The sequence below is a fragment of the Nocardioides sp. CCNWLW216 genome (assembly GCF_037120545.1).
In the GTDB taxonomy this organism is placed as follows: Bacteria; Actinomycetota; Actinomycetes; order Propionibacteriales; family Nocardioidaceae; genus Nocardioides; species Nocardioides lianchengensis.
In genome coordinates, this window is the sequence record NZ_JBBBBJ010000013.1 from 107,850 (window position 1) to 157,162 (window position 49,313).

The window sequence follows — 49,313 nt, forward strand, 5'->3', positions numbered from 1 at the left end:
AGCCGTCCCCCGCTGGTCGAGGCGCGAAGGCCGCCAGGCCTGAGCCGTCCCCCGCTGGTTGAGGTGCGAAGGCCGCCAGGCCTGAGCCTCGAAACCCGGTGACTCGACCGTCGGCGTCGAGAGGTCATCCACAGCCCCAGTCGACGTCGTTGCCGCGGACCGAGCACCCGGGAACGCTTCAGGCATGCCCTACGCCTATCTCCTGCGCTGCTCGGACGACTCCTACTACGCCGGCAGCACGTGGGACCTGGAGGTGCGGCTCTGGCAGCACAACGAGAGTCCCGACCTGGGCGCGGCGTACACCCGCAGGCGACGGCCGGTGGAGCTCGTCTGGAGCGCGTGGTTCGACTCGGTCGAGGAGGCGTACCTGTTCGAGAAGCGCATCCAGGGGTGGAGCCGGCGCAAGCGCGAGGCGCTCATCAGAGGTGAGTACGACGCGCTGCCGAACCTCTCACGCCGTGCGGCCGTGCAGCGGCGGGCTGCGACTTCCGAGGGGACCGGGTCGGCACCGACTCCCGGCTCACCGGGTTTCGAGGCTCGGGCCTAGCGGCCCTCGCACCTCAACCACCGGGAGAGGGGCCCGGGGCTGGCGGCCCTCGCACCTCAACCACCGGGAGGAGGGCCCGGGGCTGGCGGCCCTCACACCTCAACCAGGGGAGAAGAGCCGACCGCTCGTCGTACGAGAACGACCGCTCGCCGACGCGGCACGCCCGCTGGGCGAACGTCGGGCGCGCACCCCTCTCCGTCGTACGACGACCGCTCCTACGGTGACGGCGATCACACCCCCTCGTCCGAGAGGACCCACCGTGGCGTCACGACCCGATCCGAAACAGGCCTCCCCGCACGACCCCGTCTACCAGGAGCTGCACGCCCGGCCCGAGTTCACCGAGCTGCGCCGGCTCTACCGCGGCTTCGTGTTCCCGGCGACGGTCGCGTTCCTCAGCTGGTACCTGCTCTACGTCGTGCTCTCCAACTGGGCGCACGACTTCATGAGCACCAAGGTCGTCGGCAACATCAACATCGCGCTGGTGTTCGGGCTGCTGCAGTTCGTGACCACCTTCCTGCTGGCCTGGCTCTACAGCCGGTTCTCGACCGCGAAGCTCGACCCGCTGGCCCGCCAGCTCGACGACGAGTACCGCGAGCACCAGGCGAAGGGGGCCTGACATGGACGACCAAATGCTCACCACGACCCTGTTCCTCGCCGTCGTCGCCCTGACGGTCGGCATCACGTTCTGGGCCAGCCGGCAGAGCTCGGGCACGGCCGACTTCTACGCCGGCGGCCGCTCGTTCTCCGGCGTCCAGAACGGCCTCGCGATCGGCGGCGACTACATGTCGGCCGCCTCGTTCCTCGGCATCTCGGGCGCCATCGCGCTCAGCGGGTACGACGGCTTCCTCTACTCCATCGGCTTCCTGGTGGCCTGGCTGGTCGCCCTGCTCCTGGTCGCCGAGATGCTGCGCAACTCCGGGCGCTACACGATGGCCGACCAGCTGGCCTACCGGATGCGGCAGCGGCCGGTGCGGATGGCGGCGGCCAGCTCGACGGTGATCGTGTCGATCTTCTACCTGCTCGCCCAGATGGTCGGCGCGGGCGCGCTGGTCACCCTGCTGCTCGGCGTCGACGACCAGGCGGTCAAGAACCTGACCATCGTGGCCGTCGGCGCGCTGATGGTCTTCTACGTCACCGTCGGCGGCATGAAGGGCACCACCTGGGTGCAGATCGTGAAGGCCGTGCTGCTGATGAGCGGCTCCGCGCTGATCGTGGTGCTGGTCCTCATCAAGTTCAACTTCAACATCTCCGACCTGCTCGGCTCCGCCGCGAACAACTCGGGTGCGGGCTCGGCGTTCCTCGAACCCGGCCTGAAGTACGGCGCCACGATGACCAGCAAGATCGACTTCCTCAGCCTCGGCATCGCCCTGGTCCTCGGTACGGCGGGCCTGCCGCACATCCTGATCCGCTTCTACACGGTCCCGACCTCCCGCGACGCGCGGAAGTCGGTGCTGTGGGCGATCGGCCTGATCGGCGTCTTCTACCTCTTCACCCTGGTCCTCGGCTTCGGCGCGGCGGCCCTGCTCGACACCAGCACGCTCGACGCGGCCGGCAACCTGGCCTCGCCGAAGCTGGCGGAGGAGGTCGGCGGCGGTGCCGGCTCGACCGGCGGCGCGATCCTGCTCGCCCTGATCGCGGCGGTGGCCTTCGCGACCATCCTCGCGGTGGTGGCCGGACTGGTGCTGACGTCCTCGGCGTCGGTGGCCCACGACATCTACAACAACGTGGTGAAGAAGGGCCAGGCCACCGAGCAGCAGGAGATCCGGATGACCCGGATCGCGGCCGCCGCCATCGGCGCGATCGCCATCCTGCTCGCCATCCCGGCCCAGAACCTGAACATCGCGTTCCTGGTCGCCCTGGCCTTCGCGGTCGCCGCGTCGGCCAACCTGCCGGCGATCGTCTACAACATGTTCTGGCGCCGCTTCAACACTCGTGGCGCGGTGTGGAGCATCTACGGCGGCCTGATCTCCTCGGTCGGCCTGGTGATCTTCTCGCCGATCGTCTCCGGCAAGGGCGAGGACCCCACCGGCAAGAACCTGTCCCTGCTGCCCACCAGCATCGACATCTCCTGGTTCCCGCTGGAGAACCCCGGCATCGTCTCCATCCCGCTCGGCTTCTTCTTCGGCTGGCTGGGCTCGGTGACCTCCCGCGAGCCCGAGGCCGAGGAGCGCTACAACGAGCTCGAGGTCCGCGCCCTCACCGGTGCGGGCGCCGAGCAGGCGATCAAGCATTAGCAACTCGTTGGTCGAGTGGCCAGGCCAACGCGGCGGGTCTCGATACGCCACCTCGTTCCTCGGCGGCTACTCGACCAACGAGACCTCAGATCGTTGGTCGAGTCCAACGAGACCTCAGATCGTTGTTCGAGTCCAACGAGACCTCAGATCGTTGGTCGAGTCCAACGAGACCTCAGATCGTTGGTCAAGTCCAACGAGACCTCAGATCGTTGGTCGAGTAGCGAGCGCCAGCGAGCGTATCGAGACCCCACGCGACGCTCTCGATGCACCTGACGACAGTCGCCGACGCAACCGCAACGCGACCCGGCCTAGTGTGGGCCGCGTCACCGATTCCCAACCCAGGAGACCGAGCACCGTGAGCGACGAGACCCTCTCGAACCTGCTGAAGGAAGACCGCCGGTTCGAGCCGCCGGCCGAGCTGGCGGCGAACGCCAACCTGAAGGAGGAGGCCTACGAGCGGGCGGCCGCGGACCGCGAGGGCTTCTGGGCCGAGCAGGCCGACCGGCTGAGCTGGGACCAGAGGTGGGACACCGTCCTGGACTGGACCAACCCGCCCTTCGCGAAGTGGTTCGTCGGCGGCCGGCTGAACGCGGCGTACAACTGCGTGGACCGCCACGTCGAGGCCGGCCACGGCGACAAGGTGGCCTTCCACTGGGTCGGCGAGCCGGCCGACGACAAGCGGACCATCACCTACAGCCAGCTGAAGGACGAGGTCAGCCAGGCCGCCAACGCGCTGACCGACCTCGGCGTCGGTGCCGGCGACCGGGTCGCGATCTACATGCCGATGATCCCCGAGGCGGTCGTCGCGATGCTGGCCTGCGCCCGCATCGGCGCCCCGCACACCGTGGTCTTCGGCGGCTTCTCCTCCGACGCCCTCGCCTCCCGGCTGACCGACTGCCAGGCCAAGGTCGTCGTCACAGCCGACGGCGGCTACCGCCGCGGCGCACCCTCGGCTCTGAAGCCCGCGGTCGACGAGGCCCGCACCAAGACCGACGTCGTCGAGAAGGTGCTCGTCGTACGCCGGACCGGGCAGGACGTCGCCTGGGACGACGACGTCGACGTGTGGTGGCACGAGTCGGTCGAGCAGGCCTCCACCGAGCACGCGCTGGAGTTCTTCGACGCCGAGCACCCGCTCTACGTCATGTACACCTCCGGCACGACCGGCAAGCCGAAGGGGATCCTGCACACCACGGGCGGCTACCTCACCGGCGCGGCGTACACGCATTGGGCGGTCTTCGACCTCAAGCCCGAGACCGACGTCTACTGGTGCACCGCCGACATCGGCTGGGTGACCGGCCACTCCTACATCGTCTACGGGCCGCTCGCGAACGGCGCCACGCAGGTGCTCTACGAAGGCACCCCCGACTCCCCCGAGCGCGGGCGCTGGTGGCAGATCATCGAGGAGTACGGCGTCACGATCTTCTACACGGCGCCGACCGCGATCCGGTCGTTCATGAAGCAGGGCCGCGAGATCCCCGACGGGCGCGACCTGTCCAGCCTGCGGCTGCTCGGGTCGGTCGGCGAGCCGATCAACCCGGAGGCCTACGTCTGGTACCGCCACGTCATCGGCGGCGACCGCACCCCCGTCGTCGACACCTGGTGGCAGACCGAGACCGGCTCGATCATGATCAGCCCGCTGCCCGGCGTCACCCACGGCAAGCCCGGCTCGGCGATGATCCCGATCCCCGGCGTCGCGGCCGACGTGGTCACCGAGGAGGGCGAGTCGGTGCCGAACGGCTCCGGCGGCTACCTCGTCCTCACCGAGCCGTGGCCCGCGATGCTCCGCACCATCTGGGGCGACGACCAGCGGTTCAAGGACACCTACTGGTCGCGCTACGCCAAGCAGGGGTGGTACTTCGCCGGCGACGGCGCGAAGAAGGACTCCGACGGCGACCTGTGGGTCCTCGGCCGCGTGGACGACGTCATGAACGTCTCCGGGCACCGGCTCTCCACCACCGAGATCGAGTCCGCCCTGGTCTCGCACCCGAAGGTCGCCGAGGCGGCGGTCGTGGGCGCCAAGGACGAGGACACCGGCCAGGCCGTCTGCGCGTTCGTGATCCTGCGCGACGAGGCGGGCGACGGCGGGGCCGACATCGTCGAGGAGCTGCGCAACCACGTCCGCAAGGAGATCGGCGCGATCGCCAAGCCGCGCCAGATCATGATCGTCGCCGAGCTCCCCAAGACCCGCTCCGGCAAGATCATGCGCCGCCTGCTCCGCGACGTCGCCGAGAACCGCGAGGTCGGCGACGTCACCACCCTCGCCGACAGCTCCGTGATGGACCTGATCTCCGCCAAGCAGAGCGAGGGCAAGGGCGAGGACTGACTCCTCCCCTCGCCGATCGTCGAGTCGGCGTGAGCTTGCTGCCGAGTCGGCGCGGGTTCGCGCCGACTCGGCGGGCCGGGCGCTCGCGGATAGGGTGGGGCGTGGTGCGCCGGGAAGTCTGGTCGGCAGTCCTGTCGCCGACCCCTCGAAGGGCCCCATGTCCCAGCACCGCTCCCCCCGCCTGTTCTCCCGCGGCACGTTCCTCGAGAGCTCCCGGATCGCCGAGGTCCTGCGCGCCGAGACCACCGGCGGCTTCCTGCTCATCGTCGGCGCCCTCATCGCGATCGTCTGGGCGAACACGCCCTGGGCGCCGTCGTACGCCGACCTCCGCGACCTCCGGGTCGGCCCGGAGTCGCTGCACCTCGACCTGTCGCTGGGCACCTGGGCGGCGGACGGGCTGCTGGCGATCTTCTTCTTCGTCGCCGGACTCGAGCTGAAGCGGGAGTTCGTCGCCGGCGACCTGCGCGATCCGCGGCGGGCCGCGCTGCCGGTCGCGGCGGCGGTCGGCGGCATGGCTGCGCCCGCGATCGTCTACGTGCTGTGGAACCTCGGCGCCGACGGCGACCTGACCGGGTGGGCGATCCCGACGGCCACCGACATCGCGTTCGCGGTGGCCATCCTCGCGGTCATCAGCACGCACCTGCCGTCCGGCCTGCGGACCTTCCTGCTGACGCTGGCGGTCGTCGACGACCTGCTGGCCATCACCATCATCGCGATCTTCTACACCGACGAGCTGCGGCCGTCGTACCTCCTGCTGGCGCTGGTGCCGATCGCCCTGTTCGCGGCGCTGGTCCAGCGGCGGATCCGCTCCGGGTGGCTGCTCGTGCCGCTCGCGCTGGTCGCGTGGGTGCTGGTCCACGAGTCGGGGGTGCACGCGACGGTGGCGGGCGTCCTGCTCGGGTTCACGGTGCCGGTGCTGCGCAGCGAGGCCGCTGGCGGACCGGACGCCGGTCCCGGGCTGGCCGAGCACCTCGAGCACCTGGTGCGACCGATCTCGGCGGGAGTCGCCGTACCCGTGTTCGCGTTCTTCGCGGCCGGGGTGGACGTCGGGGGTCTCGCGGGGCTGACCGACGCGCTGACCGACCCGATCGCGCTCGGCATCGTCACCGGGCTGGTGGTCGGCAAGACGGTCGGCATCGCCGGATCGACCTGGCTGCTGGCGACCTTCACCCGCGCGGACCTCGACGACGAGCTGTCGTGGGTCGACGTGGTCGGGATGGCGATGCTCGCGGGCATCGGGTTCACCGTGTCGCTGCTGATCGGCGAGCTGGCCTTCGGGACCGGCTCGCCGCAGGACGACCATGTCAAGGTCGGGGTCCTGGTCGGCTCGCTGGTGGCGACCCTGCTGGCCGCGGCGGTGCTGCGCACCCGCAACCGCGTCTATCGGCGCCTCTGCGAGGAGGAGGGGATCGATGCGGACGGCGATGGGGTACCCGACGTCTACCAACGCGACCACCGACCCGGTCCCACGGGCTTGTAGGGTCTGCACACCGCATCCCGCTCGCCCTCAGGAGAGGTCCGCATGGCCACCGAACCCGTCCCGGCACCCCGCAAGGACGACCCGACGATCGGCAAGCTCGTCGCCGACGCCAGCCGCGACATCTCGACCCTGATCTCCAAGGAGATCGAGCTCGCCAAGTCCGAGCTGAAGGTGAGCGTGAAGGCCGGCGGGATCGGCATCGCGATGTTCGCCGCGGCCGGCTTCGTCGCCGTGCTGGCGATCATCATGCTCTCGGTGGCGATCGCCTACTTCATCCACTGGAACGGCAGCGGCCTGAGCCTGCACTGGGCGTTCCTGATCGTCTTCGGCCTCTACCTCGGCATCGCCGGGCTGCTGGTCTTCGTCGGCATCAAGAAGGTCAAGCAGGTCGGCCCGCCCGAGAAGGCCATCGAGCAGGGCCGCGAGATCCCGAAGGCGTTCAAGGGCCAGTCGTGACGTCGCCGGTGACCGGGTCGTAGACGTAGACCTGCTCACCCGCCCGCTGGTCGCGGGCGTGCAGCACGTGGCAGACCGGTGACGGGCCGTCCAGGTCGACCACCGAGGCGCCGGCGCCGAGCACCGCCCGCACGAGCGGTGGTGGGGCGGTCAGGTCGATCCGGGTGACGTCGGGGCCCGTGGCGCTGACGTGGGTATCGGACAGGTGCAGGATCCGGTGGCCCATCCGCACCGCCTACCCGGCGCACTCCCCGGTGGAGACCTCGCTGCTGCGCGTGATGCCCTCGGCGGCCGTGCCGGCGACCTGGGCGGCGGTCAGGGCGTAGCCGGTGTCCTCGTCGGTGACCGACGCGGCGAAGACGACGCCGACCACGTCGCCGTCACGCGCGACGATCGGGCCGCCGGAGTTGCCGGGGCGGACCAGGCCGCGCAGCGAGAAGACCTCGCGGATGACCGAGCCCTTGCCGTAGATGTCGGGCGAGCGGAGCCGCTGCTCGGCGCGGATCCGGCCGGCCTGGGCGTCGTACGGGCCGTCCTGGGGGTAGCCCAGGATGACGACCGGGTCCTGCGCCTCGGCGGTCTCGTCGAGGTCGAGCGGGGTGCGGCCCTCGGCGTCGAGCTGGAGCACGGCGAGGTCGAGCTGGGGGTCGTAGAGGACGACGGTCGCGGGCACCGAGTCCTCGCCGAGCAGCACCTCGGGCTCGTCGACGCCGGCGACCACGTGGGCGTTGGTGAGCAGACGGTCCTCGGCGTACAGGAATCCGGTGCCCTCGACGCCGCGCCCGCAGCGGTTGCTGGCGCGGACCTTGAGCACGCTCTCCTGGGCGACCCGCACGCGACGCCGTTCGAGGAGCTTGTTGTCGCCCGGGGCGACCTCGACGATCCGCTCGGGGGCGAACGGCTCGAGGTAGCGCGGGAAGAAGCTGGTGCCGACGACGTCGTTGAAGGCGTTGAGGACGTTGGGCGCCGAGCGGGGCAGCACGCCGTTGACCTTGGCCAGCACCGTCGACTCGCGGACCAGCGGGGTGACCTCGCCGATCCGGCTGCCGGAGACCGCGACGCCGAGCGCCCAGGCGACCAGCAGGACGGCGGCCGCGCTCAGCAGGGCGCCGCCGATCGCGTCGAGGGCGCGGATCGGCTGCCAGGTGATCTTGTTGCGGATCTTGGCGCCGGCGAACTGGAAGAGCGCCTGGCCCAGGGAGGCGGCCAGGATGACGATGAACAGCGCCCCGAGCGAGACCCACATCGACGGGGAGGCGTCACCCAGCGCGACCGGGGCCAGCCAGACGCCGAACAGACCGCCCAGCAGCAGGCCGGCGGTCGCGAACGCGCCCGTGATGAAGCCCTGCCAGTAGCCCGACAGCGCGTAGGCGACGACGAGCGCGACGAGCAGCCAGTCCAGCAGGTTCACCCCGGCTCCTCGTCCTCGTTCTCGTCGTGCGGGTCGTCGTGCTCGATGTCCAGCATCCCGGCCCGGGCGTTGCGCTGCGTGCGCGAGTCGCCGGCCAGCATGTACGACGGGAGGTCGCGGACGCGCGCATCGTCCCACGGCCGGGACCACCCGAGGTAGTCGAACAGGCGCGCGATGATCCCGCCCGTGAAACCCCACAGGATGACGTCCTTGTCTGGACCGATCAGGAAGCCCGGACTGGTGTAGCCGTTGGGGTGACGGACGGTGATCCGGTGCTCGGGATCGACCAGCTCGCTGATCGGCGCGTGGTGGATCGCGTGCACCTCGGCCCGGCTGACCACCGACGCACCGCCCGGCTCGCGCCACCAGCCGAGCACCGGGGTGACCGCGAAGTTGCTCGGCGGCAGCCACAACTCGGGCAGGAACCCGAAGACCTCCACCGAGGACGGCGCCACGCCGACCTCCTCCTCGGCCTCGCGCAGCGCCGCGTCGACGACGCCCTCGCCCGGGTCGAGCGAGCCGCCGGGGAAGGACACCTGGCCGGGGTGGGACCGCATGTCGTGGGCGCGCTCGGTGAGCAGTAGCTCGCCGCCGGACGGGCCCTCGCTGAACAGCATCAGCACCGCGCCCAGCCGGGCGCCTGCGCCCTCGGGCGGGACGAACCGGGTCAGGTCGGAGGCCTGGATGCGCTCGGCCGCCGCGCGGACCGGGACCAGCCAGTCGGGCAGGACCACCGGCTCGGTCACAGGGTGACCCCCAGGTGCTCCTGGACCAGCGCCGTCAGCTCGGCGACGGAGTCGATCCCGCCGGCCGACATCGCGACCGTGCCGTCCTCGCGGAGGAACGCGAAGGTCGGGTAGCCGCGGGGGCGCAGGTCGGTGCCCTGGACGTCGTTGCCGGGGTCGGCCAGCTGGGGGTACGTCGCGCCGGTGGTCCGGGCCAGCTCCAGGGCCTGCGCGGGGAACAGGTCGTTGGTGATGCCCACGACCGGGACGCGGTCGCCGTGCTGCTCGTGGAACGCCTGGATCGCCGGCATCTCGTGGCGGCAGGGGCCGCAGGCGGCGTACCAGAAGTTGAGGACCAGGGGCCCACGCAGCGTGGCGAGGTCGACGTCGGGGCCGCCGCCGAGGCAGGCGAGGGTGAGGTCGGGGAGGCCTCCGACGTCTCCGTCGCCAGGCACGCAGTCCTCGACCCCGATCTCGGCCTTCAGCTCACGCAGCTCGGGGGTGTCGACGTCGACGCGCGAGGGCCGGGCGCCGCCGATGGTCGTGTCCTCGGCATCGGGCGCGCAGCCGCTCGCGAGGAGCAGCAGCACGGCCGCCGCTCCGAGGGCCTTCCTCATGCGCGACCCTCGGTCTTCACCAGCTTGGCGGCGGCCTCGGGGTCGGTCGGCCCGGCCCCGAACGCCGGGCACCACTGGGAGACCGGGCACGCGCCGCAGGCCGGCTTCTGGCTGTGGCAGCGACGACGGCCGTGCCAGATCAGGTGGTGGCTGAGCATCGTCCAGTCCCGCTTCGGGAAGAGCGCGCCGACCGCGTGCTCGACCTTGACCGGGTCGGTCTCCTCGGTCCAGCCGAGCCGGCGGGCCAGCCGCCCGAAGTGGGTGTCGACGGTGATGCCGGGGACGTCGAAGGCGTTGCCGAGGACGACGTTGGCGGTCTTGCGGCCGACGCCGGGCAGCTTGACCAGGTCGACCAGCCGGCCGGGCACCTCGCCGCCGTGGTCCTCGACCAGCGCGGCGCTGAGCCGCAGCAGCGACTCGGTCTTGGCCCGGAAGAACCCGAGCGGCCCGACGATGCCCTCCAGGGTGGCGCGGTCGGCCGCGGCCATCGCCCGCGCGTCCGGGTAGGCCGCGAACAGGGTCGGGCGCACGGCGTTGACCCGCTTGTCGGTCGTCTGCGCGGACAGCACCGTCACGACGAGCAGCTGGAACGCGTCGTCGAAGTCGAGCTCGCAGCGCGCGTCGGGGTAGGTCTCGGCCAGCACCCGGTCGACCTTGCGGGCTCGGCGGACCAGGCTGGTGTCGGGCTTGATCGCGGTCACCGGGGTCACAGGCACGACTTCAGGGTACGGCGGGGCACCGACAGTGCGGCCGGCGTACCCGCGACTCGCGGGGGTCCGGTGTCGCCTGTGAGATACCCCACTGGCTAGGATCACGACGGAATGCCTTTGCGCAGGTGAGGGCGGACATCCGGTCAACCAGGAGGACCCGTGGACAACGACGTACTGCGTCAGGCGCCGCTGTTCAGCGCCCTCGACGACGAGGCCGCGACGGCGCTGCGCGCGTCGATGGCCGAGAACCGGCTGCGCCGCGGCGACGTGCTCTTCCACGAGGGCGACTCGGGCGACAAGCTCTACATCGTCCTCGACGGCAAGGTGAAGCTCGGCCGTACGTCGTCCGACGGCCGCGAGAACCTGCTCGCCATCCTCGGCCCCGGCCAGATGTTCGGCGAGCTGTCGCTCTTCGACCCGGGCCCGCGCTCGGCCACGGTCACCGCCGTCACCGACGCCGCGTTCGCGTCGCTCTCCCACGAGGACCTGCTGCGCTGGCTCGAGGGCCGCCCGGTCGTCGCCCGCGGTCTGCTCGCCCAGCTCGCCGGCCGGCTCCGCAAGGCCAACGACGTCGTCGCCGACCTGGTCTTCTCCGACGTGCCCGGCCGCGTCGCCAAGGCGCTGCTCGACCTCGCCGACCGCTTCGGCCGCACCGCCGACGACGGCGTGCACGTCCACCACGACCTCACCCAGGAGGAGCTGGCCCAGCTGGTCGGCGCCTCCCGCGAGACCGTCAACAAGGCGCTCGCCGACTTCGCCTCGCGCGGCTGGCTTCGGCTGGAGCCGCGCTCGGTCGTGATCATGGACGTCGAGCGGCTGGCCCGGCGGGCCCGCTGACACTTCCCCGGTTCACCGGATAACTAGGACGTTGCCGGGCGTTGCTTCACCCAGGAACGTCCGGGTTCGGCTGAAAAGGTCGGAGAAAGTCGGCCCGACCGACCCCCCGGACACCCCCTGCCCGGCGTAGGAGGGGGTGAGAGGGGGTCGGGTGACTCACGAGGACGACTTCGACGCGTTCGTGGTGGCGCGCACGAGCGCGCTGGCGCGGACGGCGTACCTGCTCACGGGGGACGCGCACCTCGCCGAGGACCTGGTCCAGACGGCGCTGTTCAGGGCGGCCAAGGCCTGGTCGCGGATCGAGGGCGACCCCGAGCCCTACGTCCGCCGGATCCTCTACACGCAGAACGTCTCGTGGTGGCGGCGCCGGCGGCTGTCCGAGGTCCGCCTCGGCTCGTACGACGCCCCCGCCGTCCCGTCCGACCCGGACCTGCGGCTCAGCCTGGAGAGCGCCCTCGCCCTGCTGACCGTGCGGCAGCGGACCGTGCTGGTGCTGCGCTACTTCGAGGACCTGACCGAGGTCCAGACCGCGCACGCCCTCGGGATCTCCCCGGGCACGGTCAAGTCCACGACCCGGAACGCGCTGGCCCGGCTGCGCACCCTCGCGCCGGAGCTCGGCGACCTGGTGGGAGGAGCGTCATGAGCATCCACGACGAGCTGGAGCGGATCGCGGCCCGGGCTCCGGAGGTCGTCGTACCCGATGACACGTGGGCGCGGGCGCGACGTGCCCGTCGGCGCGACCGGCTCGGGGTCGTGGCCGCGGTCGTCGCCGTGCTGGCGATCGCCGGGACCCTGGTCTGGCTGCCGACGCGGGACGAGGTCGAGCCGGTCGACGGGCGGTCGCTCGGGGTGCCGAACCGGTTGTGGGCGGTGCCGGAGCGGATGTCGGACCGGGAGAACGACGACTCGTGGATGCGGGACGAGGTCTCGTCGCAGCTCGATGTCGGGACAGCCGCCGCCGCCTGGACGACGCCCGGAGGACTGCCGGTGGTCGTGGGGGCCGCGGACGGCGCGTACCACCTGCTCGATCTCCCGGACTTCGGCGGCAACAACTTCCTCCTGAACTACGGCCTCGGCGGCTCGCCGGTCGCGCTGTCACCGGACGGGCTGCGCCTGGCCTACGCCTACGCCCACTTCGGCCCCGACGCGGCAACGGAGCCCATCCCGAGCGGCGTGCGGGTGCTCGACCTCGAAGAGGGTTCGGTGACCGACCACCCGATCCTCGGAGCGGAGGGCACGGCCGTCGGGTCCCTGACCTGGTCCTCCGACGGTCACTGGCTCGGCTGGACCGGTGAGCGCTACGCCTCCTGGACCGAAGGCTCCACCGGGAGTGCGACGCCGGTCGCCGGGCGGATCGATCTCACGAACGGTTCGGTCGACCAGATGCGGATCGGCGAGCCCAGTGCCATGACGGTGGCGATCGCCGCCGACGGGGTGCTGAGCATCGTCGGCAACGACCGGGTGATCCGCTGGGACGGAGAGCATCGGGAAGCGCGTCGCCTCCGCGGATTCTGGTCGGGCCGCGGCGTCGTCACCGCCGACGGTTCGATTGCCGCCGGGATCGACTCCGAACTCGCCGTACAGCTGCTCGATCGCCGCCTGAAGGTCTCCACCATCGACGCGAGCGGCGAACTGAACCCCGTCGCCGGCGGCACCGCCACCGTCCTCGGCATCACCGCCGATCGGCTCGTGGTCCGCACCAGCACTCTCGACTCGTCGGACGGCGCCCTGCTGCTGCTCGAGCGCGACGGCACCAGCGCCACCGTCGCCGCCGTCGACGCCGGCGTCCCCGACACTCTGACCCTGGCCACCGACCTGATGACCACCGAAAGGCCCACCGTCGACCGCCCCGAACCCGACTGGCCGACCGACTGGGGCCGGGTCGTGACGATCGGCGGATGGATCCTGGTCGTAGCCGCCGCGCTGGCCCTCCTGGCCTGGACCTTCCTGCTGCGGACCCGGCGCTCGCCGTACTCCTCCCCTGGCGTGCGGCGTCCTGTCCCCTGAACAGCGCAATTGCGCCGGTTGTGGGACCTGACGCGCCGTACTGGCCCGTAACTGGCGCAATTGCGCCACTCCCGGGTGGCGGGGTAGCCGCCCGGCCGCTCAGACGAAGTGCTCGCGCCAGGTCTCGTCGAGCTCGGGGACGTCGGTCATGCCGCGCTTGGCCAGCAGCCCGCGGATTCGCTGCAGGGTGCGCTCCGGCTCGCGGTAGACGCCCTTCGAGGTCACCAGCAGAATCCGCCAGTCCTCGTCGTCGAGCTCCTCGCGGCGCTCGATGTCGCGCTCCCACTGCTGCGGGTCGTCCGCGTGCTGACGGCCTTCGTACTCGATCACCAGCTTCAGCTCGGGATAGCACAGGTCGTAGCGGCGCTTGATGGTGTTGACCTCGTCGCGCACCTGGACGTTCACGAGCGGCTCGGGCAGGCCGGCCAGCACGATCAGCATCCGGAGGCGGGTCTCCATCGGCGAGTCGACGCCCTTCCGGACATACGACGCCGCCCGGGCCGCCGCCTTCGCGTAGTAGTCGCCGGACGCCCGACACTTCCGCAGCAGCCCCGACGGGCTGACGTGACCGGCGGCGACGATGGCGTCGCCCAGGACCACGAGGTCGACCAGGCTCAGCCAGCCGGCCAGCTCGATGAAGGTCGTGACGACGTCGGTCGTCGGGATGCCCCGGACCGACGCGGGTCGGCGCGCGCGGATGGTCACGTGAGACTTCAGCTCGGGGCGTTCGCGACGGTCCTTGCGCCGGCGTACGGTCACGTGCTCGAAACGGTGGTCGGGGACCGGCAACCCCCACAGCCGCGCGGCGCTGAAGTGGCTCGCGAAGGCACCCGTCGGGTGGATCAGCAGGGCCGCGAGGATGCGGGTGTCGTCGTCGACGCCGTCGCGGTGGACCCAGGCGGACCGCATGACCTGGACGTACTCCTGGCGCCGCAGCACCTCCGGATCCCGGCCGGCCTTCCGCAGCTGGGCACGCGTGAACGGACGGTGCTCGTCGAGGTCGTCCGCGGCCATGCGCCCACGCTGCCCGCTGCGCCGATCGGCGGCATCCCGCTATCCACAGGCCCAGCCACCGGCGCCGTCCACGCCACTGCCCGCAACCGGCGCAATTGCGCCGGTCGGGGGACTCAGATCGCGCTACTCGCCCGTAACCAGCGCAATTGCGCCGGTCGTGGGACCGAGGGACCGACGGACCCGCGCCGCGCCGCGCCGCCGCTCAGCGCAGGAACACCCACCACAGGACCGGCAGCGACGACAGCGGTACGGCGAGCACGCCGACCACCCAGTCGCGCCGCGTGGCGGCGTCCCAGTCGGGGACGGCGGGACGCTCGCCGAGGGTGGAGGGGACGGCGGGGAGACGGCGACCGGGCGCGCAGAGCAGCGGGAGGCCGGTGTCGCCGGGCTCGCCGACCACCTCGGCGACGGCGAGGGGCGGGCCCTCGCCGGTGATCGACGAGTCGCGGGTGCCCCAGGAGGTGTTGCGCTGGGTGAGCATGGCCCAGTAGATCTGCCAGCTGATCACGGCCGAGTAGGCGAAGGCGTAGGCGATGCCGCCCCACCAGTGCGGGCTGCGCTTCACGCCGGCGTAGAGCAGGCCGTAGAGCACCGCGACGACCTGCAGGCCGACCAGGTAGAGCCAGGGCGAGCCGCCGAGGAAGACCGGGCGGATGACCAGGGAGTGCAGGGCGACCAGCGGGCCGAGCAGTTGGAAGAGCACGCTGGCGTAGACGCCGAACGCGGCGATCAGCGGCCAGCGCCAGGCGAAGCGGACGACGTACAGGGTCTCCCGCAGCCAGGACTTCTTCCAGCGCAGCTGCTGGGTCAGGAACGCCTTCCAGCGGTCCGGGACGAGCGTCGCGCTGACCGCGGTCGACTGGTAGCGGACCTCGCGGCCGCGGCGCAGCAGCGCGTTGGTGAGCGCCCGGTCGTCGCCGAAGGTGGCCTCCTGGCCGAGGAAGCGCTGGTTCTCCCACTCGTGGAGGACCTCGAGGAGCTCGGAGCGGCGGTACGCCGAGAAGCAGCCGGACGCGCAGGTGACCGCGCCGTACCGCGACTCCGCGGCCTTGATGACCCGGAACGCGGCGAAGTAGCGGACCTGCTGCAGCCGGGTGAGCAGGTTGGTGCCGGGGTTCTGGACGTCGGCGTGGCCGGTCACGGCGGCGACCCGCCCGGTTCGGTCGCCGAGGAACGGCTTGACCAGCTCGCGCAGCGCCTGCGGCTCCAGGACCGAGTCGGAGTCGACGAAGACCACCAGGTCGGCGCCGTCCGCGGCTCGTACGGCGGCCGCCATCGCGGCCCGCTTGCCACGGTTGCGGGAGAACTTGATGCCGTCCAGCAGCGGGTGCCGCACGGCGCTGGTCTTGATCCGCGCCCAGGTGTCGTCGCTGGAGCCGTCGTCGACCACGACCACGCGCAGCTTGTCGGCCGGGTAGTCGACCCGGAAGAGCGCGTCGATGGTGTCCTCGACGTGCGCCTCCTCGTTGAAGGCGGGCACGGCGATGACCAGGCTCGGCAGGTCGGCATCGGGCACGGTGGTGGTGTCGGGGCGGTAGCGGAAGGCCACCGCCACCCGGGTGACCAGGTACGCCGCGAGCAGGTAGGCGTAGACCTGCAGCACCAGCGAGGTGGCCAGCGCGTCGCCGACCTTCAGCGACAGCACGAAGACGAGCAGCGCGGCGGCGTACGCGACGACGGTGAGCCGCCACAGGGCGTGCGCCCAGCCGACGCGACGGCGCGGGGCCGGGGCGGGCGCCGGCTCCGCGGGGACGACGAGCTCCGGCTCGAGGACGGCGGTCACGGCTTGCTCCCCTGCAGCTCGGCGAGGTTCCAGATGGTCTGGTCCTCGCGGCCCAGCCGCCAGAACCCGAGGTTCCAGCCGCGGTCGGCCGCGAGGGCCGCGCGCCGCTGGATCGTGCGGTCGTCGACGTACCAGAGCACCCGCTGGGCGCCCGGGACGGACGGGTCGGCGGCGGTCATCACGTTCTCCGCCGAGTCGGTGTCGAACACGTGCGACGTGAACTGACCGAGCACGGCGAGGACGCCGTCGTACTCGCGCGTCGTCGCGGCGCGGCTCAGGCACACCCACTCGACGACGAGTGTGCCCGCCCCCGGCGTGCCCTCGTACGACGTCCGCGCACGGGCCGTGCGAGTCGGCACCGGGCAGGCCGGGGCGGTCGGGAACGGCGTGCCCGGCCAGGCGATCCGGTCGGTGCGGACGACGGTCTCGGACCAGTCCATGGCGTAGAGGTTGGTGCCGAGCGTGAGCTCGGCGGTGACGTCCGGCCGGTCCTCCAGCAGGTCGTGGAAGTAGTCGGTCACGGCCGCCAGCCAGCGCGCGTCGGCCACCGGGCCGGACTCGCTGGTCGACCAGTGCAGGCCCCAGGACATCACCCAGAGCTCGTCGACGACGGCCCCGAGCCGCGCGTAGTCGAAGAGGTAGGCGCGTGGGCGGACCGTGCTGGCGGAGGCGGAGTCGGTGCAGTAGAGGACCGCCCGGGTCTGCGGGTCGGTGCGGGTGCACCAGTTGGGCGAGACGGCCACGCTGACCAGGCCGCCGTCGGCGTGCACCAGCGCGGTGATCTCCTCGACGAAGGCGCTGTAGCCGTCGCGGAGCCGCTGCCAGCGCTGCATCTTGGTCAGGTCGCCGACGCCGGTCGCCGGCATGTTCATCTCGAGGTCGAGGCTGGCGCCGTCGTACCCGCCGTCGCGGACGATCGCGGCGATCGTCGCGGCGCCGTGGGCGCGCGCGGCCGGGTCGGCGACCAGCGCCTCGATGGCCCCGGGGTCCTCGGAGTGGAAGCGGGGCAGCACCTTCACGCCGCGGTCCCGGAACCAGGTCGTGAGGGCGGGCCGGCCGGTGCCGGTGACGTCCCCGGCGCGGGAGACCTCGAAGAAGGTCGGGAAGACCCGGTCCAGCCGACGGTAGTGGCGCTGCGCGTCGGTGAACGACTCGCCGTCGCTGGTCAGCACGTAGGCGCGGACGTCGCCGGTGGCCTGCTCGGGCCGGCCGGAGGTGGTCCGGAGGGTCACCGGCCGGGACAGGTTGCCGGCGCGGTCGCGGGCCCGGACCGCGAAGGTGTACGTCGTGCTGGGGCGGAGGTTGCGGGCGACGTACGAGCGGGTGGCCGAGCCGCCCAGGACGACGCCGTCGCGGTAGACGAGGTAGCCGGTGACGCCCACCCGGTCGCCGGCGGCCGGCCAGGTGAGCCGGACCTCGCTGCCGGTCCGACTCGTCGCGGTCAGCGACGCAGGCGCGCTTGGAGCGGTGCGATCGAGGCAGGCGGGGGTGCGCAGCCTGGCCCCGGGCGAGGCGGCGGAGCGGCGGCCCCGGCGGTCGACGGCCACGGCGGTGACGCGGTAGGTGCGGCCGCAGGCGAGCGGCACGGCGACCCGGGAGGTACGGCGGGTGGTGGCGACCGTCTTGCCGCCGGCCTTGATCCGGTAGGTGAGCCGGCCGGCGCCCCGCGAGCGGCCGAAGTCGACGACGGCACCCTGCTGGGTCACGGTCGCGACGGTGAGCGGTCCGGGGCGGGTCGGCCCCGGGGTGGGAGCGGCCTCGGCCGGGGCCGCGGCGAGCAGGCCCAGCCCCAGGCTGGTGAGGAGGGCAGCGACCACGGTCGCGGCGGACGACGGCACGTTCGGGCTCCTGGGGGTGCGGGCGACCCGGGGGCGCACGGCCCCCGGGTCACCCGGGACGGGATCGGTCAGCGCTTCTTGGCGGACTTGACGGTGACCGAGTACTTCACCGGCCTGCTCGCCGAGACGCCGTCGGACGCCTTCAGGGAGAACGAGTCCTTGCCCTTGTAGCCCTTGTCGGCCACGTAGGTCCAGGACGCGCCCTTGCGGACCAGGTCGCCGTGCTTCGGCTTCGCGGCCACGGAGATCTTCAGCGCGTCGCGGTCGGCGTCGGCGCAGGTCAGCTTCACCGCGATCTTGGCCTTCTTGGCCTTGCTGGCCGCCCGGGCCGTGAGCCGGGTGGCGCCGGTGCAGCGCGGGAGCGCGTTGGTCACCTGGACGGCGAAGGCCACGGGGGCCGAGGCCTGGATGCCGTCGGTCGCGGCCAGGGTGAACACGTCGGTGCCGACGTAGCCGGCGGCCGGCTTGTAGGTCGCCGTCCCGCCCTTGACCGTGACGGTGCCGTGCTGGGCCTTCGCGACGACCGAGCGGGTCAGCGCGTCGCCGTCGGCGTCGGCGCAGGAGACCGCGAAGGCGGCGGTCCGGTCGTGGACGGTGCGCAGGGCGCCGCCGGTGCAGGCCGGGCGGGCGTTGGTGACGGTGACGGCCACGGAGGCCGGCGTCGAGACCAGGGCGCCGTCGGTGGCGACCAGCGTGAAGGAGTCGGCGCCGGTGTAGCGCGGGGCCGGGGTGTAGACGGCCTGGCCGCCGACCACGGCGACGGTGCCGTGCGCGGCGCCCGTCGTACCGGTCTGGATCTGGAGGGTGTCGCCGTCGGCGTCGGTGCAGACCAGCGGGACGGCCACGGAGGCGTCGTGCTTGACGGTCAGCGGGGCGACGGTGCCGCAGGTGGGCCGCTCGTTCTCGATGGTGAGGACGGCGGTGGTCACAGGGCTCTCCGCGAGACCGGTGCGCACGCCCTTGAAGGTGAAGGTGTCGGTGCCGGTCGCGTTGGCGAGCGGGCGGTAGCTCACGACGCCGGTCGCGGCGTCGACCGAGAAGGACTGCGCCTTGGTCGGCTGCGTGACGACGACGTACTGGTCGACGGCGTCGCCGTCGGTGTCCAGGCAGCTGAGGGTGAAGGTGTTCGCCTGGTCGCGCTGCACGTCGACGTTCGAGGAGGAGCAGACGACGGCGTACGACGGACTGGCGGCCTGGACCGGCGCGACCGCGGCCACCAGGCCGAGGACGGTCGCGGCGACGGCACCGAAGGCGGTGCGGCGGACGGGGGATGAGGTCATGGGAAGTTGTCTCCTGTGAAGGGGGCGTCCCCCAGGAGTCGGCCCGGTCCGGGCGGGCCTGAGGACATCGTGTGGATTCACTCAAGATGCCGCCGACACGACCGATGCCGTTGACATGTCGCAGACCCAGGAGCGCCCGACCACCGGCGCCACCCTCGTCCCGACCGACGTCCCGACCCTGGCCGTCGTCGGCCTCGGGTACGTCGGCCTGCCCACCGCCCTCGCCTACGTCGCCGGCGGCGGCCGGGTCGTCGGGTACGACGTCAGCGAGCCGCGGCGTACCGCGATCGCCCGCAACGACGTCGACCTGCTCCCGCGCGACCTCGACCGGCTGGCCGGCCTGCAGGGCGACAAGCGGCTCGTCGTCACCGGCGACGCCGACCGCCTCACCGAGGCCGACGCCGTCATCGTCTGCGTGCCGACCCCGGTCGACCACCACCTGACCCCCGACCTGACCGCGCTGCGCGCGGCCTGCCAGGTCGTCGTCGAGCGCGCCCGCCCCGGGCAGCTGCTCGTGCTCACCTCCACGACGTACGTCGGCACGACCCGTGACCTGCTCGACGGCCCGCTGCGCGCCCGCGGCCTGGTCCCCGGCGTCGACGTGCACGTCGCGTTCTCCCCCGAGCGGATCGACCCCGCCAACGTCGACTTCCCCGTCGAGGCCACCCCGCGGGTCGTCGGCGGGCTCACGCCGGCCTGCACCGCGCGGGCGGCGGACGTGCTGCGTCGTACCGCTCCGCTGGTGCACGAGGTCAGCTCCCCCGAGGCCGCCGAGATGACCAAGCTGCACGAGAACACCTTCCGCGCGGTCAACATCGCCTACGCCAACGAGATGGCCGACGTGTGCCAGCGCCTCGGCCTCGACGTCACCGAGGTGATCAGTGCCGCCGCGACCAAGCCGTACGGCTTCATGGCCTTCAACCCGGGCCCCGGCGTCGGCGGCCACTGCATCCCCTGCGACCCGCACTACCTGCTCTGGCAGCTGCGCGCCGACCGCGCCGAGGCCCCGGTCGTCGACGCCGCCATGCGCGCCGTCGCTGCCCGACCCGGCCGGGTCGTCCAGCGGGCCAAGGACGTGCTCGCCGAGGCCGGCCGCCCGCTCGCCGGCGCGCACGTCCTGGTCGTCGGCGTCTCCTACAAGCCGGGCGTCGCCGACGTCCGCGAGTCGCCCGCCCTGGAGATCATCGAGCGCCTGCGCCGCGGCGGTGCCGAGGTGTCGTACGCCGACCCGTACGTCGAGCACGTCGCCGTCGACGACGGCGTCCTGTCCAGCACCGGCCAGCCCTGGCGCCGCGCCTGGGACCTCGTCGTCGTGCACACCCTGCACCCGGACGAGGACGTGCACTGGCTCGCCCACGCCGGCCTGGTCCTCGACGCGACCTACAAGCTCCCCGCCAACCTCGGCACCCGCGTCTGACGCCCACCGTTGCTTGAGGTGCGAGGAGCGCTAGCGACGAGCCTCGAAACCCGGTGAGCCGAGAGTCGGCCAGCACCACCGGCTGCCTCTCGGCCTGCGGAGGTTTCGAGGCTCCTCCGCTCCTTCGTCGCTCCGGAGCACCTCAACCAGCGGCGAGGTAGGCGAGCTGGGCCCGGACGGACATCTCGGCGGCGAACCAGACCGCCTGGTCGACGTCGGCGTACACGACCTCGACCACGCGGCGCGGGAGCGTCTCGTCCTCGGCGAGCTCGGGGGTGAGCGGCTCGCCGAGCTCGCGCAGCGCGGCCTCGACCTGGCCGAGCCGCTCGCGGCGGTGCACCAGGTAGTGGTCGAGCACGGCGCCGGCGTCGTCGAGCACCGGGCCGTGAGCCGGCCAGATGGCCTCGACCTCGCCCGCGGCGACCAGCGCGCGCATCTTCTCGATCGAGTCGAAGTAGGGGCCGAGCTGGCCGTCGGGGTGGGCGACGACCGTCGTACCGCGGCCGAGGACCATGTCCCCGGACAGCAGCGCCCTCTGCGCGGGCAGCACCAGCGAGATCGAGTCGGCCGTGTGGCCGGGGGTCGTCACGACCCGCAGCCGCAGGCCGTCGACGTTGAGCTCCTCGCCGTCGACGACCGGCTCCGCCCCGAGGCAGTACGCCGGGTCGAGGGCCCGGACCGCGCAGCCCTTGGCCTCGGCGAACGCCGCCGCGACCTCGGAGTGGTCGAAGTGGTGGTGGGTGAGAAGCACCAGCCCGACCTCGCCGGTCTCCTCGACCAGCCGGTCGAGGTGGCCGTTCTCGATCGGACCGGGATCGACCACGACCGCGCGCGCCTGCCCCGCGGACGACGGCTCGCGCAGCACCCAGGTGTTGGTGCCGTCGAGGGTCATCACCCCCGGGTTGGGAGCGAGCAGGCAGTCGGCGCGCGGCGGGAACGCACCGCCCGACCAGGGGGTCACGCGCGGCGCTCCGCGACCAGCGGTCGCAGCCGGTCGGGCATCGACAGGGTCCAGCCCTCGGCGAGCGGCTCGACGCTGGGCGTGAACATCTCGACGCTGCGGCCGGCGGCGACCTCGAGGACCGCGGCCGGGCCGTCGTACGTCCCGATCTCGAGGCTGGTGAGGTACGTCGGCGGCATCAGCGCGAGCTCGCCCGCGTCGGCCTGGGCCGCGGCGACCCGCGCGGGGATCCAGGCCACCGACGACGACTCGGTCGACACGTCGCGGGTCCGCTGGCCCTCGGGCAGCAGCGCGACGAAGAACCAGGTGCGGTAGCGCTTCGGCTCGAAGACCGGCGTCAGCCAGGCGTCCCAGACGCCGAGGAGGTCGGTGCGCAGCACCAGCCCGCGGCGGTTGAGGAAGTCGGTCATGGCCAGCTCGCGCGACTCCAGGGCGACCCGGTCGGCCTCCCAGTCGTCGCCGGTCGTGTCGGCGACGACCGCGTCCGCGGAGGTCCCGGCGAGCAGGACCCCGGACTCCTCGAAGGTCTCGCGCACCGCCGCGCACACCAGGGCGCGGGCGGTCTCCTCGTCGCAGTGCAGCCGGGCGGCCCACTCCGCGGGCGACGGGCCGGCCCAGCCGACGGTCGCGTCGAAGTCGCGCGGGTCGACGCCGCCGCCCGGGTAGACGCACATGCCCCCGGCGAAGTCCATCGTCACGTGGCGGCGCATGTAGTAGACCTCGGGCCCGTCCGCGGAGGGGCGCATGAGGACGACGGTCGCGGCGTCGCGCGGGTCGACCGGGGTCTTGCGGCCGTCGTCGTACTCCTGGGCGACGGCGACGATCTTCTCCGGCAGCGGGACGGGCGGCAGTGGGATGCGCACCCTCAGACTTCTACCAGGATCTCCACCTCGACGGGGGCGTCCAGCGGCAGGGCCGGGACCCCGACCGCGGACCGGGCGTGGATGCCGGCGTCGCCGAAGACCTTGCCGAGCAGCTCGGAGGCGCCGTTGGCCACGCCGGGCTGGCCGGTGAAGTCGGGGGTCGAGGCGACGAACGCGACGACCTTGACGACCCGCTTCACCTCGGACAGCTCGCCGACGATGCTCTTGACGGCGGCGATGGCGTTGAGGGCGCACTGCTGGGCGCAGTCGTAGGCCTCCTCGGCCGTGACCTCGCCCCCGACCTTGCCGACCGCCATCAGCTCGCCCGAGCGCATCGGCAGCTGGCCGGAGGTGAAGACCTGGTGGCCCGAGCGGACGGCGGGGACGTACGCCGCCACCGGCTTGGGCACCTCCGGGATGCTCAGGCCCAGCTCGGCCAGGCGCTCCTCCGGGGTGGCCATCTCAGCCCGCCAGCGGGCGCTTGAAGTAGCCCACCAGGTTCTCGGGGTTCATGCCCGGCGCGATCTGGACGAGCTCCCACCCGTCGGCGCCGAAGTTGTCGAGGATCTGCTTGGCCGCGTGCGTGAGGATCGGCGCGGTGAGGTACTCCCACTTGGTCATGCCGAGGACCCTACTCGCGGATCATCCCGTGGACTGACGCGCTCGCGGGTCCTCGCGTCTACGGTGGCTCGCGTGGACCGGCAGCCCTGGCGACTCGACCCGCGCTGGCACCGCTGGTTCGACCTCCTCCTCGTCGGCGGGCTGCTGCTGCCGGTGCCGCTGCTGGGCGTCGCCGTCGGTCCGGCCGAGGCCGGGCTCTCGCTGCTGCAGATCGCCCCGCTGGCCCTGCGACGGAGCCGGCCGGTCGCGGTCTTCACGACCGTCGCAGCGGCCAGCGTGCTGCAGGCGGTCCTGATCGACCAGCCGGTGTGGGGGCAGGTCGCGTTCCCCGTCGCCGTCTACTCGGTCGCCCGCTTCTCGCGCGCCGCGCCCGCCGCGGCGGCCCTGGTCGTCGGGTTCTGCGGCGCGGTGGTGGCGTCGTACGACTGGCTGAACGAGTTCGACACCACCGGCTGGCAGGCGCTGGTCTCCTACGTCTTCTTCGTCTCCGCGATCGTCGCGACGGCCTGGGCGCTGGGCACCCTCGGCCGCACCCGGGCGGCGTACGTCGCCACCCTGGTCGAGCGCGGCGAGCAGATCCGGCGCGAGGCCGAGCAGCAGGTCGAGCTGGCGGCCGGCGAGGAGCGCGCGCGGATCGCCCGCGAGATGCACGACGTGGTCGCGCACGGGCTGTCGGTGATCGTCGTCCAGGCCGACGGGGCGCGGTACGCCGCCGAGCACGACCCCACGATCGCGACCCGCACCCTGGAGACGATCTCCGCGACGGGTCGCGAGTCGCTCACCGAGATGCGCCGGATGCTCGGCCTGCTCCGTGCCGGCGACACCGGGACCCGGCCGCAGCCGCGGCTCGACGACGTCGCGGTGCTGGTCGCCGAGGCGCAGACCGCCGGCGAGCAGGTCGAGGCCACGCTGCCCGAGCCGGCCGTCGCCGCCACCGTGCCGGCCGGGGTCGCGCTGACGGCGTACCGGGTCGTCCAGGAGGCGCTGACCAACATCCGCAAGCACGCGGGGCCGGGCGTCCGCGCCCGCATCGTCGTCACGGTCGGCCGGGAGCTGGAGGTGCTCGTGGAGGACGACGGGCGCGGGGCGGCCAGCGACGACGACGGCCGCGGGCTGGGCCTGGTCGGCATGCGGGAGCGGGTCGGCGTCCACGACGGGTCGCTGACCGCCGGGCCCCGGCCGGGCGGCGGCTACCGGGTGTCGGCGAGGCTGCCCCTGTGACGAGACCTGTGAGCGATCCGATCCGCGTCTTCCTCGTCGACGACCAGCAGATGGTCCGCGCCGGGTTCACGATGCTCGTCGACAGCCAGCCCGACCTGCAGGTCGTCGGCGAGGCCGGCGACGGCGCCGACGCCCTCGAGCAGCTCAGGGTCACCCCGGCCGACGTGGTGCTGATGGACGTCCGGATGCCCCGCATGGACGGCGTCGAGGCCACCCGCCTGCTGGCCGCCCGCCCGGACGCGCCGCGGGTGATCGTGCTGACCACCTTCGACCTCGACGAGTACGCCTTCGCCGCCATCAAGGCCGGCGCTGCCGCGTTCCTGCTGAAGGACGCCGCCCCGCCCGACCTGCTCAACGCCATCCGCTCGGTGCACGCCGGCGACGCCGTCGTCGCCCCCAGCACCACCCGGCGGCTGCTGGAGCACTTCGCCGCGGCCCTCCCCGACGCCCCGTCGGCCGCCCCCACCGGCCCCGACCCGCGGCTCGCCGTACTCACGGAGCGGGAGCGGGAGGTGCTGGTCCTGGTCGGCCGCGGCCTCTCCAACACCGAGCTCGCCGCCCACCTGGTCGTCGCCGAGGCCACGGTCAAGACGCACGTGTCCCGGCTGCTCGCCAAGACCGGCTCGCGGGACCGGGTCCAGCTGGTGGTGCTGGCCTACGAGGCGGGGCTGGTCGGATAGCAGGGCGCTCGGTGGGGGCGAACAGCGGCGACGAGGCCCGCTGAGCCCCCTGGCCGGAGCTGTTCGCCCCCGTGGGGCGCCCTTGCCGTCATCCCCCAGTCGTACGACGGGACCAACCCGCAGCCTGACGACCCGGAGCCCCGATCCGCGAAGACTCGTGGCCATGACGCAGACCATGCCGGAGACCACCTCCACCACCGCCGCGAGCGCTCGCGGCCTGACCCGCACCTACGGCCGCGGAGACGCGCAGGTGCACGCCCTGCGCGGGGTCGACCTGGACCTGCCCGCGGGCCGGTTCACGGCGATCATGGGCCCGTCGGGGTCGGGCAAGTCGACGCTGATGCACTGCCTGGCCGGCCTCGACCAGCCCACCGGCGGCAGCGTGACGGTCGCGGACCGCCGCCTGGAGGCGATGAGCGACGACCAGCTGACCCTCTTCCGCCGCGAGCACCTCGGCTTCGTCTTCCAGTCCTTCAATCTGCTGCCGATGCTGACCGCCGGCCAGAACATCCTGCTGCCGCTGGAGCTCGCCGGCCGCCCGGCCGACCGCGAGCGCTACGACCTGCTCACCGACACCCTCGGCATCGCCGACCGGCTCGGGCACCGCCCGAGCGAGCTCTCGGGCGGCCAGCAGCAGCGGGTGGCCATCGCTCGGGCGCTGATCGCCCGACCGGCGATCGTGTTCGCCGACGAGCCGACCGGAAACCTCGACAGCGAGTCGTCCGCGGAGGTGCTCGGCTTCCTGCGCCGCTCGGTGCGCGAGCTGGGCCAGACGGTGGTGATGGTGACCCACGAGCTGGACGCCGCGGCGTACGCCGACGACGTGGTCGTCATCGCCGACGGCGCGGTCCGCGCCCATCTCGTCGACCCGACCGCCGACCAGCTGGTCGCCACCCTGCGGGGCGAGCGATGAGGACCGTGCTGCTCGCCTCGCTGCGCACCCACGCCCGGCGGTACGTCGCCGCCGCGGTCGCGGTGGTCATCGGCGTCTCGTTCGTGGTGGTCACCAGCGCGCTCTCCGCGGCCACCAAGGACGGCCTGGTGGCCGGGGTCGGCCTGCCCTACGCGGACGCCGACTCCGTCGTCTCGGCCATCGGCACCGACGACGCCGCCACCGTCGTACGACGGGCCGCGGAGGCCGGGGACAGCGCGGCCGTGCTCGGTTACGTCCCGCTGCCGGTCAGCTCCGGCGGGAAGGTCGCCGACCAGGACGCCGACATCGCGCCGATCGCCGACGATCCGGCGCTGCGCTGGCAGGAGCTCCGCGCGGGCACCTGGCCCAGCGGACCCGGCGAGGCCGTCGTCGACGTCAACGCGGCCAAGACCAACGGCCTCGAGATCGGCGACACCATCCGGGTCGGCGCGGGCAGCCGCGCCCTCGAGGCGAGGGTGGTCGGCACCGTCGACAGCCCGTCGGCGTCCGCGGGAGGGTCGGTCTACCTCTTCTGGTCCGACCTCGAGCGCTGGTCGTCCTCGTTCTACGTCGAGAGCGTCGCCTACCTCGGCGCCGGCGCGGAGCAGGCCGCGGCCGGCACCGGCGCGACGGTCCAGCCCGCCGCCGAGTTCGTGCAGGAGCGCCAGGCCGAGCTGACCCGCGAGGTCGACGTGATCGCGATCCTGCTGCTGGTCTTCGCCGCGATCGCGCTCTTCGTCTCCGTGCTGGTCATCGCCAACACCTTCACGATCCTCTTCGCCCAGCGCACCCGCGACCTGGCCCTGCTGCGCTGCGTCGGCACCACCCGGCGCCAGCTGCTGCGGGCCATGCGGGTCGAGGCCCTGGTCCTCGGCGTCGCCGCGTCGGGCCTCGGGCTGGTCGTCGGCACGGTCCTCGGCTGGGCCCTGGTCGCGATCGCCCGCTCCCAGATGCCGACGGGGACGATGGGCAGCGCCGCGGTCTCGCCGGCCTGGTACGCCGGCTCGTTCGCGGTCGGTCTCCTGGTCACCGTGGTCGCCGCCTGGCTGCCGACCCGCAAGGTCGTGCGGGTCAGCCCGCTCGCCGCGCTGCGCCCGGACAGCGGCGTCGACGTCCGCAGCACCGCCGGCCGGGTCCGCACCGCCTCCGGGGTCCTGGCGCTCGTCCTCGGCGCGGGCCTGCTCGTCGTCGCGATGTCGTCCGACTCCGTCCCGGCGATGCTCGCCGGCGGCATGGTCTCCTTCACCGGCGTGCTGGTGCTCGGCCCGCTCGTCGTCCCGGCGCTGGTCCGGGCCGCCGGTGCACCGGTCCGCGGGACCACGGCCCGGCTCGCGACCGGCAACGCCGTGCGCAACCCCCGTCGTACGGCGGCGACGACGGCCTCGCTGCTGATCGGCGTCACGCTCACCACCGCGGTGCTCACCGGGCTGGCCAGCTCGCGGACCGCCGTCGCCGGCGACCTCGACACCGACCACCCCGTCGACCTGGCGATCACCTCCGCGACGGGTCCGCTGCCCGCGAGCCTGCTCGGCGACGTCCAGTCCACGGCCGGGGTGAGCGAGGCGGTCGCCCTGGACGGTATCGACGCGGAGGCGGCCGGTCTGGGCACCCTCCCCGTGATCGCCCCCGACGGCGTCGACGGCGTGGTCCGCGACACCGGCCTGGTCGTCCCCGAGCCCGGGACCATCGTGGTCCCCTGGGACCTGCTGCCCGACGGCAACGTGCCCGAGCGACTGGCCGTGACCGTCGACGGTCGGACCGAGCGGCTCCAGGTGTCGCTCTCCGAGGGCTGGGGCGAGGCCGCGCTGGTCGCACCCGAGACCCTCGCCCGGCTCACGGCGGACCCGCTGCCGCGCGCCGTGTGGGTGCGGGCCGACGACGCCGCGGACGCCGAGGACCTCGCCGGCGACCTCGGCGCCCTGGCCACCAACGCCGGGGTGGACCTCACCGACGGGTACGCCGAGCGCCACTGGGTGGAGCTGCAGCTCGACATCCTCACCGGCGCGGTGGCCGCACTGCTCGGCATCGCGGTCGTGATCGCCCTGATCGGCATCGGCAACACCCTCGGCTTGTCCGTGCTGGAGCGCGCTCGCGAGAACGCGCTGCTGCGCGCGCTCGGGCTGACCCGGCGCCAGCTGCGCCGGATGCTGGCCGCGGAGGCGGTCCTGCTGTCCGTGGTGGCCACCGTGCTGGGCACGCTCATCGGCGTGCTCTTCGCCTGGGTCGCGGTGCGCACGATGGTCGACGTCGCGGTCGAGGACGTCTCGGTGGTGCTGCCGTGGGGCCAGCTCGCGGTCGTCGTGCTGGTCTCCGGCGTCGCTGGGCTGCTGGCCGGGGTGCTGCCCGCGCGCCGGGCCGCCCGGATCGTGCCCGCGGCGGGGCTGGCCCTGGACTAGGACGAGGGCTTGGCCTTCTGCGGGTAGAACGTCTCGTGCCGGGCCAGCATCTCGACGAACTCGCGGATCTTCCGCTCCCGGGTCTCGGCCCGCTTGACGGCGCCGAGCCGGTGGATCAGCGCGAAGCGGTTGGCGCTGGTCAGCACGTCGAGCATCGCCTGGGCCTCGGGGTTCGCCGCGACCGCCGCCAGCAGGTCCTCGGGGACCACGGCGGTCGACGGTGGGGCGTACGCCGCCGCCCACCGTCCGTCGGCCTGGGCCGCCTCGACCGCCGCCCGGCCGGCGGGCGCCATCCGGCCCTCGGCCTCCAACCGGCCGATCAGGCCGACGTTGACCTGGGACCAACGGCTGCGGGCGGTGCGTGGCGTCATCCGCTGGTACGACGTGGCCGCGTCGCGGCTGCGGGCCTGCCCGTCGATCCAGCCGAAGCAGAGCGCCTCGTCGAGCGCGTCCGCCCGGGTCAGGGCGGTGGTGTCGCCGCCCTTCTTGGTCAGCACCAGCCACACGCCCGGCACGTCGGCGTGGTGCTCCTCCAGCCAGGCCCGCCACGCGGCGGCGTCGGGGACGAGCAGCTCCTCGAGATCAGTCACGTCGTACGGCATACCGCACCTGGGTGGCGCAGGTCGAGGGTGGACGCGTCGGCTCAGACGTACGGCGAGATCGTCTCCCGGATCTCGTTGACCGCCAGCGCGAGGAACAGCAGCGCGCAGAGCACCATGAACCCGTTGGAGAGCCAGCCGTTGCGCCACTGGTCGGGCACCTCGGAGTGCGGCAGCGCGCCGTCGCGCCGCTTGTTCAGCAGCACCAGCAGGGTGATCGCGAGGAACGGCATGAACAGCGCGCCGAGGGTGCCGTAGGCCAGGATCAGCCCGACCGGCTCGTCGAGCAGCAGGAGCAGCATCGGCGGGAAGGTCAGCCAGAGCATGTAGGCGCGGAAGTAGCGGCCGCCGGTGCGGGTGTCGGGGTGGCCGGAGGGCAGGTCGCGCAGGTTGCCGACGTAGTCGGCGAACATCAGGCTGACGCCGCTCCAGACGCCGATCAGGGACGAGAACGACGAGGCGAAGAAGCCGATGAGGAACACCTTGCCGAAGACCGTGCCGTACCGGTCCTCGAGGATGTCGGACAGCTGCACCAGCGCCTGGTCCCCGGTCTGCGCGGCGATGCCGGCCGAGTAGTAGAGCTCGGCGCCCAGGATCAGCATCGAGACGACGAAGACGCCGGTGACGGCGTAGGCGACGCCGTTGTCGATCCGCATCACCCTCATGAACCTCGGCGTGGCCCAGCCCTTCTCGCGCAGCCAGTAGCCGTAGGCCGCGAGGGTGATGGTGCCGCCCACGCCGCCGGCGATCGCGAGCACGTTGACTACCGAGTCGTCGGGGAAGACCGGGCGCAGGCCGAGCACGATCTCGCCGAGGTTCGGCGTGGCCAGCAGGGCCGCACCGACGACCGTGACGAACATGATCCCGACCAGCGCGGCCATCACCTTCTCGAACGCGGCGTACGACCCGAGCCACACCAGGGCCAGCCCGATCAGCCCGATCGCCATCGCGGTCCAGCGCAGCGAGAGGTCGGGGAACAGCGCGACCAGCGGCAGCGCCGACGACGACATCGCGGTGGCGCCGTACACGAGGCCCCAGACGACGATGTACGGCGCGAAGTACCAGGTCGTCCAGCGACCCAGGCTGCGCCAGCCCTCGAAGATGGTGCGGCCGGTGGCCAGCGAGTAGCGGCCCGCGCCCTCGACGAGCACCACCTTGATCACGGCGCCGAGGACGGCGACCCACAGCAGCGTGTAGCCGAACTTCGCGCCGGCGACGAGGGTCGCGACCAGGTCGGCAGCGCCGACGCCGGTCGCCGCGACCACCAGGCCGGGCCCCACCACCTTCCAGCGCGGCGGGCGGGCGTCGGTCTGCTGGCCGGTGTCCGTCATCTCGGGATGGTGCCCACTCCGCTCAGTCGGTGAACGCGCAGAACTCGTTGCCCTCCGGGTCGACCAGGATCGTCCACGAGACGTCCGCGTCCGGCCGTCGTACGACGCGCGCGCCGGCGGCGACGAGCGCGTCGACCGACGAGGTGTCGACGTCCCAGTGGATCCGGTTCTTGACCGTCTTGGGCTCCGGCACCGCGACGAACACCAGTCCTTCGAACGGGGCGCCCTCGATGTCCTCGACCGTCCACCACGGGCCCTCGTCGTCCGCGTCGGACACCACCCGGGCGCCGAGGACGTCGGCCCACCACGTGGCCATCCGCTCCGGGTCGGCGCTGTCGACGCCGATCTCGTAGAGCCGGTCGTCGGGCAGCCGGTCGCGCTCGAAGACGCAGAGCTCGCCGCCCTCGGGGTCGCGCAGCACCTGCCAGCGGAACCGGTCGACGACGTACGGCGTGGCGCCTAGCGCGAGCACGTCGTCGACCGACGCGACGTGCAGGTCCAGGTGCACCCGCTGCTTGACGGTCACCGGCTCCGGGACCGGGTTGACCCACACGGTGTGGTGCCGGGTGCGGCCGGTGAGCTGCACCAGACCGTCCCCGCGCTCGGCGTAGCCGAGGTCGAGCGCGCCGGCCCAGAACCGGCCCATCCGGGCCGGGTCGACCGCGTCGACGCAGAGGTCCTTGAACGTGGCGAGGGGGCTCACCCGCCCCATCCTCTTCGAATCCGGTTGACCTCAACCCGGCTTCAAGTCCTAGCGTTCCCCGGGTGATCGTCACCGCCCCACCGCGCCCGCGGCTGCTGTCCCCGTCGTACGCCGCCACGACGGCGGGCATGTTCGCGCTCTGCGCGCTGGTGGCGTTCGAGGCGACCGCTGTGACGACGGTGATGCCGGGCGTGGCCGACCGGCTGGACGGGGTCGGGCTCTACGCGCTGTCGTTCGCCGCGCCGCTGGCCAGCGGCGTGGTCGGGATGGTGGCGGCGGGCGGCTGGAGCGACCGGCGCGGGCCCATGCTGCCGCTGGCCGTCGCGCTGGTGCTCTTCTCGCTCGGGCTCGTCGTCTGCGGCTCCGCGCCCGGCATGGAGGTCCTGGTCGCCGGCCGGGTGCTGCAGGGCCTCGGCGGCGGGGCGCTGACCGTGTGCCTCTACGTCTCGGTGGGCCTGGTCTTCCCGGCCGCGCTGCAGCCGTCGGTGTTCGCGTCCTTCGCCGCCGCCTGGGTGCTGCCGTCGCTCTTCGGCCCCGCGCTCGCGGCGCTCGTCGCCGACACGGTCGGCTGGCGGTGGGTGTTCCTGGGCGTGGTCGTCTTGGTCGCCCTGGCCGCCGCGCTGGTCCTGCCCGCGCTGCGCCGCGTCGTCGTCGCGCCCACCGCCGCCCCGTTCCCGGTCCGCCGCCTGCAGTGGGCGGTGACCGCCGCGGTCGCCGTCCTGGTCCTCGAGCTGCTCGGCTCCCGGCGCGGGCCGCTGCTCCTGCTGGCCGGCGTCGCCCTGGTGGTCGTCGGGATCGCCCTGCGGCGACTGCTCCCCGCGGGTGCGCTGAGCGGGGCCCGCGGGCTCCCGGCCGTGATCGCCACCCGCGGCCTGCTCAGCGCCGCGTTCTTCTGCGGCGAGGCCTACATCGTCTTCGTGCTGCAGGAGAGCTGGGGGCTGAGCGCCGGCCGGGCCGGCCTCGCGCTGACCGTCGTCGGCGTGGTGTGGGCGGCGTCCAGCCAGCTCCAGGGCCGGCTCGGCGACCGGGTCGCCGACACGACCGCGATGGGGGCGGGCACCCTGCTCGTCCTGGTCGGGACCGCCGCCCTCGCCCTGGTCGTCGCGACGCACCTGCACCCGGCGCTCGCGGTGGCGTCGTACGTCGTGGCCGGGGCGGGCATGGGCTTCGGCTACCCGCGCACCGGCGTGGCGATGCTGGCCGCCTCCTCCGACGCCGACCGCGGCTTCAACTCCTCGGCCCTGTCGATCGCCGACTCGCTCGGCGGCGCGTTCGCGCTGTCGGCGTCCGGGATCGTCTACGCCACCGCCGAGCGCTCCGGCGCCGACCCGTTCCTGCCGGTGTTCGTCCTCGCCGCCGCCCTGGCCGTGCTCGGCGTGCTGGCCGCGACCCGGACCCGGACCTGAGTGTCGCCGGGTCACGCCCAGGTCGGGCGGTGCCGCGACCCCGCAAGCAGCGCAATTGCGCTGGTTACGGGCGAGTAGCACGCCTACCGGCCCGTAACCAGCGCAATTGCGCCGGTCAGGGGCGGCGCGCGGCGGTCAGGCCCGGCGGTTGACCCGCACCTTGTTGCCGGCACCGACGACCTTGACCTGGGTGCGGCCCTTGGTCACCACGACCTTGTTGCTGGCGCCGCGGACGGTGACCTGCGGGACCCGGGTCAGCCGGGCCTGGTTGCCGGCACCGCGGATGGAGAGGCTCTTGGCCCGGCCGACCTGGAGCCTGGCCGTGGAGCCGATGACCCGGACCACGCCGGCGTTGCCGCGGACCCTCACGATCGTGTTGCTGGCCCGGAGCGTGACCCGCCGGGCGGAGGCGAGGGTGACCTTCAGGCCGCTGCCCTTGATCGTCACCGTCGAGCAGGCGCCGGTCAGCGTGTAGGTCTCGGCCGAGCCGCGGAGCGTGACCGGGCCGGTGGAGCAGTCGACCGTGGTCGCGGCGGAGGCCGGCGACGGGGTCCAGACGAGGGTGGCGGCGGCCAGCGCGGCCGCGGTGGCGAGGGTGCGGAAGGTCTTCACGAAGGTCTCCCTGCCCGTGAGCAGCGGTGCCTAACCCAGCACCACCCCGGCCAGCTTGTCGGGCGCGCGCACGAGGTCGACCCGGACCACCCGCTCCCCGTCGACGGTCAGCGAGGCGATGGTGCCGACCCGGCCGGACGGGTCGACCACGGCGAAGCCGGTCGCCCCGTTGACGAGCACCACCTCGACCCGGGCGTTCTCGCCGCGCGCGAAGGTGCCGAGCAGGAACCGCGCGACCCGGTCCGGGCCGAGGACCGGCCGCCGGGCGGCGCTCACCACCCCGCCGCCGTCGCTGGTCAGCACCACGCCGGGGTCGAGCGTGCTGACCAGGGCGGCCAGGTCGCCCCCGGCCGCCGCCGCGGCGAAGGCGGCGACCACCCGGTCGTGGTCCCCGCGGTCGACGTCGAGCCGCGGCGTACCGGCGGAGACGTGCCGCCGAGCCCGGCTGGCCAGCTGCCGTACGGCGTCCGGGGTCCGGCCCACCGCGTCGGCCACCTCGGGGAACGGCATCCCGAACAGGTCGTGCAGCACCCAGGCCGTGCGCTCCGCGGGACTGAGCTGCTCCAGGACGACGAGCAGCGCGTAGCGGACCGACTCGTCCAGGGTCACCCGCTCGGCCGGGTCCGGACCGGTCACCACCGGCTCGGGCAGCCACGGGCCGACGTACGCCTCCCGACGGACGCGGGCGGAGCGGAGCACGTCGAGGGCCGCCCGGGAGACCGCGACGGTCGCCCAGCCGAGGACGTCGCGGACCGGGTCGCGCCGGTCCGCCTCGACCAGCCGCAGCCAGCAGTCGGCGACCACGTCCTCGGCCTCGGCGTGGCTGCCGAGGATCGCGTAGGCGACCCGGACCAGCCGCGGGCGCGCGGCGTCGTACTCCTCGACGAGGGCGAGGTCCCAGTCGCTCACGACCCCGCCACCCACGTGTCGAAGGTGATGGTGCCGCGCGGGCCGTCGCCCGCGGGGCAGAGCGACCCGTCGCGCATCCCGCGACCCACCGCACCCGGGAGCCGTACGCCGACCACGCGCCGTCCCAGCCCGCGGGCCCGCGAGACGCGCCGGGCCAGGCCGACCATCTCCAGCCGGTCCGGACCGGCGAGGTCGGCGACCCGCCCGGACGGGCCGGCCTGGACCAGGTCGACCAGAGCGCCGGCGACCTCGACGGCCGCGACCGGCTGGCTGAGCATCCGCGGCACCAGCGAGAACGGCCCGACCCGCACGAACCCGAGCGCCTGCTCGGCGAACTCGTGGAACTGGGTGGCCCGCAGGATGCTCCAGCCGACCGGCGCCTCGACGACCAGCCGTTCCTGGAGCTGCTTGCCGCGGTAGTAGCCCGACGGGACGTCGTCGATGCCGACGATCGACAGCGCGACGTGGTGCCCGACCCCCGCCGCCCGCTCGCCGGCGAGCAGGCTCCGGGTGACGCCCCCGAAGAACGCCTCCGCCTGCTCCTGCCGCTGCGTGGCCACGCTCGTGACGTCGACGACCGCGTCGACCCCGGTGAGCCGCGCGGCCAGCCCCTCGCCGGTGGTCAGGTCGACCCCGCGGCCCCGCGCCAGCTCGACCACCTCGTGCCCGCGCTCGCGGGCGGCCTGCACGACGTACCGTCCGACCGTCCCGGTCGCCCCGGCCACCGCGATCCTCATGTGCTGAGTGTTCATGGAAGGAGGACGAGACGGCCACCCGCTCTGTGACACACAATCTCGTCATGCCGTACGACGAGCAGCTCGCCGCCCGCGTCCGCGACCTGGTCGCCGAGCACGGGCCGGTCGAGGAGAAGCGGATGTTCGGCGGGCTGGCGTTCCTGCTCGGAGGTCATCTCGCGGTCTGCGCGAGCCACGAGGGCGGGCTGCTGGTGCGCACCGACGGCACCGAGTCGGAGGAGCTGCTCGCCCAGGAGCACGTCGGCCCGATGGTGATGGGCTCCCAGTCGTCCCGCACCTGGCTGCACGTCGCCGCGCCCGCCCTCGCCGCCGACGACGACCTGGCCACCTGGATCGCCCGCGGCGTCGCCACCGCGCAGGCCCTCCCACCCAAGCCGTAGCCACCGGCTCACCCATGCCTGAGGAGGTCGCGCAGCGACCCGGCTTTCCGGTGGTTGAGGAGGTTGCGCAGCAACCGTCTCGAAACCCGGTGAGCCGACAGTCGGCCTCCCGGACGCCTACCCCGAGCTCGCCGGGTCTCGAGACGGGACTTCGTCCCTCCTCAACCACCAGGACGGGCGTCGAGACGGGACTTCGTCCTTCCTCAACCACCCGCGGTCAGCGCAGCACGGGCTCCGTCTTCTCGCGGATCTCGTCCTCGGAGACGCCCGGCGCCAGCTCGACGAGCCGCAGCCCACCCCCCTGTGACGCGGGCTCGACGTCGATCACGCCCAGGTCGGTGATGATCCGCTGCACGACCCCGCGCCCGGTGTAGGGCAGCGAGCACTCCTCGACGATCTTGTAGGAGCCGTCCCTGGCGACGTGCTCCATCAGCACGATCACCCGCTTCGCGCCGTGGACCAGGTCCATCGCGCCGCCCATCCCCTTGACCATCTTCCCGGGGATCATCCAGTTCGCGATGTCGCCCGCGGCCGAGACCTGCATCGCCCCGAGGATCGCCGCGTCGATCTTGCCGCCGCGGATCATCCCGAACGAGGTCGCCGAGTCGAAGATCGACGCCCCCGGCCGCAGCGTCACCGTCTCCTTGCCCGCGTTGATCAGATCCGGATCCTCCTCGCCCGCCAGCGGGTAGGCACCCGTCCCGAGCACCCCGTTCTCCGACTGCAGCACCAGCTCGACGCCGTCCTCGACGTAGTTCGGCACGAGCGTCGGCAGCCCGATGCCGAGGTTGACGTACGACCCGTCCGCCAGCTCGCTCGCCGCCCGGGCGGCCATCTCCTCGCGCGACCACGCCATCAGGAACGCACCGTCCTCTTCTCGATCCGCTTGTCCGCGGCCTGCTCCGGGGTCAGCGCCACCACCCGGTGCACGAACACCCCCGGCGTGTGCACCTGGTTGGGGTCCAGCTCACCCGGCTCGACCAGCTCCTCGACCTCCGCCACCGTCACCCGCCCGCACATCGCGGCCAGCGGGTTGAAGTTGCGCGCGGAGTCGCGGAAGACCAGGTTGCCGTGCCGGTCGCCGCGCCAGGCCCGGACCAGTCCGTAGTCGGCCACGATCGCGTGCTCGAGGACGTACTCGCGCCCGTCGAACTCCTGCGTCTGCTTGGCCGGACTCGCCACGACCACGTTGCCGGCGGCGTCGTAGCGCCACGGCAGGCCGCCGTCGGCGACCTGCGTCCCCACGCCGGTGGCGGTGAAGAACGCCGGGATCCCGGACCCGCCGGCGCGCATCCGCTCCGCCAGCGTCCCCTGCGGGGTCAGCTCCACCTCGAGCTCACCGGCGAGGTACTGCCGCGCGAACTCCTTGTTCTCCCCGACGTACGAGGCCACCATCCGCCGCAGCCGGCCCGCACCGAGCAGCAGCCCGAGCCCCCAGCCGTCGACGCCGGCGTTGTTCGACACCGCCTCCAGGTCGGTCGTCCCGGCCTCCAGCAGCGCCGCGATCAGCACCGACGGGATCCCGCACAGCCCGAAGCCGCCGACCGAGATCGTCGCGCCGTCGGGGATGTCCGCCACGGCCTCCGCGGCCGAGTCCACCACCTTGTCCATGCCCCCCATCACAGCCAGGCCCGGGCGGCTCGTCAACGAACGCCCACCCAGCAGACGTGGATCAGTCGGCGAGTGGACCCGGGACTGAGCTAGCGTCCACTGGGTGAACGCACCGACCGACGTCCTCGGCCGGGCCGGCGCGGTCCTCCGCGCGGTCGCGGCCCAGGAGCCGACCGGGACCACCACGTCGGCGGCCGCGCGCGCCGCGGGCCTCGCCCGTCCCACCACCCACCGCTTGCTCGTCTCCCTGCAGTCCGAGGGACTGGTCGACCGCGACCCCGGCTCCGGACGCTGGCTGCTCGGCCCCGAGCTCTACTTCCTGGGCGTCGCCGCCGCCCCGCGGTACGACGTCACCGCGCTCGCGCAACCGGTCGTGCGCCGCCTCGCCCGGACCACCGGCGAGAGCGCCTTCTTCTCGGCCCGCCGCGGCGACGAGACCATCTGCCTGGTCCGCGAGGACGGCAGCTTCCCCATCCGCAGCCACGTGCTCAGCGAGGGGGTCCGCTTCCCGCTGGGTGTCGCGTCGGCGGGCATGGTGCTCCTCGCCCACCTGCCCGACCGCGAGGTGGACGCCTACCTCCAGCGCGCCGACCTGGACCCCGCCGCCGCGCGGGAGCACGTCGAGCGCACCCGGGAGACCGGGTACGCCGTCAACCCCGGCCTGGTCGTCGAGGGCAGCTGGGGCCTGGGGGCCGCGGTCTTCGACGCCGAGGGCCGGCCGCGCTGGGCGCTCAGCCTCACGGGCGTCGCCCACCGGTTCGCCGACGACCGCCGTCCCGAGCTCGGCGCCCTGCTGCTGCGCGAGGCCCACGAGCTGACCCGGACACTCGCGAAGCGTTAGCGGCGAGGCCGATCTGGCTAATCTTCTGGCCATGACGGACGCGGCGTGGGCGAAGGTGCGCCTGCACGTCGTCACCGGCAAGGGCGGCACCGGCAAGTCCACCGTCGCCGCCGCGCTCGCGCTGGCCCTCGCCTCCCACGGCAAGCACGTGCTGCTCTGCGAGGTCGAGGGCCGCCAGGGCATCGCCCGGATGTTCGACGTCGACCCGCTCCCCTACGCCGAGCGGCGCATCGCCGCCGGCCTGGACCCCGGCGACGGCCGGCGCGCGGGGGTCGTCCACGCCCTGCACATCGACCCCGAGGCCGCGCTGCTCGAGTACCTCGCCATGTACTACAAGCTCGGCCGGGCCGGCCGGGCGCTCGACCGCTTCGGCGTCATCGAGTTCGCCACCACGATCGCCCCCGGCGTCCGCGACGTGCTGCTGACCGGCAAGGTCTTCGAGGCGGTGCAGCGCAACAGTCGCAACAAGGGCGCCATCGAGTACGACGCCGTCGTGCTCGACGCCCCGCCCACCGGCCGGATCTCGCAGTTCCTCAACGTCAGCGGCGAGCTGGCCGGGCTGGCCAAGGTCGGCCCGATCAAGAGCCAGTCCGACACCATGATGACGCTGTTCCGCTCGCCGCGGACCGCCGTGCACCTGGTGACCGTGCTCGAGGAGATGCCGGTGCAGGAGACCGCCGACGGCATCACCGAGCTGCGGGCCAACGGGCTCCCGGTCGGCGCGGTCGTGGTCAACCAGGTCCGCCCCCGCGACATCGCCGCGGACGACCTTCTCGCCGCCCGGTCCGGCGGCCTCGACAAGGAAGCGGTCCGCGAGGACCTGGAGGCCGCCGGCGTGACGGCCACCAAGACGCTGGTGGACGGGCTGGCCGCCGAGGCCCGCGACCACGCCGAGCGCCGGGCGCTCGAGGACGCCCAGCGCGCGTTGGTGGCCGAGCTGGACGCGCCGTCGTACGAGCTGCCGCTGCTGGCGGGCGGCATCGACCTGGGCGGGCTCTACGACCTGGCCGCCCGGCTCCGCGAGCAGGGGATGGCCTGATGGCCGCGCGCAGCTCCCGCACCCGGGTCGGCCCGCTGGCCGCCCGCCCCGGCGCGGCGCCGGCCCTCGACGTCGACGCGCTCCTCGACGACCGGTCGACCGGGATCATCGTCTGCTGCGGCTCGGGCGGGGTCGGCAAGACCACCACCTCCGCGGCCCTGGCGCTCCGGGCGGCCGAGCGCGGCCGCAAGGTCGTGGTGCTGACCATCGACCCGGCCCGGCGGCTGGCCCAGTCGATGGGCATCGAGCAGCTCGACAACACGCCCCGGCCGGTGACCGGCGTCGACGCCGCGGCCGGCGGCCACCTCGACGCGATGATGCTCGACATGAAGCGCACCTTCGACGAGGTGGTCGAGGGTCAGGCCAGCCCGGAGAAGGCGCAGCAGATCCTGGAGAACCCCTTCTACGTCGCCCTGTCGAGCTCGTTCGCCGGCACCCAGGAGTACATGGCGATGGAGAAGCTCGGCCAGCTCCACGCCGACGCGCAGCGCGACGGCAGCTACGACCTGATCGTGGTCGACACCCCGCCGTCGCGGTCCGCGCTGGACTTCCTGGACGCGCCGGAGCGGCTCTCGAGCTTCCTCGACGGCCGGTTCATCCGGCTGATGCTCGCCCCGGCCAAGGGACCGGCCCGGCTGATGAGCGCCGGCATCGGGCTGATCACCAACGCGCTCACCAAGATCCTGGGCGGGCAGGTGCTGCGCGACGTGCAGACGTTCGTCGCCGCCCTCGACACCGTCTTCGGCGGCTTCCGGGCGCGCGCGCAGAAGACCTACGCGCTGCTCCAGGCCGACGGGACGGCGTTCCTCGTCGTCGCCGCGCCCGAGCCGGACGCGCTGCGCGAGGCGGCGTACTTCGTCGAGCGGCTCGGCGAGGACCGGATGCCGCTCGCGGGCCTGGTCGTCAACCGGGCGAGCCCGGCCCCGCGCGGGCGGCTCTCCGCCGACGAGGCCACGACCGCAGCTGCCCGACTGCGCAAGCTCGACCCGACGTCGCTGACGGCCGGACTCCTCCGGCTGCACGCCGACCGGGTGCGCACGACCGAGCGCGAGGCGGTGCTCCGCGAGCGATTCGCGGCGGCGCACCCGCACGTCGCGACGGCCGTCGTACCGGCGCTGCCGACGGACGTGCACGACCTCAAGGGTCTGCGGCGCGTCGGCACCCTGCTCGCCCAGGGCTGACGCCCCGGACGAGTCGACCGGGACCGGTCAGGCGTGGACGGCCGGGGTGACCGGCGTGGTCGCGGGCTGGCCGCCCTGCTCCCGCGCCGTCTCCAGCACCGAGCGCCACGACGCGGCCGGCCGCCGGCGCAGCAGCGCCCGGCGCTCCCGCTCCGTCATGCCGCCCCAGACGCCCCACTCGATCTGGTTGTCGAGCGCCTCCGCGAGGCACTCGGTGCGCACGGGGCAACCCGCGCACAGCTGCTTGGCCTTGTTCTGCTCCGCGCCACGCACGAACAGCTGGTCCGGCGAAGCCGTCCGGCAGGCGGCGCGCGGCGTCCAGTCCTCAACCCACATGTTTGATGTCCCCACATCATCCGAGCCAGACCGCGTCCCCATGACGCACTGTTCTCGGGATTCCCTCAGGGACAAAGTTAAAGAATGCTGAGAGGTCCAGACAGACACAGAGGAACCAATCTCACTAGTCCGAACTGACTAGTCATAACGGGCCACTCCAACCTCGGGGAAGCGGCTGGGGTTCCCGCGCTCCCGTACCCTGGGAGCCATGCCGTCGTCGCCCCTGCCGCCGTCCTCGCCGCCGCCGACCTCCGGTGGCGACCGCCTGACCGCCGGCCGGGTGGTCTCGCACGTCGTGGTGATGCTGGCCGTCTCGGCGGTCCTGGGCGTCATCGTGGCCGGCCTGGCGATCCCGTTCGCCGGCGTCGCGGGCGTGGGCGCGCGCAACGCCTCGGAGGCGCTGGCCGACCTGCCCGAGGAGCTCGACACCGGCGTCCTCCCGCAGCGCACCCAGATCCTGGACAGCCAGGACAACGTGATGGCGACCATCTACGACCAGAACCGCGTCGAGGTCTCCCTCGGCCAGATCTCGCGCACGATGGTCAAGGCGATCGTGGCCATCGAGGACTACCGCTTCTACGAGCACGGCGCGCTCGACCTCAAGGGCACCCTGCGCGCCTTCGTCACCAACGCCGCCAACGACGGCGCCACCGTGCAGGGCGGCTCCTCGATCACCCAGCAGCTGGTCAAGCAGACCCTGGTGACCCAGGCGAACACCGACGAGGAGCGGCGCGAGGCGACCGCGACCGACTACTCCCGCAAGATCCGCGAGCTGCGCTACGCGATCGCGATGGAGGAGGAGCACAGCAAGGACTGGATCCTCGAGCGCTACCTCAACATCGCCTACTTCGGCGACGGCGCCTACGGCATCCAGGCCGCGGCCAAGCACTACTTCAACGTCAACGCGCGCAAGCTCGACCTCCGTCAGTCCGCGATGCTCGCGGGCCTGGTGCAGAGCCCCGACGCGCTCGACCCGACCGACAACGAGGACCGGGCCCTGGCCCGCCGGAACGTCGTCCTCGACCGGATGGCCCAGCTCAACGTCATCCCGCAGGAGCGGGCCGACCGGGTCAAGGAGCGCTCGCTCGGCCTGCGCGTCCAGCCCGCCAACAACGGCTGCACCTCCGCCTCGGCTCCGTTCTTCTGCGACTACGTCCTGAAGTACCTGATGCGCGACAAGTCGCTGGGCCGCACCCGCGCCGACCGCGAGCAGATCCTGAAGTCCGGCGGTCTGACCATCCGGACCACGCTCGACCAGCGCTTCCAGGACGCCGCCGACAAGGCCGTGACCGACACCGTCTCCTCCCCTAAGGCCAACGCCATCGGCGGCCTCGCGATGGTCGAGCCCGGCACCGGCGAGGTCCGCGCGATCGCCCAGTCGCGCCCGATGGGTCGCAACAAGAAGGCCGGCCAGACCTTCATCAACTACGCCGTCAACGAGAAGTACGGCACGGCCAAGGGCTTCCAGGGCGGGTCGACGTTCAAGGCCTTCGTGCTCGCCCAGGCGATCGAGGACGGCATCCCGCTCTCCGAGGCGATCAACTCGCCCTCCCCCGGCACCTTCCAGGAGGAGGACTACGAGGACTGCGACGGCGAGCCCTACGGCTACGGCGAGTTCCAGGTGCCCAACTCCACGACCGGCAGCATCGTGGCCAACATGTACAACGGCACCCGACTGTCGGTGAACACCTTCTTCCTCGGCCTCGAGAAGATGACCGGCATCTGCGAGCCCTACAACCTGGCCAAGAAGATGGGCCTCGACCTCACCAACCCGACCGGCGACAAGCGCGGCAACGGCGCCGAGCGGGTGCCCAACTTCACCCTCGGCGTCGCCGACGTCAGCCCGCTGGAGATGGCCGAGGCCTACGCCACCTTCGCCGCCCGCGGCAAGCACTGCGACACGCGACCGGTCACCTCGATCGAGGACAGCAAGGGCAACGTCCTCAAGGAGTACAAGCCGACCTGCACCCGGGTGATGCAGGAGAGCACCGCCGACGCGGTCAGCGACGTGCTCCGCGGGCTCCTCGAGGGCTCCGGCTTCGCCGCCGCCCAGAACCTCGGCCGTGACGCCGGCGGCAAGACCGGTACGACGAACAACGGCAACTCGGTGTGGTTCGCCGGCTACACCCCGACGATGGCGGCAGCGGCGATGATCGCCGGCGCCAACCAGGAGGGATCCCCCTCGAGCCTCAACGGGGTCGACATCGGCTCGCAGACCATCTACGGCGCCGTCTCCGGCTCCCGCCTGGCCGCCCCGATCTGGGGCTCGGCCATGCGCGCCACCCTCGACCTCTACGAGAACAAGGACTTCGTCTACCCCTCGGGGGTCGCGGGCGCCGGCGTCACCGCGCCCGCCCCGCAGCCCACGAAGGGCGGTCGCGGCGGCCGCGACAACGACAACGACGGCCGGGGTGGTCGCGGCAACGGCGGCCGCGGGAACGGTGGCGGTCGCGGCGGTCGCTGACCGGCTCAGCCGAGCTGGCGGCGTACCTCCGCGGCGACGGCGGAGCCGTCGGCCCGGCCCTTGACCTGGGGCTGGACCACGCCCATCACCTTGCCCATCGCCTTCATGCCCTCGCCGGCGGCGCCGACCTGCTCGACGGCGGCCGTCACGATCGCAGAGATCTCCTCGACACTCAGCTGCTGGGGCAGGTAGTCGGCGAGCACCGCGGCCTCGGCCCGCTCCTTGGCGGCCATCTCGGGCCGGTTGCCGTCGTCGAAGGCGACCGCGGCCTCGCGCCGCTTCTTCGCCTCGCTGGACAGCACGCCGACGACGTCGTCGTCACTGAGCTCGCGAGCCTCCTTGCCGGCGACCTCGGCGTTGGTCAGCGCCGTCAGCACCATCCGCAGGGTGGAGGAGCGCACCTCGTCACGACCCTTGATGGCGGTGGTGAGGTCGGCACGGAGACGGTCCTTCAGGGAGCTCATGAGGGCCATTGTGGCAGCCTTGCCACGTGCTCCTCGACCGAGTTGTCCCCCGCCTGCTGGGCGCGGGCGCCGTCGTGGGCGCGGCCCTCACGACGTACGCCCTGGTCGAGGCGCGGCGCTACACGCTGCGGCGGGTGACCGTGCCGGTCCTGGCCCCCGGCCGGCCGTCGCTGCGCGTGCTGCACCTCTCCGACCTGCACGTCACCCCCGCCCAGACCCGCAAGCTCGAGTGGCTCTCGAGCCTCGCGGTGCTGCGCCCCGACCTGGTCGTCGACACCGGCGACAACCTGGCCCACCGCGACTCCGTCCCGGCCGTCCGCGACGCGCTCGGCCCGCTGCTCGACGTCCCCGGCGTGTTCGTGATGGGCAGCAACGACTACTTCGAGCCGTCCTTCCGCAACCCGTTCCTCTACCTGCTCCCCGACACCGGCAAGCGGCACACCGACGTCGCCCAGCTGCCCTGGCGCGAGCTGCGCACGACGTTCACCGACCGCGGCTGGGTCGACCTGACCAACACCCGGGCGACCGTCACCGTCGGCGGGACGACGATCGCCTTCGCCGGCGTCGACGACCCGCACCTCGAGTACGACCGCCTCGACCAGGTCGCCGGCCCCGCGGACCGGACCGCCGACCTGCGGCTCGGGGTCGCGCACGCGCCGTACCTCCGGGTGCTGGACCAGTTCGCCACCGACGGGTACGACGCCGTCCTCGCCGGCCACACCCACGGCGGCCAGGTCTGCCTGCCCGGTGGCCGCGCCCTGACCACGAACTGCGATCTGGAGCCGGCCCGCGCGCGCGGCCTGCACCGGCACCCGGCCGACTCCCGCCCCGGCGACCCGGGCTCGTCGTGGCTGCACGTGTCGGCCGGCCTCGGCACCAGCCCCTACGCCCGGATCCGGGTCGCCTGCCGTCCCGAGGCGACCCTGCTGACCCTGGTGTCTCGCAGCTGACCCTCGATTGGGTTCGGCCTGACCCGCTCCGGTATGCTCCCGTGCTTGTGAGCCCGGCTTCGGCCGGAGGTCATGGATCGGGCTGTGGCGCAGCTTGGTAGCGCGCTTCGTTCGGGACGAAGAGGCCGCAGGTTCAAATCCTGTCAGCCCGACCGATCACCGGGTGCCCCGGACCTTCAGGTCCGGGGCACCCGCTCATTTCGTCGGTTCGTGGCGGCCCGCTTCCCCGCAGATCGTCAGGGATCTCCTGCGCCCGTGGCACACTCACCGGCATGGCAGACGACCGCGACCCGGCAGCGCCGCCGCCGTCCCTCGAACCGCCCTCGCTGTTCCGGCGTCGACGCAAGCCGAAGCCGGCGCCCGCGGACCCACCCGCGGACGAGCAGCCGACCGAGGTGGTCGAGGTGGTCGAGCCCGCTCCTGCCGAGCCGACCGAGGTGCTGGATGCGGTGCCGGCCGTGGAGCCCGAACCCGTGCCCGTGCCCGCGCCTGAGCCGATCGCGGAGCCGGAACCGGTCCCCGAGCCCGAGCCGACCCCCGAGCCCGAGCCGGTCCCCGAGCCGGAGCCGGTCCCCGAGCCGGAGCCGGTCGCGGCCGCGGAGTCGCGGCCGATCCAGCCGGCGCACGAGGCGCCGCCGCTGTACGCCGACGAGGTCGAGCCCGCGGCCGTGGTACCCGCCCCGGAGCCTACGCCCGCGCCGCGGCCGGAGAAGGCCGCCAGGACGCCGCGCGGACCGATCGTCACCGGCCTGACCGCGGCGGTCGTGACGGGCCTGCTGGTGGGCGTGCTGATCGTGCTGCTGACCGCGGGCGGGCAGCAGGTCTGCGAGGCCGCCCAGGGCACGTCGTCGTGCGGCGGGGCGGGCTACCCGCTCGTCCTGGCCATCCTGATCGTCGCCGTGATCGCCGGCGGGGCGCTGCTGCGCTGGTCCGCCGTCCCCGACCCGACGAGCACCAGCTTCCTCGGCGTCGGCCTGCTGGCCGTGATCGCGCTGCTGTTCCTCGTCGAGTCGCTCGACTCGTGGTGGATGCTGCTGGTCATCCCGGTGGTCTCGACGGCGACCTACGCCGGCAGCCACTGGGTGACCACCGCGGTCATCGAGCCCGCGCGGGACTAGCCCCCGTCGGCCGGCTCAGCGCGCGGCGGCGACCAGCTCGGCGATCTGCACGGTGTTGAGGGCCGCGCCCTTGCGGAGGTTGTCGTTGGAGATGAACAGCGCCAGGCCGCGGCCGTCGTCGACGCCCTCGTCCTGCCGGATCCGGCCGACGTACGACGGGTCCTGGCCGGCCGCCTGCAGCGGCGTCGGGATGTCGGACAGCTCGACGCCCGGCGCGGTGGCCAGCAGCTCGGTGGCGCGCGCGGGCGAGAGCGGCGCGGCGAACTCGGCGTTCACCGACAGCGAGTGGCCGGTGAAGACCGGGACCCGCACGCAGATGCCGGAGACCTTCAGCTCGGGGAGGCCGAGGATCTTGCGGGACTCGTGTCGGAGCTTCTGCTCCTCGTCGGTCTCGTTCAGCCCGTCGTCGACGAGGGAGCCGGCCAGCGGCAGCACGTTGTAGGCGATGGTGCGGGCGTACTTGACCGGGTCGGGGAACGCGACCGAGGAGCCGTCGTAGGCCAGCTCGCGAGCCTTGTCGCCGGCCGCGGCGACCTGGGTGGCCAGCTCGTCGACGCCGGCGAGGCCGGAGCCGGAGACGGCCTGGTAGGTCGACACGACGAGCCGGACCAGGCCGGCCTCCTCGTGCAGCACCTTCAGGACCGGCATGGCGGCCATGGTGGTGCAGTTCGGGTTGGCGATGATGCCGCGTCCGGCCGCGATCACGTCGGCTGCGGCGTCCGGGTTGACCTCGGAGACGACCAGCGGGATCGCGGGGTCCTTGCGGAAGGCGCTGGAGTTGTCGACGACGATCACGCCGGCGTCGACGAACCTCGGGACCAGCGCGCGCGAGGCCGTGGCACCGGCGGAGAAGAGCGCGACGTCGAGGCCCGTGGGGTCGGCGGTCTCGGAGTCCTCGACGACCACCTCGCGGCCGGCGTACTGGAGCACCTTGCCGGCCGAGCGGGCCGAGGCGAAGAACCGGATCTGGTCGACCGGGAAGTCCCGCTCCTCCAGGATCTGGCGCATGGCGACGCCGACCTGGCCGGTGGCGCCGACGACACCGATGTTCAGGCGGGCGCTCATCGGCCGGTCCCGCCGTACACGACGGCCTCGACCTCGTCGGCGTCGAGGTCGAACGCGGTGTGCGTCGCGCGGACGGCCTCGTCGACCTGGGCCTCGTCGACGATCACCGAGATCCGGATCTCGGAGGTGGAGATCATCTCGATGTTGACGCCGGCCGAGGCCAGCGCGGAGAAGAACTTAGCGGTGATGCCGGGATGCGAGCGCATGCCGGCGCCGATCAGCGAGACCTTGCCGATCTGGTCGTTGTAGAGGAGCTGCTCGTAGCCGACCTCGTCCTGGATCCGCGCCAGCGCGGCCATCGCGGTCTGGCCGTCGGTGCGCGGGAGCGTGAAGGAGATGTCGGTGCGGCCGGTCGCGGCGGCGGAGACGTTCTGGACGACCATGTCGATGTTGACCTCGGAGCCGGCCAGGGCCTCGAAGATGCGGGCCGCCTCGCCCACCTTGTCGGGCACGCCGACCACGGTGATCTTGGCCTCGCTGCGGTCGTGCGCGACCCCGGCGATGATCGGCTGCTCCATGGGTTCTGCTCCCTCTTGCTGGTCGGGGATGACCCACGTCCCCTCCTTCTGCGAGAAGGAGGAGCGGACGTGGACCGGCATGTCGTAACGGCGGGCGTACTCGACGCACCGCAGGTGCAGGATCTTGGCGCCGTTGGCGGCCATCTCGAGCATCACCTCGGTCGAGACGCGGTCGAGCTTGCGGGCGGCGGGGACGATCCGCGGGTCGGCGGTGAACACCCCGTCGACGTCGGTGTAGATCTCGCACACCTCGGCGCCGAGCGCCGCCGCCAGGGCGACGGCGGTGGTGTCGGTGCCCCCGCGGCCGAGCGTGGTGATCTCCTTGGTGTCCTGCGAGACGCCCTGGAAGCCGGCCACGATGACGATGTGGCCCTCGGCGATCGCCGACTCGATGCGGCCCGGCGTGACGTCGATGATCTTGGCCTTGCCGTGGACCGAGTCGGTGATCACGCCGGCCTGCGAGCCGGTGAACGACCGGGCGCTGTAGCCGAGGTCGGAGATCGCCATCGCGACCAGCGCCATCGAGATCCGCTCACCCGCGGTGAGCAGCATGTCGAGCTCGCGGGCCGGCGGCGCGGGGCTGACCGCCTGCGCCTTCTCGATCAGCTCGTCGGTCGAGTCGCCCATCGCCGAGACCGCGACGACGACGTCATGGCCCGCCTTCTTGGCCTCCACGATGCGTCGGGCGACGCGCTTGATCGCGCTGGGGTCGGCGACCGACGACCCGCCGTACTTCTGCACGACAATGCCCACGGGGTTCTACCTTCGGGGTTCGGGGGTGTACGACGGCCGCACCTGCTCGCGACCGGCCCCGAGTTTACCGGCCCGTGACGTCGCGTCCGGCGAGCATCTCATCGGCGACCGCGACCACCTCGGCGTCGACCTCGTCGTCGGCGTCCAGGCGCGAGTGGGTGACGATCGAGTGCAGCGCCCGCAGCGACGCGCTGGCACTGGTGCCCCACGACGAGACGTAGGAGAACTGCCACCACCACAGCGCCTCGGCGACGTCGCCGTTGCGGAAGTGGCGCAGCCCGTTGGCCACGTCGGTGGCCACGCTGGTCAGCTCGTCGGACAGGTTGGCCGTGTCGAGCTCGGGCACGTAGGGGTCGAAGACGTAGCTGTAGGTGTCGACCGGCCCCAGCAGCGTGGCCAGCCGCAGCCGCATCGCGTCGAGGTCGGGGTCGGGGCCTACGTCGGGCTGGTACTCCTGGTCGGGCTCGAAGTCGGCCTGCGCGCCGAGCCGGGCGCCGGCCAGCAGCAGCTGGCTGACCTCCAGCAGCAGCAGCGAGATCGCACCGCTGCCTTCCTCGTCGCGCGAGATGGCCTGGATCGCGACCAGGAAGCTCTCCACCTGGTCGGCGATCTGCTGCGCGAAGTCCTCGGTGGCGGTCGTGTCAGTCATCTGCGGATCGTCTCCCTGCGAAGGCTCGTCCCAGGGTGACCTCGTCGGCGTACTCGAGGTCACCCCCCACGGGCAGTCCACTCGCCAAACGGGTCACGCGCAACCCGATCGGCTTCAGCATCCTGGTGAGGTAGGTGGCGGTCGCCTCGCCCTCGAGGTTGGGGTCGGTGGCGAGGATGGTCTCGGTGATGGTGCCGTCGGCCAGCCGGGTCATCAGCTCGCGGATGCGGAGCTGCTCGGGCCCGATGCCGTCGATCGGCGAGATCGCCCCGCCGAGGACGTGGTAGCGGCCGCGGTACTCGCGGGTGCGCTCGATGGCCACGACGTCCTTGTACTCCTCGACCACGCACAGCACGGTCGGGTCGCGGCGCGGGTCACGGCAGATCCGGCACTGCTCGTCCTCGGACACGTTGAAGCAGATGCTGCAGAACTTGACCTTGGCCTTGACCTCGATCAGCACGTCGGCGAGGCGGCGTACGTCGACGGGGTCGGCCTGGAGCAGGTGGAACGCGATGCGCTGCGCGCTCTTGGGACCCACGCCCGGCAGCCGACCGAGCTCGTCGATCAGGTCCTGGACGACGCCTTCGTACAACTCAGAACCCGAGCTGTCCGAGGCCCGGGAGGCCCCCGGGCTGGTCGCCGCCGGGCAGGCCGCCGGCCAGCGGGCCGAGGGCCTCGCCGGCGAGGGCGTCGGCCTGGGCCTTCGCGTCGCGGAAGGCAGCCACGATCATGTCGCCCAGGTCGGAGAGGTCGTCGGCGTCGCCGCCGTCGAACTGGCCGGCCTTGATCTCGACCCCGACCAGCTCGCCGACGCCGCTGACGGTGACCGTCACGGCGCCGCCGGCGACCGTGCCGTCGACCCGGGCCTCGCCGAGCCGCTCCTGGGCCTCCTGCAGCTGGCTCTGCATCTGCTGGGCCTGCTGGAGCAGGGCGTTCATGTCGAAGCCACCGCCGCCGAGGGCGTCGAAGGGGTTCTGGGTCATGGGGTCACCTCGGGGAAGTTGATGGTCACTGGTGGCGGATCTCCTCGACCACGCGAGCACCGAGCTCGCGGGCCAGCAGCTCGGAGGCACCGAGCTGGTCGGTGTCGGCGTCGAGGTCGTCGGGGTGGACGTCGGCGTCCGCGTCGTAGGCGTCCGGGTCGGGCGCGGCCGGCTCACCCTGGCCGGCCGGCCGGGTCTGCTGGACGGCCTCGCGAGCGCGGGCGATCGCGTCGGGCCCGGGGCGCTCGGGCCGCTCCGGGGGCGGGGCGGCCGCCTCGGGCGCGGGCTCGGCCGCCCAGTCGGGCGGCGCGC

At 72.9% G+C, this 49,313-nt stretch carries 50 protein-coding genes, 1 tRNA gene and 1 pseudogene; 23 read left to right on the forward strand and 29 right to left on the reverse strand.

All coding sequences use genetic code 11. The annotated features are described in order from the left end of the window. Positions 1-184 precede the first annotated feature (184 nt). From V7S47_RS23130 to V7S47_RS23155, 6 genes are all read left to right on the forward strand, one after another. A complete protein-coding gene (locus V7S47_RS23130) occupies positions 185-547 on the forward strand; it encodes a GIY-YIG nuclease family protein (RefSeq protein WP_336563782.1) in 363 nt (120 codons plus the stop codon). Between the two features lie 259 nt (positions 548-806). Continuing rightward, positions 807-1,163 (forward strand): DUF485 domain-containing protein, encoded by a 357-nt coding sequence (locus V7S47_RS23135; RefSeq protein WP_336563783.1) that lies wholly within the window; start codon positions 807-809, stop codon positions 1,161-1,163. Position 1,164: 1 nt separating this feature from the next. Continuing rightward, the gene (locus V7S47_RS23140; protein ID WP_336563784.1) at positions 1,165-2,781 is read left to right on the forward strand and encodes a solute symporter family protein; all 1,617 of its coding nucleotides are present in this window, start codon (positions 1,165-1,167) and stop codon (positions 2,779-2,781) included. A 355-nt stretch (positions 2,782-3,136) separates the two neighbouring features. After that, positions 3,137-5,104, forward strand: coding sequence for an acetate--CoA ligase (acs, locus tag V7S47_RS23145; protein WP_336563785.1), 1,968 nt, complete (start codon positions 3,137-3,139; stop codon positions 5,102-5,104). Positions 5,105-5,261: 157 nt separating this feature from the next. Then, positions 5,262-6,584: a Na+/H+ antiporter NhaA gene (nhaA, locus tag V7S47_RS23150; protein ID WP_336563786.1), complete on the forward strand. Its 1,323-nt coding sequence runs from the start codon at positions 5,262-5,264 to the stop codon at positions 6,582-6,584. A 42-nt stretch (positions 6,585-6,626) separates the two neighbouring features. After that, positions 6,627-7,040 carry a phage holin family protein gene (locus V7S47_RS23155; RefSeq protein ID WP_336563787.1) on the forward strand — a complete coding sequence of 138 codons (414 nt, stop codon included), beginning with the start codon at positions 6,627-6,629 and terminating at the stop codon, positions 7,038-7,040. On the opposite strand, the gene V7S47_RS23160 is transcribed toward V7S47_RS23155, so the two are convergent. The 5 genes from V7S47_RS23160 to nth are packed head-to-tail and all read right to left on the reverse strand — an operon-like array spanning position 7,024 to position 10,509. Continuing rightward, positions 7,024-7,266 carry a hypothetical protein gene (locus V7S47_RS23160; RefSeq protein WP_336563788.1) on the reverse strand — a complete coding sequence of 81 codons (243 nt, stop codon included), beginning with the start codon at positions 7,264-7,266 and terminating at the stop codon, positions 7,024-7,026. The genes V7S47_RS23155 and V7S47_RS23160 overlap by 17 nt on opposite strands. Positions 7,267-7,275: 9 nt before the next feature. Continuing rightward, positions 7,276-8,451, reverse strand: a complete 1,176-nt coding sequence (locus V7S47_RS23165; RefSeq protein ID WP_336563789.1) for a MarP family serine protease — start codon at positions 8,449-8,451, stop codon at positions 7,276-7,278. Next, the gene (locus tag V7S47_RS23170; RefSeq protein WP_336563790.1) at positions 8,448-9,197 is read right to left on the reverse strand and encodes an NUDIX hydrolase; all 750 of its coding nucleotides are present in this window, start codon (positions 9,195-9,197) and stop codon (positions 8,448-8,450) included. Before V7S47_RS23170 ends, V7S47_RS23165 begins: the two co-directional genes overlap by 4 nt. Then, the gene (locus tag V7S47_RS23175; RefSeq protein WP_336563791.1) at positions 9,194-9,793 is read right to left on the reverse strand and encodes a TlpA family protein disulfide reductase; all 600 of its coding nucleotides are present in this window, start codon (positions 9,791-9,793) and stop codon (positions 9,194-9,196) included. The genes V7S47_RS23170 and V7S47_RS23175 overlap by 4 nt, the downstream gene beginning before the upstream one ends. Further along, positions 9,790-10,509: an endonuclease III gene (nth, locus tag V7S47_RS23180; protein ID WP_336563792.1), complete on the reverse strand. Its 720-nt coding sequence runs from the start codon at positions 10,507-10,509 to the stop codon at positions 9,790-9,792. Before nth ends, V7S47_RS23175 begins: the two co-directional genes overlap by 4 nt. Before the next feature lie 153 nt (positions 10,510-10,662). On the opposite strand from nth, the gene V7S47_RS23185 reads away from it, so the two are divergent. The 3 genes from V7S47_RS23185 to V7S47_RS23195 all read left to right on the forward strand — a co-directional run bounded on the left by V7S47_RS23185 (position 10,663) and on the right by V7S47_RS23195 (position 13,347). Next, positions 10,663-11,340 carry a Crp/Fnr family transcriptional regulator gene (locus tag V7S47_RS23185; protein WP_090854061.1) on the forward strand — a complete coding sequence of 226 codons (678 nt, stop codon included), beginning with the start codon at positions 10,663-10,665 and terminating at the stop codon, positions 11,338-11,340. Positions 11,341-11,491: 151 nt separating this feature from the next. Beyond that, positions 11,492-11,983: a SigE family RNA polymerase sigma factor gene (locus tag V7S47_RS23190; RefSeq protein ID WP_336563793.1), complete on the forward strand. Its 492-nt coding sequence runs from the start codon at positions 11,492-11,494 to the stop codon at positions 11,981-11,983. After that, positions 11,980-13,347: a WD40 repeat domain-containing protein gene (locus V7S47_RS23195; protein WP_336563794.1), complete on the forward strand. Its 1,368-nt coding sequence runs from the start codon at positions 11,980-11,982 to the stop codon at positions 13,345-13,347. The genes V7S47_RS23190 and V7S47_RS23195 overlap by 4 nt, the downstream gene beginning before the upstream one ends. Before the next feature lie 99 nt (positions 13,348-13,446). Here the strand turns inward: V7S47_RS23195 and V7S47_RS23200 are convergent, their stop codons facing one another. From V7S47_RS23200 to V7S47_RS23215, 4 genes are all read right to left on the reverse strand, one after another. After that, positions 13,447-14,361 carry an endonuclease domain-containing protein gene (locus tag V7S47_RS23200; protein ID WP_336563795.1) on the reverse strand — a complete coding sequence of 305 codons (915 nt, stop codon included), beginning with the start codon at positions 14,359-14,361 and terminating at the stop codon, positions 13,447-13,449. A 202-nt stretch (positions 14,362-14,563) separates the two neighbouring features. Next, complete coding sequence (locus V7S47_RS23205) at positions 14,564-16,144, reverse strand: glycosyltransferase family 2 protein (RefSeq protein WP_336563796.1); 1,581 nt, start codon at positions 16,142-16,144, stop codon at positions 14,564-14,566. Next, positions 16,141-17,982: a fibronectin type III domain-containing protein gene (locus tag V7S47_RS23210; RefSeq protein WP_336563797.1), complete on the reverse strand. Its 1,842-nt coding sequence runs from the start codon at positions 17,980-17,982 to the stop codon at positions 16,141-16,143. Before V7S47_RS23210 ends, V7S47_RS23205 begins: the two co-directional genes overlap by 4 nt. Before the next feature lie 68 nt (positions 17,983-18,050). Further along, the gene (locus V7S47_RS23215) at positions 18,051-19,262 is read right to left on the reverse strand and encodes an Ig-like domain-containing protein (protein ID WP_336563798.1); all 1,212 of its coding nucleotides are present in this window, start codon (positions 19,260-19,262) and stop codon (positions 18,051-18,053) included. 115 nt (positions 19,263-19,377) lie between these two features. Here V7S47_RS23215 and V7S47_RS23220 point away from each other — a divergent pair, with 115 nt between their 5' ends. After that, the gene (locus V7S47_RS23220; protein ID WP_336563799.1) at positions 19,378-20,679 is read left to right on the forward strand and encodes a nucleotide sugar dehydrogenase; all 1,302 of its coding nucleotides are present in this window, start codon (positions 19,378-19,380) and stop codon (positions 20,677-20,679) included. A gap of 142 nt (positions 20,680-20,821) precedes the next feature. Here V7S47_RS23220 and V7S47_RS23225 read toward each other — a convergent pair whose 3' ends face one another. The 4 genes from V7S47_RS23225 to V7S47_RS23240 are packed head-to-tail and all read right to left on the reverse strand — an operon-like array spanning position 20,822 to position 23,124. Then, positions 20,822-21,640, reverse strand: a complete 819-nt coding sequence (locus V7S47_RS23225; protein ID WP_336563800.1) for an MBL fold metallo-hydrolase — start codon at positions 21,638-21,640, stop codon at positions 20,822-20,824. Continuing rightward, positions 21,637-22,503 (reverse strand): NUDIX hydrolase, encoded by an 867-nt coding sequence (locus tag V7S47_RS23230; RefSeq protein ID WP_336563801.1) that lies wholly within the window; start codon positions 22,501-22,503, stop codon positions 21,637-21,639. Before V7S47_RS23230 ends, V7S47_RS23225 begins: the two co-directional genes overlap by 4 nt. Before the next feature lie 2 nt (positions 22,504-22,505). Beyond that, complete coding sequence (locus tag V7S47_RS23235) at positions 22,506-22,964, reverse strand: RidA family protein (RefSeq protein WP_336563802.1); 459 nt, start codon at positions 22,962-22,964, stop codon at positions 22,506-22,508. A gap of 1 nt (position 22,965) precedes the next feature. After that, entirely contained in the window at positions 22,966-23,124 is a 159-nt protein-coding gene (locus tag V7S47_RS23240) for a DUF4177 domain-containing protein (RefSeq protein ID WP_090854082.1), read from the reverse strand. Between the two features lie 72 nt (positions 23,125-23,196). Here V7S47_RS23240 and V7S47_RS23245 point away from each other — a divergent pair, with 72 nt between their 5' ends. The 4 genes from V7S47_RS23245 (at position 23,197) to V7S47_RS23260 (ending at position 28,334) form a co-directional block, all read left to right on the forward strand. Continuing rightward, positions 23,197-24,345: a sensor histidine kinase gene (locus V7S47_RS23245; protein ID WP_336563803.1), complete on the forward strand. Its 1,149-nt coding sequence runs from the start codon at positions 23,197-23,199 to the stop codon at positions 24,343-24,345. An 8-nt stretch (positions 24,346-24,353) separates the two neighbouring features. Continuing rightward, on the forward strand, positions 24,354-25,025 hold the full coding sequence (locus V7S47_RS23250) for a response regulator transcription factor (protein WP_336563805.1): 672 nt from the start codon (positions 24,354-24,356) through the stop codon (positions 25,023-25,025). A gap of 163 nt (positions 25,026-25,188) precedes the next feature. Continuing rightward, complete coding sequence (locus V7S47_RS23255; RefSeq protein ID WP_090854091.1) at positions 25,189-25,938, forward strand: ABC transporter ATP-binding protein; 750 nt, start codon at positions 25,189-25,191, stop codon at positions 25,936-25,938. Next, the gene (locus V7S47_RS23260; RefSeq protein ID WP_336563806.1) at positions 25,935-28,334 is read left to right on the forward strand and encodes an ABC transporter permease; all 2,400 of its coding nucleotides are present in this window, start codon (positions 25,935-25,937) and stop codon (positions 28,332-28,334) included. Before V7S47_RS23255 ends, V7S47_RS23260 begins: the two co-directional genes overlap by 4 nt. Here the strand turns inward: V7S47_RS23260 and V7S47_RS23265 are convergent. Genes V7S47_RS23265 through V7S47_RS23275 form a run of 3 tightly spaced genes read right to left on the reverse strand, consistent with a single transcriptional unit; the run spans position 28,331 to position 30,967 of the window. After that, positions 28,331-28,924, reverse strand: a complete 594-nt coding sequence (locus V7S47_RS23265) for a YdeI/OmpD-associated family protein (protein WP_336563807.1) — start codon at positions 28,922-28,924, stop codon at positions 28,331-28,333. The genes V7S47_RS23260 and V7S47_RS23265 overlap by 4 nt on opposite strands. A gap of 53 nt (positions 28,925-28,977) precedes the next feature. Continuing rightward, positions 28,978-30,264 carry an Nramp family divalent metal transporter gene (locus V7S47_RS23270; protein WP_336563808.1) on the reverse strand — a complete coding sequence of 429 codons (1,287 nt, stop codon included), beginning with the start codon at positions 30,262-30,264 and terminating at the stop codon, positions 28,978-28,980. 22 nt (positions 30,265-30,286) lie between these two features. Further along, the gene (locus V7S47_RS23275) at positions 30,287-30,967 is read right to left on the reverse strand and encodes a VOC family protein (RefSeq protein ID WP_336563809.1); all 681 of its coding nucleotides are present in this window, start codon (positions 30,965-30,967) and stop codon (positions 30,287-30,289) included. A 62-nt stretch (positions 30,968-31,029) separates the two neighbouring features. Between V7S47_RS23275 and V7S47_RS23280 the strand changes: the two genes are divergently transcribed. After that, entirely contained in the window at positions 31,030-32,373 is a 1,344-nt protein-coding gene (locus tag V7S47_RS23280; RefSeq protein ID WP_336563810.1) for an MFS transporter, read from the forward strand. A gap of 135 nt (positions 32,374-32,508) precedes the next feature. Here V7S47_RS23280 and V7S47_RS23285 read toward each other — a convergent pair whose 3' ends face one another. The 3 genes from V7S47_RS23285 to V7S47_RS23295 are packed head-to-tail and all read right to left on the reverse strand — an operon-like array spanning position 32,509 to position 34,631. Continuing rightward, positions 32,509-32,985, reverse strand: a complete 477-nt coding sequence (locus V7S47_RS23285) for a DUF3060 domain-containing protein (RefSeq protein ID WP_336563811.1) — start codon at positions 32,983-32,985, stop codon at positions 32,509-32,511. Positions 32,986-33,015: 30 nt separating this feature from the next. Then, a complete protein-coding gene (gene sigJ / locus V7S47_RS23290; RefSeq protein WP_336563812.1) occupies positions 33,016-33,894 on the reverse strand; it encodes an RNA polymerase sigma factor SigJ in 879 nt (292 codons plus the stop codon). After that, positions 33,891-34,631, reverse strand: coding sequence for an SDR family oxidoreductase (locus V7S47_RS23295; protein ID WP_336563813.1), 741 nt, complete (start codon positions 34,629-34,631; stop codon positions 33,891-33,893). The genes sigJ and V7S47_RS23295 overlap by 4 nt, the downstream gene beginning before the upstream one ends. A gap of 62 nt (positions 34,632-34,693) precedes the next feature. Here V7S47_RS23295 and V7S47_RS23300 point away from each other — a divergent pair, with 62 nt between their 5' ends. Beyond that, positions 34,694-35,029 (forward strand): TfoX/Sxy family protein, encoded by a 336-nt coding sequence (locus V7S47_RS23300; protein WP_336563814.1) that lies wholly within the window; start codon positions 34,694-34,696, stop codon positions 35,027-35,029. Positions 35,030-35,246: 217 nt separating this feature from the next. Here V7S47_RS23300 and V7S47_RS23305 read toward each other — a convergent pair whose 3' ends face one another. Next, positions 35,247-35,885 (reverse strand): 3-oxoacid CoA-transferase subunit B, encoded by a 639-nt coding sequence (locus V7S47_RS23305; RefSeq protein ID WP_336563815.1) that lies wholly within the window; start codon positions 35,883-35,885, stop codon positions 35,247-35,249. After that, positions 35,885-36,640 (reverse strand): CoA transferase subunit A, encoded by a 756-nt coding sequence (locus V7S47_RS23310; RefSeq protein ID WP_090854538.1) that lies wholly within the window; start codon positions 36,638-36,640, stop codon positions 35,885-35,887. Before V7S47_RS23310 ends, V7S47_RS23305 begins: the two co-directional genes overlap by 1 nt. A gap of 103 nt (positions 36,641-36,743) precedes the next feature. Here V7S47_RS23310 and V7S47_RS23315 point away from each other — a divergent pair, with 103 nt between their 5' ends. Genes V7S47_RS23315 through V7S47_RS23325 form a run of 3 tightly spaced genes read left to right on the forward strand, consistent with a single transcriptional unit; the run spans position 36,744 to position 39,701 of the window. Next, a complete protein-coding gene (locus V7S47_RS23315; protein ID WP_336563816.1) occupies positions 36,744-37,481 on the forward strand; it encodes an IclR family transcriptional regulator in 738 nt (245 codons plus the stop codon). Between the two features lie 31 nt (positions 37,482-37,512). Beyond that, positions 37,513-38,520 carry an ArsA-related P-loop ATPase gene (locus V7S47_RS23320; RefSeq protein WP_336563817.1) on the forward strand — a complete coding sequence of 336 codons (1,008 nt, stop codon included), beginning with the start codon at positions 37,513-37,515 and terminating at the stop codon, positions 38,518-38,520. Then, on the forward strand, positions 38,520-39,701 hold the full coding sequence (locus V7S47_RS23325; protein ID WP_336563819.1) for an ArsA family ATPase: 1,182 nt from the start codon (positions 38,520-38,522) through the stop codon (positions 39,699-39,701). The genes V7S47_RS23320 and V7S47_RS23325 overlap by 1 nt, the downstream gene beginning before the upstream one ends. 27 nt (positions 39,702-39,728) lie before the next feature. Here the strand turns inward: V7S47_RS23325 and V7S47_RS23330 are convergent, their stop codons facing one another. Next, positions 39,729-40,037, reverse strand: coding sequence for a WhiB family transcriptional regulator (locus V7S47_RS23330; protein WP_090854130.1), 309 nt, complete (start codon positions 40,035-40,037; stop codon positions 39,729-39,731). A gap of 208 nt (positions 40,038-40,245) precedes the next feature. Here V7S47_RS23330 and V7S47_RS23335 point away from each other — a divergent pair, with 208 nt between their 5' ends. Then, positions 40,246-42,501 (forward strand): transglycosylase domain-containing protein, encoded by a 2,256-nt coding sequence (locus tag V7S47_RS23335; protein ID WP_336563821.1) that lies wholly within the window; start codon positions 40,246-40,248, stop codon positions 42,499-42,501. Positions 42,502-42,506: 5 nt separating this feature from the next. Here the strand turns inward: V7S47_RS23335 and V7S47_RS23340 are convergent, their stop codons facing one another. Next, positions 42,507-42,965 (reverse strand): GatB/YqeY domain-containing protein, encoded by a 459-nt coding sequence (locus V7S47_RS23340; RefSeq protein ID WP_336563823.1) that lies wholly within the window; start codon positions 42,963-42,965, stop codon positions 42,507-42,509. A gap of 26 nt (positions 42,966-42,991) precedes the next feature. On the opposite strand from V7S47_RS23340, the gene V7S47_RS23345 reads away from it, so the two are divergent. The 3 genes from V7S47_RS23345 (at position 42,992) to V7S47_RS23355 (ending at position 45,033) form a co-directional block, all read left to right on the forward strand. Then, a complete protein-coding gene (locus V7S47_RS23345; RefSeq protein WP_336563825.1) occupies positions 42,992-43,915 on the forward strand; it encodes a metallophosphoesterase in 924 nt (307 codons plus the stop codon). Positions 43,916-43,993: 78 nt separating this feature from the next. Further along, positions 43,994-44,067, forward strand: a tRNA-Pro gene (locus V7S47_RS23350). Positions 44,068-44,187: 120 nt separating this feature from the next. Beyond that, a complete protein-coding gene (locus V7S47_RS23355) occupies positions 44,188-45,033 on the forward strand; it encodes a hypothetical protein (protein ID WP_336563826.1) in 846 nt (281 codons plus the stop codon). Positions 45,034-45,048: 15 nt separating this feature from the next. On the opposite strand, the gene V7S47_RS23360 is transcribed toward V7S47_RS23355, so the two are convergent. From V7S47_RS23360 to V7S47_RS23385, 6 genes and pseudogenes are all read right to left on the reverse strand, one after another. Beyond that, positions 45,049-46,098, reverse strand: a complete 1,050-nt coding sequence (locus V7S47_RS23360; RefSeq protein WP_336563827.1) for an aspartate-semialdehyde dehydrogenase — start codon at positions 46,096-46,098, stop codon at positions 45,049-45,051. Next, positions 46,095-47,369, reverse strand: a complete 1,275-nt coding sequence (locus V7S47_RS23365; RefSeq protein ID WP_090854144.1) for an aspartate kinase — start codon at positions 47,367-47,369, stop codon at positions 46,095-46,097. Before V7S47_RS23365 ends, V7S47_RS23360 begins: the two co-directional genes overlap by 4 nt. A 64-nt stretch (positions 47,370-47,433) precedes the next feature. Next, the gene (locus tag V7S47_RS23370; protein WP_090854147.1) at positions 47,434-48,018 is read right to left on the reverse strand and encodes a DUF5063 domain-containing protein; all 585 of its coding nucleotides are present in this window, start codon (positions 48,016-48,018) and stop codon (positions 47,434-47,436) included. Further along, positions 48,011-48,610 carry a recombination mediator RecR gene (gene recR, locus V7S47_RS23375; protein WP_090854150.1) on the reverse strand — a complete coding sequence of 200 codons (600 nt, stop codon included), beginning with the start codon at positions 48,608-48,610 and terminating at the stop codon, positions 48,011-48,013. Before recR ends, V7S47_RS23370 begins: the two co-directional genes overlap by 8 nt. Position 48,611: 1 nt before the next feature. Then, entirely contained in the window at positions 48,612-49,001 is a 390-nt protein-coding gene (locus V7S47_RS23380) for a YbaB/EbfC family nucleoid-associated protein (RefSeq protein WP_090854153.1), read from the reverse strand. A 25-nt stretch (positions 49,002-49,026) separates the two neighbouring features. Beyond that, positions 49,027-49,313, reverse strand: a pseudogene (locus tag V7S47_RS23385) (DNA polymerase III subunit gamma/tau); the annotation flags it as partial.

What these genes read in the sequence shown, in the direction of transcription:
- V7S47_RS23130 (WP_336563782.1), top strand. Translation starts at nt 185, where the DNA reads ATGCCCTACGCCTATCTCCTGCGCTGCTCGGACGACTCCTACTACGCC.
- V7S47_RS23140 (WP_336563784.1), top strand. Translation starts at nt 1,165, where the DNA reads ATGGACGACCAAATGCTCACCACGACCCTGTTCCTCGCCGTCGTCGCC.
- nhaA (WP_336563786.1), top strand. Translation starts at nt 5,262, where the DNA reads ATGTCCCAGCACCGCTCCCCCCGCCTGTTCTCCCGCGGCACGTTCCTC.
- V7S47_RS23155 (WP_336563787.1), top strand. Translation starts at nt 6,627, where the DNA reads ATGGCCACCGAACCCGTCCCGGCACCCCGCAAGGACGACCCGACGATC.
- V7S47_RS23160 (WP_336563788.1), bottom strand. Translation starts at nt 7,266, where the DNA reads ATGGGCCACCGGATCCTGCACCTGTCCGATACCCACGTCAGCGCCACG.
- V7S47_RS23175 (WP_336563791.1), bottom strand. Translation starts at nt 9,793, where the DNA reads ATGAGGAAGGCCCTCGGAGCGGCGGCCGTGCTGCTGCTCCTCGCGAGC.
- V7S47_RS23195 (WP_336563794.1), top strand. Translation starts at nt 11,980, where the DNA reads ATGAGCATCCACGACGAGCTGGAGCGGATCGCGGCCCGGGCTCCGGAG.
- V7S47_RS23200 (WP_336563795.1), bottom strand. Translation starts at nt 14,361, where the DNA reads ATGGCCGCGGACGACCTCGACGAGCACCGTCCGTTCACGCGTGCCCAG.
- V7S47_RS23215 (WP_336563798.1), bottom strand. Translation starts at nt 19,262, where the DNA reads ATGACCTCATCCCCCGTCCGCCGCACCGCCTTCGGTGCCGTCGCCGCG.
- V7S47_RS23220 (WP_336563799.1), top strand. Translation starts at nt 19,378, where the DNA reads ATGTCGCAGACCCAGGAGCGCCCGACCACCGGCGCCACCCTCGTCCCG.
- V7S47_RS23235 (WP_336563802.1), bottom strand. Translation starts at nt 22,964, where the DNA reads ATGGCCACCCCGGAGGAGCGCCTGGCCGAGCTGGGCCTGAGCATCCCG.
- V7S47_RS23240 (WP_090854082.1), bottom strand. Translation starts at nt 23,124, where the DNA reads ATGACCAAGTGGGAGTACCTCACCGCGCCGATCCTCACGCACGCGGCC.
- V7S47_RS23255 (WP_090854091.1), top strand. Translation starts at nt 25,189, where the DNA reads ATGACGCAGACCATGCCGGAGACCACCTCCACCACCGCCGCGAGCGCT.
- V7S47_RS23260 (WP_336563806.1), top strand. Translation starts at nt 25,935, where the DNA reads ATGAGGACCGTGCTGCTCGCCTCGCTGCGCACCCACGCCCGGCGGTAC.
- V7S47_RS23270 (WP_336563808.1), bottom strand. Translation starts at nt 30,264, where the DNA reads ATGACGGACACCGGCCAGCAGACCGACGCCCGCCCGCCGCGCTGGAAG.
- V7S47_RS23295 (WP_336563813.1), bottom strand. Translation starts at nt 34,631, where the DNA reads ATGAGGATCGCGGTGGCCGGGGCGACCGGGACGGTCGGACGGTACGTC.
- V7S47_RS23300 (WP_336563814.1), top strand. Translation starts at nt 34,694, where the DNA reads ATGCCGTACGACGAGCAGCTCGCCGCCCGCGTCCGCGACCTGGTCGCC.
- V7S47_RS23305 (WP_336563815.1), bottom strand. Translation starts at nt 35,885, where the DNA reads ATGGCGTGGTCGCGCGAGGAGATGGCCGCCCGGGCGGCGAGCGAGCTG.
- V7S47_RS23310 (WP_090854538.1), bottom strand. Translation starts at nt 36,640, where the DNA reads ATGGACAAGGTGGTGGACTCGGCCGCGGAGGCCGTGGCGGACATCCCC.
- V7S47_RS23320 (WP_336563817.1), top strand. Translation starts at nt 37,513, where the DNA reads ATGACGGACGCGGCGTGGGCGAAGGTGCGCCTGCACGTCGTCACCGGC.
- V7S47_RS23325 (WP_336563819.1), top strand. Translation starts at nt 38,520, where the DNA reads ATGGCCGCGCGCAGCTCCCGCACCCGGGTCGGCCCGCTGGCCGCCCGC.
- V7S47_RS23330 (WP_090854130.1), bottom strand. Translation starts at nt 40,037, where the DNA reads ATGTGGGTTGAGGACTGGACGCCGCGCGCCGCCTGCCGGACGGCTTCG.
- V7S47_RS23335 (WP_336563821.1), top strand. Translation starts at nt 40,246, where the DNA reads ATGCCGTCGTCGCCCCTGCCGCCGTCCTCGCCGCCGCCGACCTCCGGT.
- V7S47_RS23340 (WP_336563823.1), bottom strand. Translation starts at nt 42,965, where the DNA reads ATGAGCTCCCTGAAGGACCGTCTCCGTGCCGACCTCACCACCGCCATC.
- V7S47_RS23355 (WP_336563826.1), top strand. Translation starts at nt 44,188, where the DNA reads ATGGCAGACGACCGCGACCCGGCAGCGCCGCCGCCGTCCCTCGAACCG.
- V7S47_RS23360 (WP_336563827.1), bottom strand. Translation starts at nt 46,098, where the DNA reads ATGAGCGCCCGCCTGAACATCGGTGTCGTCGGCGCCACCGGCCAGGTC.
- V7S47_RS23370 (WP_090854147.1), bottom strand. Translation starts at nt 48,018, where the DNA reads ATGACTGACACGACCGCCACCGAGGACTTCGCGCAGCAGATCGCCGAC.
- V7S47_RS23380 (WP_090854153.1), bottom strand. Translation starts at nt 49,001, where the DNA reads ATGACCCAGAACCCCTTCGACGCCCTCGGCGGCGGTGGCTTCGACATG.